Below are 55,817 nucleotides of genomic sequence, written 5' to 3'. Positions count from 1 at the left end.
CGTTGGGGGCCCTGGCCCTCGGAGGCTGCGCCGGGGAGGCCGTGCGCCAGAACGGAACCGACCCGGTCGTCATGGGATCGGCTGACCGGGGCGCGGTCCTCGTGCGGCAGAAATGCGCGAGTTGCCACGCGGTCGAACGGTCCGGGGACAGTCCGATGGCCGCCGCGCCGCCCTTCCGCGACATGGGCGTCCTGTATCCGGTGCGGGATCTGCAGGAGGCCCTGGCCGAGGGGCTGGTCACCGCCCACCCCGCCATGCCTGCGTTCGAGTTTCAGCCGACCCAGGTCGCCGATGTCATCGCCTACCTGGAAAGCGTCTCCGGGACCGGTCCGGGCCGGTGAATTGCAAAAGGCCCGGGAGCGATCCCGGGCCTTCTGTCTGATCGATGAAGCGCCCTGGATCAGGCGGCTTCGGCCTCGGCTTCGGCTTCTTCCGCGGCCTCGGCGGCGGCGATGACGGCCTTCTTGGCGCTCAGCGACTTGGCCAGCAGCTGGACGGCGGCGTCCTTGTCGATGCGGTTGGCGGCGGCGACTTCGCGGGCCATGCGATCCAGGGCCGATTCATAGAGCTGACGCTCCGAATAGGACTGTTCCGGCTGGCTGTCGGCGCGGTGCAGGTCGCGGACCACTTCGGCGATCGAGATCAGGTCGCCGGAGTTGATCTTGGCTTCATACTCCTGGGCGCGACGCGACCACATGGTGCGCTTGACGCGGGCGCGGCCCTTGAGGGTCGTCAGCGCCTTGGTCACGACGTCGTCGGCGGCCAGCGAGCGCAGGCCGGCGGTCTTGGCCTTCTTGGTCGGGACGCGCAGGGTCATCTTCTCGTGGTCGAAGGTCACGACATAGACCTCCAGCGACATGCCTGCGACTTCCTGGGTCTCGACGGCCGCCACCTTGCCGACGCCGTGCGCCGGATAGACGACCGCGTCGCCAACCTTGAATTCCAGACCGGTCTTGTTCGTCATGTCATTCCTTTCCCGGCGCAGGGTGGATGAGACGGCAACGCAAGTGACGGCTGCGCTCTCCTCGACGGCGGACCGTCGGCGGCGCAGCTGTATCAGTCGTCAGGAGCGGAAACGGATCACCAAACCTCTGGCCGACCCCGCCTTCGTGGGCGGAGTTCTGTCGCAAACGCGGGCGGCGCGAGAAAATCGCTTACCGCCCGACCCAATGACAGGAACCTATCACAATTTTGCAGAAATTCAAAACGTCCACAGCATCAGCGTGGCCGTACCGGTAAATCCGACCGGTCACGCCGGTCAAACCGGCGCCCCTTGGCGTCAGGACCCCTTGCCGGGCTTTTCGGAGAAGTATTTCTCGAACTTGCCGGTCTCGCGCTCGAACTGTGCGGCGTCGGCCGGGGGCGTGCCCTTGACGGTGATGTTGGGCCACACCTTGGCGTATTCGGCGTTGACGATCAGCCATTTGCCGTCGGGCTCATCCTCGGTGTCGGGCACGATGGCGTCGACCGGACATTCCGGCTCGCAGACACCGCAGTCGATGCATTCGTCCGGCGCGATGACGAGGAAATTCTCGCCCTCATAGAAGCAGTCGACCGGGCAGACCTCGACGCAGTCCATGAATTTACATTTCACGCAGGCGTCGGTGACGATGTAGGTCATGGGCGGGGCGGGGGGTTCCTGGGGGAGGCCGGGGCTGCGCAGATGACCCCGCGCACCCGAAGTGTCAACAGAAGTCAGCGCCGCGGCCCTTGCCGGAACGCTCTGCGGGGCTATCTGTTACAGTTCTGATTGCAGATTGCCCCTCTTCCCGAAGGAGACACCCATGACCAATCTCGCCCGCATCGCCCTCGGCGGCGTCGCCGCCCTCGCCCTGCTGACCTCGGGCGCCGTCGTCGCCCGGACCCAGGCCACCCAGGTTCCGGCCGAAGTCCGCGCCGGCGCCTATGCCCTGGACTCCGCCCACGGCAAGATCACCTGGTCCGTCAACCACCTCGGCTTCTCGACCTACTACGGCCAGTTCGTGAACGTGCAGGCGACGCTGAACCTGGACCCCGCGAATCCGTCCGCCTCGAGCCTGACCGCCACCATTCCCCTGACCGACGTGGACCCGAACTCGGACGGGCTGAAGGCCCACCTGCAGACGGCCGATTTCTTCGACACCGCCAACCATCCCGTGGCGACCTTCGTGTCGCGCTCGGTGACCGTCGATTCCGACGACGCCAATGAAGCCGTCGTCGTCGGCGACCTGACCCTGCGCGGCGTGACCAGGCCCGTGACCATGGAGGTCGAATTCAATCAGGCCGGTCCTTCGATGGGCAATACCTACAAGACCGGTTTTGACGGCGAGGCCACGATCAAACGCTCCGAGTTCGGCATCAACTACGCCCTTCCGGCCGTGTCCGATGAGGTCAAGCTGCACATCGAGGGCGAGTTCGTCCTGCAGCAATAGCGGTCAGTCCGCCTCGATCAGGGCATACAGGGCGCGGGCTTCCCCGGCGGGCCCGCGCCGCTCGCCCAAGGCCTCGACCCTGAGATCGATCAGCCGGCCGCCGATGGCGAACACCAGGCTGTCGCCGACGTGGACGCAGCGGCTGCCCTTGTCCAGGCGCGTCTGCCGGCCCTGATGGGTCAGCCGCACCACGCCGCGCTCGACCATGGCCGCGGCCATGGAGCGTGTCTTCGCGAAGCGCGCGCGCCACAGCCAGACATCCACCCGGCAGCCCGTCTCGCTCATGCTGTTCCGGTCGCGGCCGGGCGCGCGCGGCGCGGTCGACGGCGTTTGGAGCGGATCGCCGGCGCCGGCGCCGGCGGCGCGGTCAGGGCCGACAGGATGGCGAACGGCGAATCCTTGACCGGCCGGGCCCGCGTCGCGTCGCGGTCGGGCTGTTGCGCGCGGGTCGTTTTCAGCGCGGCGGTCAGGGCCTTGGCCTCGTCCAGGGTCACGCCGAGGTCCGTCAGGTCGGCCTCGCTCAGCAGACCCTTGCCCCTGGCCTTTCGCTCCGTCAGGGCCTCAAGCAGTTCGACCGGCGCCGCGAACCGACCCGCCACCCGCAGGCCGAACGCCGCCAGGGCGCGGGGCGACGGCGGGGGCGCCGGCGCCGGCGACAGGCGCGCCGCGCGCGGCCGGAACGCCTCGCCGACCACAAAGGCCTGGGCCAGCGCCCGCGACCGGTCTTTCAGCAGGGCGGGCAACCAGACCGAATGGGCGCCGATCCGCACGCCGAACGTCTTCAGGGTGCGCCGTTCGACCTGGCTGAGCGCGGCCAGGTCGCGATCCACATCGCGCCGGTCGATGACGCCTCCGGCCTCCAGCAGGCGGAAGGCCACGCCGCGCGGCAGACCCTTGAGCGCCCCGCTCTCGATGGCCGTCTTCAACCGCCGCAGCGGCCTCAGCGCCCGGCCCGCCTCGCCGGCCAGCCAGGCCTCCAGCCGCCGCTGCGCCCGCTCGCGCCCGGCCGCCGGTCCCAGTTCCCCCAGCAGCCGCACCCGGGGGGCGAACCAGTCGCCGCCCGTGACCTGACCGGCCTGAACGCCCTGCCACAGCACCGCGCCGTCGGGCGTCACCGAGAAGGCCTCGTCCCCGTCGGCCGCCAGCCGGCCCAGCCGGCGCGCGATCTCCGGCGTCACCGCCTGCCGCGCCGCATGGCGCAGGGCGCGGTCCTCGAGGGCGGACGAGCCCTTGTCGATCTGGAAGTCCACCCCGGTCAGTCGCCCGACGGCATGGCCCTCGACGATCACGGCCCCCTCGGCGTCGACGTCGGCGACGGCGTCCTCGCGCACGTTCAGCGCCCGCATCAGGGCGGTGGTGCGCCGGTCCACGAAGCGGGCCGTCAGCCGTTCGTGCAGCACGTCGGACAGCCGCTCCTCCAGCGCCTTCGTCCGGTCGCGCCAGCCCTGGGCCTGGTCCAGCCAGTCGGGCCGGTTGGCGATGTAGCTGAGGGTGCGCACGCCGCTCAGCCGGGCCGACAGCTGGTCGATCTGGCCGTCGTCGCGGTCCAGCTCGGCGAAACGCGGGGCGATCCAGTCCGCCGTCAGTCGACCGCGCTTGCCGGTCAGGGCCTGGAAGATGTCCTTGGACAGCCGGCCATGCTCATCCAGCGTCGTCTTCTGGAAGTCGGGGAGCTGGCACGCCTCCCACAGCCGCATGATGGCGCCGCGCGAGCGGCCGATGCGCGCCACCTCCTCGTCCTTGATCAGCCGCCGCAACAGGGTCTCGTCCAGCGCCGGCTGCGTCAGGCTCAGTCCCGCGCGCCCGGGCGACACGACCAGCGACCGCAACAGATCGGGCAGGGTGTCGAAGTCCAGCCGGGCGTTGCGCCATTCCGCCGCCTCGACCGGATCGAAGCGATGCTCGACCACCTGTTCGATCAGGTCGGGATCCAGCTCCAGCGACTCGCCCGTGACCCCGAAGGTGCCGTCGCGCAGATGCCGTCCGGCGCGGCCGGCGATCTGGCCGATCTCATGGGCGTGCAGCCAGCGGGTGCGGCGGCCGTCGAACTTTCTCAGGCCGGCGAAGGCGACGTGGTCGACCTCCATGTTCAGGCCCATGCCGATGGCGTCGGTGGCGACCAGGAAGTCGACCTCGCCCGACTGGAACAGCTCGACCTGGGCGTTGCGGGTGCGGGGGCTCAGCGAGCCCATGACCACCGCCGCCCCGCCGCGCTGGCGCCGGATCAGTTCCGCGATGGCGTAGACCTGCTCCGTGCTGAAGGCGACGATGGCGCTGCGGGCGGGCAGGCGGGTCAGCTTTTTGGACCCGGCGTACGACAGGGTCGACAGCCGTTCACGCGACACGATCTCCACGTCGGGGACCAGGGCGCGGATCAGCGGCGCCATGGTCCCGGCGCCCAGGAACATGGTCTCGAACCGGCCGCGCGCCTGCAGCAGCCGCTGGGTGAAGACGTGGCCGCGCTCGGGGTCGGCGACCAGCTGGATCTCGTCGACGGCGAGGAATTCGACCGTCCGCTCCATCGGCATGGCCTCGACGGTGCAGACGAAATAGACGGCGCGCGGCGGGACGATCTTCTCCTCGCCGGTCACCAGGGCCACGGCCGCCGCCCCGCGGCGTTTGACGATCCGGTCATAGATCTCGCGGGCCAGCAGCCTCAGCGGCAGGCCGATCATCCCCGAGGCGTGGCCCAGCATCCGCTCGACCGCCAGATGGGTCTTGCCCGTATTGGTGGGCCCCAGCACCGCGACGACGCGCGAGGGGGCCTGTCCGGCGCCGCGATCACTCATGATGCTGAAAAGGTGGCGTGTGTCGCCCGGTTCCTCAAGCGGTGCCGCGGCCGGGATGAGATGTAAACCGCGAAGGCCGCCTGGCGGAACAGGGGCGAAACGAATCAGGACCGAATCACAGACACGGCCCGATTCGGGGTTTGTTCCCTACAAGATATTGTATCTTAACGGCTCTTAAGCACAAGCCGGAAGGCGGTTTTCCCGCGCGCAGGATGCGCGGATCGGCCGAGTCGGCCGGAAAACGCATCTGGCCGCTTCCCCGCCGGGGCGTCAGCCGCTAGGTCAGCGCGGCGTGGCCCCGTAGCTCAGCCGGATAGAGCAAGGCTTTCCTAAAGCAGAGGTCGGGGGTTCGAGTCCCTCCGGGGTCGCCACCCTCTTTGAACGCCTCGGGGAGAGCTGACAGCCGCCTGGCCAGGCTGCCGCAGCCCGCGAGGACCGGGATTGACTGCCGCTACAACAAGGCCCTGTTCAGCGTCGGCGGGAGAAACCATCGGCGCACCGGTCGCGCGTCATCGCATACCCGGCGCGCGCTGTTGGGCCGACGCGCTGCCGACGCTGCGGTGATTCGAGGTTGACCGACGAGTTCGGGCGGGGTCTCTGGTCACCAGCGGAGGATGTATGCTTTCAATAAACAACCTCGTCCACGTCTACAGCAACGGCACACGGCCGCTGGATGACATCAGCCTTGACGTCCCCCGGGGGATGTTCGGCTTGTTGGGCCCGAACGGGGCTGGCGAGTCGACCCTGATGCGTTCGATCGCAACCCCGCGGGCGCCGACATCGGGCTCGATCAATTGTGACGGCGTCGACGGGATCGCAGAGCCAGGGACGCTGCGTCGCAGGCTCGGCTGTCTGTCCCGGGATTTCGGCGTTTACTTGCGCGACCCGCGGCCGGGCGAGGGCTTCACGCCGGTCAGCGGCGGGCTGGAGGACGTCTGTTTCCCGACGCCGGGCGGTTCCCGCCGGATCGCCGCCTGAGCGGGTCCCCATGTTCCTCAAGGTCGCCACGTTCGAGTTTCGCTTCCAGCTTCGCCAGCCGGCCTTCTGGGTCATCAGCATATTGTTCGGCCTGATCGGCTTCGGCCTGATCGCGGCCGGCGACAACATCAGCTTCGGCGGGGCCGGCGCGGTCCACGTGAACTCGCCCTACGCGATTTCCCTGACCCATGGCGGCATGGCGATGTTCTTCATGCTGGCGACCACGGCGATCGTGGCCAACGTCATTGCGAGGGACGCCACCACAGGGTTCGGCCCGATAATCATGGCCACCCGGCTGTCGAAATTCGATTATCTCTACGGCCGGTTCGTCGGGGCGTTCGGGGTCGTCGCGCTGTCCTTTCTGAGTATTGCGGCCGGGATGCTGGTCGGCACGCTCATGCCGTGGGTGGATCGCGAGACACTTGGTGCGTTTCGACCCGGCGACTACGCCTACGCCTATCTGTTTATCGGGATGCCGACGGTGTTCCTGACCTCCGCGGTCTTTTTCACGCTTTCGACGATGACCCGTTCGATGATGGCGACCTACGTCGGCGTGGTCGCATTTTTCATCCTTTATGCGGCTCTGACATCGGCGCTGGACCGGCCCGAGTACCGCGATCTGCTGGCCTGGCTTGAGCCCTTTGGCGGCTCGGCGTTTGGAAACGTCACGCGCTACTGGACGCCTGCGGAGCGGAACACCCAGAACCCGCCGATCGAGGGCGTGCTTCTGTACAACAAGCTGATCTGGACCTTGGCGGGATTGGCTTTCCTCGTCGCCGCCTATCCGGCTTATCGGCCGGCCACGCGTGATCGGGGCGCCCGCAATCAGGCACGCCTTGGCGCCCTGGGCGATACGGTCAGACCCGCACCCGCGTCGTCGCTGCGCCAACTGCCTGACCCCGGCTTCGGGGCGGGCGCTTCATGGACCCAGCTGCGTCGCCGGACGACTTTCGAGATGGCCCTGATATTGAGAAGCCCGGCGTATCTCATTCTGGTGGCGCTGGGCGCCTTCCTGGCCGTCAGCGCCCTGCTGTTTGCGGGTGAGACCTATGGCGCTCCCACGCTCCTGGTGACGCGACTGGTCATTCAGAATCTGATCGGCGCGTTCGGCGTCGTTTCGGTCATTGTCGCGATCTACTATTCTGGGGAGCTAGTCTGGCGCGACCGGGAACTCCGCGTTCATGAGCTCGTCGACGCGACGCCGGCGCCTGACTGGACCTTCCTGATACCAAAGATGCTGGGGCTATCGCTCGTCCTGGTGTCATTGCTGATCGTGGCCGCAGCGGCCGGCATCGTCGTCCAAGCCTACAGGGGAATCGTCGACTATGAGCTCGACAAATACCTGTTCTGGTACGTGCTCCCGCAGTCGCTGATCTTCATTCAGCTGGCGGCGCTGGCGATCTTCGTTCAGGCGATGTCGCCCAACAAGTTCATCGGCTGGGCGGTGATGGTGGTGTTCCTGATCGCTCGTATCGCGCTCGCGAATCTCGGCTGGGACCATATCCTTATCCAGATAGTCGACCCGCCCTCCGTCACCTATTCCGACATGAACGGCTCTGGCGGAACGAGGCTCCGGGCAATCATTGTGAGCGGCTACTGGACCGCCTTCGTGGTCGCGCTGCTGGTGATCGCCTATGCGCTGTGGCAGCGCGGAACAGAGACCCGCTTGACCCCACGGCTCCGTCGATTGCCGCATCGATTGAAGGGCCTCGCGGGCTATACGGGCGGAGCCGCCCTGGCGGCTTTCGTCGCCCTGGGGGGCTTCATCTATGTGAACACCAATGTCTGGAATGTCTACGAGAGCGCCGAGGCGATCGACGCGCGCACGGCGGACTACGAAAAGACACTGCTTCGGTTTGAGACAACGCCGCAGCCCTCGATCACGAGCGTCAAGCTCGACCTGGTGCTGGATCCCGACGCCTCCAGGCTCAGAACAGTGGGCGCCTATTCGATCGAGAACCGCACGGGGCGGCCGCTGGGGGAGGTGCATCTCCGATGGACGGAGCGTCAGCTGGACGTCCCGGTTCTTGCCGTCGACGGCGCGACCCTGGTGCGATCCTGGGACCGTTTCAACTACCGCATCTATCGTTTCGCCACGCCAATGGCCCCGGGGGAGCGTCGTTCCGTGCGCTTTGAGACCCTGCTTCAACAAAGAGGGTTCAGGAACAGCGGCGACCTGACCTCCCTGGCGAAGAACGGCGCCTTTGTGAACAACAGTGAGTTCGCTCCCGTCATCGGTATGCACAGAAGCGCCCTGCTGAGCGACCCCACGACGCGGCGGAGGCATGGATTGCCCGCCGAGTTGCGTCCCGCCAAGCTGGAAGACGTTTCAGCGCAGACTCGAAACTACATCGGCGCCGATTGGGTGACGGCCGACATCACCGTGACCACAAGCGCCGATCAGACGCCCGTCGCCCCCGGCTACAAGGTCTCCGATGTCCGATCCGGCGCGCGGCGGACGGCCCGCTTCGTCACCGATGCGCCCATCCTGAACTTTTTTTCGGTGCAGTCCGCCGCGTATCGCATCGCCCGGGAAAGGCACGAAGGCGTTGACCTGGCGGTATACTATCACCCCGGCCACGAAACGAACGTGCCGCGGATGATCGGCGCGATGAAGGCTGCGCTGGACTATTTTCAGCCGGCGTTTGGTCCCTACCAGTTCCGTCAGGCCCGAATCGTCGAATTTCCCTACGGCCGGTTCGCCCAGGCCTTTGCGAACACCATACCGTATTCCGAGAATCTCGGCTTCATCGCCGATTTCTCAAACCCTGAGAAGATCGACTACGTGACCTACGTCACGGCCCACGAAATGGCTCATCAGTGGTGGGCCCACCAGGTTGTGGGAGCGGACATGCAGGGCGCCGCTGTTCTTTCGGAAACGCTGGCCCAGTATTCGGCCTTGATGGTGATGGAGAAGACCTACAAGCCGGAAAACATGCGCCGGTTTCTTAGATATGAACTCGACAGCTATTTGCGCGCGAGAGGCGGCGAGCGGCTCGAGGAGCTGCCGCTCTATCGGGTGGAGAACCAGGCCTATATCTTCTACAAGAAGGGAGGCTTGGTCCTGTACCTGTTGCGTGATCAGCTGGGCGAGGACGCTGTGAACGCCGCCTTGAGATCATTGATCTCGGCCCACGCCTTCGAGGGCGCGCCCTATCCCCGCTCCCTGGATCTGGTGGCCGCCCTCAGGGCGAACGCGCCCGCCGCGAAGCAGTCTCTGATCACCGACCTGATGGAGCGCATCACCCTGTACGACGTGAAGGTCGCAGGCGCCTCCGTGCATCGGCGGGCTGATGGCAAATGGGACGTGGCTGTAACGGTCGACGCGCGCAAACTCTATGCCGATGGCGAGGGCAGGCAGACGGAGAGTCCTCTGAGCGAAACGTTCGACGTGGGCCTGTTCGACGCCGAGCCTGGCAAGAGAAATTTCGACGAAGACAGCACGATCGCTCTGGAGCGTCGTCAGGTTCGGACGGGGTCGCAAATCTTCCGCTTCGTGACGGAGACCCGACCCGCCTACGTGGGCGTGGATCCCTTCAACAAATGGATCGACCGCGACACGGACGACAATGTGAAATCCGTCCGCTGAGGCGCTTCTGACGCGCCTCGCCCAGCGGCCCGGCCCCTGTGCCGGCGGCAAGGGTATGGGAGGCGGCGGGTGGCCTGAATCGGCGACCGAACCCAGGACGCGGTCCGGGCGTCTCAGGCCGTGAAGGACCCATCCAGCATAACCAGGATGCGCTCGGCGGCGTCGATCGTCTCCCGTCGGTGCGCGATGATAATCCGCGTGATGCCCATTCCGCCGATCGAGTCGTTGACGGCGCGCTCGTGCGCGAGATCCAGGTGCGCGGTGCCTTCGTCCATGATCAGGATCCTGGGCTTTCGATACAGGGCGCGCGCGAGCAGCACGCGTTGCTTCTGGCCGCCGGAAAGCGTCGACCCCATATCGCCAACCAGGGTCTCATAACGCATCGGCATGCGGTCGATATCGTCATGGATCGCCGCGGCGGTGGCGGCCTCGATCACGCGCGTCAGATCTACGTTCTCGTCGAAGAGAGCGATATTCTCCGCGAGCGAACCCGCGAAGAGACTGTCGTCCTGCAGAACGGCGGCGATCTGACTGTGGTAACTCTTGTAGCCAAACCGTTCGATCGGCATGCCGTCGATGAGCATCTCGCCGCCATCGGGCTGGACCAACCCCAGCAGGATTTTGACGAGCGTGGATTTTCCACCCCCTGAAGGGCCCGTGATGGCGACGTGTTCGCCGGCGTCGACCACAAGGTTCACGTCCTTGAGAACCACGGGATCGCTTGCGGCATAGCGATAGGTGACGTCGCGCAACTCGATCTTGCCCCTTAACGGGGTCACCGCATCGTCATCGCCCTGGAAACCAGGGTCCTCATCGGACAGCGCGATATCCGAAAGGCGCTCGAGGTGAAGGCCGAGCATCCGAAAGGCGATGCCTTGATCTATGAGAGACGCCGACTTCTGGATAAACTGATTCTTGTATACTGAGTAAGCAAATATCATGCCGACGCTGAAGCTCGATCCGTTTAGTACAAGACCGACGGCGATCCACACCATAATAATATTCTCTACGCTGAATATTATGGTGTTCGCGGTGGCCTGCCATATCTTTATTCTTTCAACGCGCACGCCGGCGTTGACGGTGTCCACCAGACGGGTCTGCCATAGCGCATGACGCAGGGTTTCGCGGCCGAACAGACGTAGTGTCGTGATGCCGCGGAGCGTTTCCATCAGCACGGTCTGCTCTTTGCCGCTGGTGATGATCGACGCTTCGTTGGCCTGACGTTCAAACGAGAACGACAACCAGCGCACCAGTGCATAGAGGCCGAACGCGACAAGCGCCACGCTGGCCAAAAGCAGGCTGTAGTACAGCATGAGCGCAAGCGTAAGTATCGCCATCACGCCATCAATGATCGCTGCGACCGCCCCTTGCGTGAGCATGTTCTGGATCGGCGTGACCGACTGAAAACGGGTCAGTATGTCGCCGGTGTGCCGCTTCTCGAACCAGTCGATCGGTAATCGGAACAGCCGGCGCGCGATGTTCGAGGACAGGCTGAAGCCCAGTGTCGTTCCCGCCACCAGCAGGACGAACGATCTGAGTAGCGCCACGACGGCGTTGACGATCGCGAAGAGTCCGAAACCGAGCGCCAGGACGGTCAACAGGTCACCGTCAAGGGCCGGTAGCGCGGTGTCGATCGCGATCTGCATATAGTAGGGCGAGGCGAGCGCGAACGCCTGCAGTATGAGGCTCAACACGAGCACCTGGACCAGGGCGCGCTTCAGGCCTGACATGTTCTGCCACAGCTGCGGCAACCTTAGCCGCTCACGCATCCTCCCGGTCTTGAAGGTGTTGCCTGGCCGGAGTTCAAGCGCCACGCCGGTGAAATGCTCCGACACCTCCGCCATGGGCAGGCGACGCGAATGGCCGGCCGGATCATGGATGAGGGCCTTGCCCCCTCGCACGCTCTCCAGAACCACATAGTGGTTCATGTCCCAGTGCAGGATCGCGGGCAGGTGGAGTTGGCCCAGGCCTTCCAGGGGCGCCTTGACCGCCCGGGGCGTGAGACCGATCTTGTCGGCCAGGCCGATGAGGGTTTGCAGGGATGCGCCCCGCAGGCTGGGCGGAAATCGCCGCCGCAGCGTTCCAAGATCGACGTCCAGACCATGGTAGTTCGCAACCATCGTCAGCGAAGCAAGGCCGCACTCGGCCACTTCGGTTTGCCGGACGACGCGCACCCGAGATCGCGTCACGAGTCCCAGATCAAGCATGGCCCCCTCTACCGACGACGAATGGCGAACAGCGGTTCGAAGAGCCACTGCAGGAGGGACTGTTTGTCGGTCACGATGCGCGCCGTGAGCGTCATGCCGGGGATCAAGGGCTCTCTCCTCCCGTAAGCGGACACATCGGCTTGCTTGAGCTCGACCGTTACCGGATAGACCATAACGGGGGCGCCGTCGGGCCCGGGCTGGCTCACGGCGCTGGAGGCGACGGTGAGAACTTTTCCAGGCACGGTGCTGTAGCGCTGATAGGGGAAGGCGTCGATCGCCAGACGGACGTCCTGCCCGGGTTTGATGAACCCGATGGCGGCGCTGCCGACCGACAGATCGGCCCGGAGAACCGAACCGCGCGGAACGATGCTCATGAGGGGTCTGGAAGGGCTGGCGACCTGTCCGGCCCGTGCGACCAGCGCGGTCACGCGGCCGCCGACGGGGGCCCGCAGCACATACGACCGCGCTCCACTCGCGCTCGCCGCCGATTGCGCCACTTCGGCGCGCGCCGCCGACAGATTGGCGAGCTGGACGTTCGCCTGGGCTCTCGACTGTTCGCTTGCGCGCCGGGTCTCGGCCAGGGCTGACCGTCGCGACGCCAGCGCCTGAGTCAACTGGGCGAGCTGCTGTCGGCGTGTCAACAGAAGGTCCTCGCGGCTCTGGAGATCCCGGCCGCTTATGAACCCCTTCTCATGGACCGCGCGAACGCGGTTGAGATCGGCCTCGGCCGTCGCTATCAGCTCGTTCTGGATGGCGATCTGCGAGGCCAGCTGCGCGATTTCCCCCTCCAGGCCGGTGCGCTGGGCCGCGAGCCCTTGCTGCTCGGCGGATGCCGATGCGGCGTAAGCCTCGATCTGTGCGATCAGGCTCGCATCCTGTTGCTCGATCGCCGCCTCGACGCGTTCTCCGGTCGTCGGCAGGATGGCGGCGTCTTCTTCCGATCGTATCGCCGCCAGCCGCGTCCCGGCCATGACCTCCTGACCGTCGCGAACGTCCAGAGAGGTGATCACCCCGTCCCGTGTAGGAACAATCGTCGCGATGCCGGCGTCAGGCGCCAAGACCCCGGTCACGACCTCAACTCGGGCATAGCTCGCCAAGGACATGAAGATCACGGCTGTGACGAGGCTCGCCAGCAACAGATAGCCGATGATCTGCCAGGACACCGGAACCGCGATCACGACATCGCCTGCCAGTCGGTTACGCCGCCCGGAAGACGCTTCGGGGCGAAACAGGCCGCTGCTCATGACTGACTCTCAAAACCCCGCCGGGTAGCGGAGGCGCTCGTCGGCGTGTGCGGGCCTGCCGCGACCGGACGGGATGGTCGGCGGCTGGCGAGCTGCGGGCACGTCAACACGTGTCCGACAGAGGCCGCGCCTCGCACCTTCAGCGCAGCCTGCATCACGCGCGCGTCTCCACCACTGCTGGCGCCCTCCACCCCGGGACGCCAGCGAAACTCTACCCGAGACGCGCCTCTGTCCACAACTCTTCATTGCGGAGAACAGGCCTCCCCGAAACAGCCTGCACGAGAGCCGTCGCGGGCTACATCAACCCGGCGCACAACGATACCTTGCGGGCCGACCGGGCGAAAATATGGCGGCGATTGACTCTCGCCCCTTTCAGCCCTTAGCTTTCAGGGGTGCAGCATGTGGGGTCCCATGGAAGTTGCAATCATAAGTTCCGCGACCGACTTGCATTCAGAAGTTGTTCGGTGGGCGTTGGCCCAGGCCGGCGTTCCCTGCCATGTCATGGACACGCTGTATGGGCTTCACAACCATGGGGGCGCGAGCCTCCTGATCGACGACCTGCCTTCAACGCGGGGCGGGACATGCAATGCCAACCTGCGCGCCGCCTGGTACCGCCGGCATTACAAGGTCCGTTCCGCCGCGTCGGACGCGGACGACGAGAACGGGGTCTTCCGGACAAGCGAAAGCAACATGATGCAGGAGAATGTGGTCGCGACGCTGGGCGCCGATCCGAACATCTCCTGGATCAATGACCCTTCCAGCGCCCGCGCCGCTGAACACAAGTTTCTTCAACTCGTGCACGCGAAACAGAGCGGCCTGGCTGTGCCGCCGACCCTGATGTCGGCCGATCCCGACCGGATCCGCGAGTTCGCGCGCGCTCACCGGTCCCTGGTGGTCAAGCCCTTCGGTGTCTACTCGTGGGCGTACAGCGACCTCAGCCGAACCTACGCTCTGGCCAGCAAGGTGGACGCTGCGCGCATCCTGGACAGCCCGGATGGCGCGTTGTCGAACACGCCCGCCATCTATCAGGTCGCCGTCGACAAGGTCTCGGATCTGCGCGTCGTGGTGGTGGGCTCCGACGTCTACGCCTACGACATCGCCCAGGTCGGCGTGCCTGATTTCGATTGCCGATTTGCGATGGCCAATCCGAAAATGGCTTCAATCGAACCGTACAGCCTGTCGGCCGAACAAAAGGCGCGGGTTCTTCGGATGATGACCTCGCTGAACATCGACATGGCCAGCGCCGATTTCGCGCTGACCGCGGACGGCGACATCGTCTTTCTGGACCTCAATCCCGCGGGCGCGTGGTTGTTTCTGGAGGAGCGCGTTCCATCGGTCGGTCTGACCTCGCTGGTCTGTCGCCTTCTCGCGGAGAAGGCCGGGTACGCCCCGGGCCTTGATTTTCCGGACTACGCGGCCTTCGCGAGGTCCAGTGCGGTCGAGGCCTTCAATCATCGATACAGGACCGAAGCCGAAAAGGGCGCCACTATACGAAATGACCGTACCTGGACGGAAGCAGCATAGAAATTGCATTTGCGATAAAATTTAAGGTTGCATGAGATGTGTATTCGTGAACAACTTTAGATGTTCGAGTTGTTCGAACTACAAGAGGAGTTTACGATGCAAAATTCGTCTCATGAGCCGATCACCAAGACTTTGGGAGTTGAGCTGACGGCCGCCGAAATTCAAGAAGTTGCTGGCGCGGACTGGATTCCGGACATCACGATCGAAGAAGCGGACAAGCCGAGCCTGAAGTTGACGTTCTCGGCGGTTGAAGTAACTGTTGAGTGGTGAACTGACTCGCTGGACCCCGTCTCGTCTCGGAAGAGAGTGATCAGCGACGTCGGTCGCTGTGATGACGGGGTCCGCATCAGCCAATGCCAACCTTGGCGGGCGTTGATGCCCGCTTTTTTGCGGTAAAATCCGAAGTTTTGGTAGATCGCATAAGGCGCGGAACGAGATGATACTGTCGAAGAGAGTCGCTTTACTGGTGATGCTGCTCGGAGGCCTGGGGGGTGAAGCGGCTGGTCAGACCTCCCGCCCCCTGGCCGCCAGCGACGTGGTTGGCGACTGGTCGCTGGTCATCACCCCCGTGAACCGCAATGGCGTCGACATCTCCGTTGAATCGCGGGACGGGGCACCCTCGGATTGGCCGCTGACGATCGCGTCCGAAGGCGGCAACCGGCTCTCCTGCGTCATTCGGGCTCGGCCGGGCGAGTGCCGGATAGAGAATGGCGGGCTGGTCGTTGTCTCGTCGTCCAGGGCGGGTGGAGCGACCATGACGTTCAATCTCTCGGAACGCACGACGGACGGCCTGGGAGGGACGGCGAGAATGAGGGTGCGGCTCATGCCGTTTGTGGGCGGACAAATCGGCGCCGTGAGGATGACGCGGCGATAGCGCCGATCGACAGCTCGGTTCACCCGGACGAGCAATCGCTGCGGAACTGGTCAACATCCCGCCAGAAGCGCTGCAGCTTCCACCAACCGCGCGAGGTCGGGATCGCCTGCGAAATCAATGGCCATCGAATCTCACTGAGCCGGCCTTGACTGGTCCCGACACCTCTGTCGAAACCACCCGGCGCTGGCGCCGGCTCAGAGCCAGACAAGCCAGGGCAGGCCCGACCCGGCAGTCATTGTCGCCTGCTCTCCCGCAGGGCTGGATATTATCGGCCGTTTCGGGACTATGGGTCATGGAGTCGCGCGACACTGATGAACTCATCGTCTGGGCGCAGGCGCTGGAGGCCTATGCCCGGGACTGGGACGAGACCTTCGAGAAGCGGCCCGGCTATTTCACCCAGGAGTTCTGGTACCTGCTGGTGGGCTGCATGATCGCCAACTGGAACGGTCGGCCGATGACCATGAGCCAGGCCTGCCAGCAGATGAAGAGCGGCTCCAACCGCACCCGCGAGGAGCGCATCAAGCGCGCCGTGGATGACGGCTTCCTCGTCAAGGAGCGGACAGGCGACGACGGCCGGACGGCCCTGGTCCGGCCGACGCCCAAGCTGGAAGCCCTGATGGTCGGCCACCTGCGGCGGACCCGCGACATCATCAGGACGGCGCTCGGCTGAAGCCCGATTGTCCGCAGCTTTTGCGGGCAGTTTCGCGCGCAACTCTTCGCTAGTCCGCCGGCCGGCGCCATGATGCGATGCCCCTCATCGAGATCGCCCGTCAGCGGCGACCGGGGGAGGACGACCATGAAGATCCAGACCGCTCGCGGCGCGCGCCGCGCCCTCATGCTCGCCGGCGTGTCCGCCATCGTGCCGGCCGCCCTGCCGGCCGTCGCGCAGGAGGCCCTGCCAGCTGCTCAGCAGGCCTCGACCCTGGACGAGGTGGTGGTCACCGCCCGCCGGCGCGAGGAGCGGCTGCAGGACGTGCCGGTGGCCGTCACCGCCCTGTCGTCGGAGGCGCTGGAGAACCTGCAGGCGTCCGACATCGGCGCGCTGCAAGGTACGGTTCCCAACCTGACCCTGCACGAAGGCGACGCCGCCAACGCCGTGGTCTATCTGCGGGGCGTCGGGCAGGTGGACAGCCTGGCCTTCGCCGATCCGGGCGTCGGCGTCTATGTCGATGACGTCTATCTGGGCCGGGCCCAGGGCGCCTTCCTGTCGGTCTATGACGTGGACCGGATCGAGGTGCTGCGCGGCCCCCAGGGCACCCTGTACGGCCGCAACACCATCGGCGGCGCGGTGAAATTCGTCTCGACCCCGCTGAGCGCCGACCGGGGCGGCCGGGTCGAGGCGTCGGTCGGCGACTACGGGCTGTTCGAGACGCGGATCAGCGCCGGCGGCGCCCTGAACGAGGACGCCACCTTGCTGGGCAAGGCGGCGGTGTCGGTATCCCGTCGCGACGGCTATTCCGACAACGCCTTCACGGGCGAGGACGACGGCGACAAGGACCAGATCGCGGGTCGCGTCTCGGCGGAGTATCGCCCGTCCGACGATCTGTCGTTCCGGCTGAATATCGACGCCTCGCGGGACCGGCCCGATACCTCGCGCACCCCGGCGCGGGCGACGGATGTGCTGGGCCTCTATCCGGATACGATGGCCGATCCGTTCAAGGTCGACGCCGACTTCAACGACCTGAACACGCTCGACACCTTCGGCGCCGCGCTGACGGCCGACTGGGCCGTGTCGGACCTGTGGTCGTTCAAGTCGGTGACCGCCTGGCGCTCCATGGACTACGCCAGCCACCTGGACCTGGACGCGACGCCGCTGGCCGTGTTCGGCGTCTATGTGGACGAGAACCAGCACCAGTTCAGTCAGGAGTTCCAGCTGACCTACGCCGGCGAGCGGCTGAACGCCGTCGCCGGCGTCTTTTATTTCGACGAGACCGACCTGACCTATTCCGGCCTGCTGGGCCCGGTCATCAGCCTCGTCACCGGATCGATCAATGACCAGCACAACCGCTCCTGGGCGGCCTATGGCCAGGCGACCTATGATCTGACCGAACGGCTCAGCCTGACGGCGGGCCTGCGGTACACCTATGAGGACAAGGATTTCCGTCGGACCCAGACCTTCTACGGCCCGGTGACCGCGCCGCCGGAGCGCGACGATCCCGGCCTGCTGGTGACGGATATCGACACCTCGGAAAGCTGGGATTCCTGGTCGCCGAAGCTGGGGCTGGACTACACGGTCTCGGACGATGTGATGGCCTATGTCAGCGTCAGCCGGGGCTTCAAGTCGGGCGGCTTCGACGGTCGCGCCAACGACGCCTCCGGCGCCGCGCCCTATGATCCCGAGACCCTGTGGGCCTATGAGGCCGGGCTGAAGTCGACGCTGATGGACCGGCGTCTGACAGCCAACATGGCCGTCTTCTGGAACGACTACACCGACCTGCAGCTGTCCAGCTTCTCGGCCGACGGGGGCGGGGGCTTCATCGCCGTGTTCACCAACGCCGGCGCCGCCACCATCCGGGGGGCCGAGCTCGAGCTGACGGCGCGGCCGGTCCGGGCCCTGACGCTGAACGCCACGGTCGGCTATCTCGACGCCCGGTACGACGAATACATCGGCCCCGGCGGCGTGGACATCAGCGACCAGCGCCATCTGGTCAATGCGCCGGAGTGGTCGGCGCGGCTGGGCGGCGTCTATGTCGCCGACCTGGGCGTCAACGGCTCCCTGACCCTGGGGGCGGACGCGTCGTACCGGTCGAAGGTCTATCCGACCGTCTCGTCCAGCGAGGTTCTGGCCCAGGACGGCTATACGCTGGTCGACGCCTTCGTGCGCTGGAGCGACCGGGACGACCGCCTGTTCCTCCAGCTGGGCGGCCAGAACCTGACGGACGAACGGCATGTCGAGCAGGGCTTCGACCTGTCGGACTCGCTCGGCTACGAGCTGGCCTATTTCGGCGCCCCGCGCACGGTGCGCCTCACCGCCGGGTTCAAATTCTGAGATGAACCGCGCTCGGGGGCCCTGGGTCGAGCCGGATACGGCGGCGCTTCTGGCGGCCATGGCCACGGATTTCGCCGGCGCCCCGGCCGAACCCACGGTCGATGAGCGGCGCCAGGGCCTGAACATCGCCGCCGACCTGTACGGCCCGGCCCCGGCTGCGGTCGGCCGGATCGAGGATCGTGTCGCGCCTGGCCCCCATGGACCCGTTCCGGTGAGGGTTTACCGGCCCCTCGGGAGCGACATGGGCCGGCAGCGGCCTCTGGTGGTGCACATCCACGGCGGCGGCTGGGTGCTGGGCGATCCGGACGGCTATGCGCGACTCTGCCGGGCCTATTGCGCGGCGGGCGACTGTGTCGTGGTGGATGTCGACTATCGCCGGGCGCCCGAGCACAGGCATCCGGTGGCGCTGGACGACTGTCTGGCGGCCCTGGCCTGGGCCGCGGCCAACGCCCGGGCGCTGGGCGGCGATCCGACGCGCATCGTGGTGACCGGAGACAGCGCGGGCGGCCATCTGGCGGCCGCGACCTGCCAGCAGACCTCGATCCCGGTGGCGCTGCAGATCCTCGTCTATCCGGTGATGAGCGCCAGCGCCCACGCCGACTTCGCCTCGCGCAAGACGCTGGGCGACGGCGCATGGTTCCTGCGCGAGTTCGACATCCTGCGCGCCGAGAGCGAGTATTTCTCGCCGGGCGAGGACCGCGAGACCGCTCCGGCCTCGCCCTTGCTGGCGTCGGCCGAGGTGCTGTCGCGCCAGCCGCGCACCGTGGTGATCACCGCGGGCCTCGACCCCCTGTGCGACGAGGGCGCGGCCTATGTGAAGGCGCTGAAGCGCGCCGGGGTCGACGCCCGGGAATGGCGGATCAAGGGGACGATCCACGGCTTCGTCCTGTTCGCCGGGCGCATTGGCAAGGGGCGCGACATCATCCGGCGCATTGGCCAGGCCGTGTCCGGCGCGCGTTTGGGACGGGGGCGTTTCGGCCTGTTCCGACGTTGAGCGTCAGAGAGCGTGGCAGCCTTGTCAGCCCGACGCCGCGCTTGCAGACAGACCCGGTGAACCTGACTCAGGTGGTCATCGACTCCCCCGATCGCGCCTTCGCCGCCGGGCGACCCTGACGGCGCGTGAACGGCCGCCGCCGCCGCCCGCCTTCCTCCTCCATCAGACACCGCCCGGATCGGCGTCGTCCGTCCACAGGTTTCCGGTCGGCCCAGGATGGTTTCTCCGTTTACCGGACCACCCGACCGGCGGCGTCCGGCGGCCGCGATCGCGCACGTTCCGATAGAGATAAGTATATCGTTCTATCTTTCAGGGTGACACCCGCCATCATTTCTCAGGCGTGGTGAAGAAATCGATATAGCAAACATCTCATCGTGTAGATTCATTGACGTAATAGCGATCTCTATTGGCGAGACGGGAAAGTAAGGAAAAGATGTTCATTCAATAAAATGCTTTATACTAAGAAGGTCCACGAAAAAATCTCCTCCATGTCATTACAATGAGAAGGAGACTGACTGCCGCTCCAAATTCGAATAGCGAAGGTTGAGGGCATTTTTGAATATCATTACTGCGTTAACCATGGCATTTAACCAATCCGGTAAGGCCTGGGTTAATCTATCAACGTTCATTGAAGCGTGACGGAAGAGGTGGAAGTCGGGGCTGGCGGAACATGCATGCGGGACGAGGCGAGGGTGGCTACGGGCGTTTGCGCGAGGAGGCGGAGGCGGGACCGGTTCCGCAGCGGCGGGCCTTCGGCGCGCCGTACGAAAGCATCACCTTCTCAACAGCGACCCGGTCGCGTTCCGAGCTGACGGTCACCCTGGCCTCGCAGCCTGTGTTCGACCTGGCGTCCTCGGCGCCGATCAGCCAGCGCCTGAAGCGCACGATCCGGCGCTGTGACGAACGCTCGATCTTCGAACGGAAAACCCTCGAGCTGGACGACCTCAGACAGATCGACATCCTGACCATCGAGCACGGCATGCGGCTGTTGCGGCTGGGACCGGGCGATTGCGGCATCGTGCCGGCGTTCTGGCGGACGCTGACGGCGGCGCGCGGCCCCTATGCATTGCAGTGCGCGGCGGTTCAGCACAGTTCAGAGCCCGGCAGCCTGCTGATCGAGGTCTTCGGCGGCCTCGAACATACGCCTGTCGACGTCATCGATGAGGCCCTGGCCCATTTTCAGACCCAGACGCGCGGCGTCGTGCTTCACATCGCGCCGGACGTCGACACCGTGCGGCGTCTCAGGGGCGTCAAGGCCCAGTGCCTGGCCATCGACTTCGCCGGGGTGGCGCACGAGGGCGCGCGCGACTGGCTCAGCGCCGCCGACCTGACGGCTGCGGCGCGGCAGATCTGCAGCCAGCTCCTGCTGGTCAATCTTCGGCCGGAGCGGGCGTTGGCGGCCCAGGCCGCGGGCGCCACCCATGCGGTCTTCGCCAACCTCGAGCCGCGGACGCTCTAGGGACCGACCGCCCGACGCGCGTCTATTTTCTCTTGCGCGTCAGGATCATGCGGACGCTCATTACAAGGATGACGGCCGGCACGAGAACGAGCAGCCACGACAGTATCCGCTCGATCATCATCACGCGCCCCTCCTTGAGGCGGGCTCAAGGGGCGCGTGGTCGCCGGGGAAGTCAAACAGCGCCTAGCGCCACTTCGATCCTTCACCATGCCCGCCGACGCTCTCGAACTCGGGCGGCGCGGCCTTGTGGACGTATTGTTCGGAGACCAGCCAGCCCTTGAGCGGACGCAATACGCCGAGGCAACCCAGCACGAGCAGCGGCATGGTGACGGCCAGATGCACCCAGATCGGCGGATGGGCGCCGAACTCGAACCACATGAACAGGGCCATGCCGACGATGCCGACCAGGCTCATCCCGAAGAAGGCCGGGCCGTCCGCCGGTTCGGCGAAGCTGTAGTCCAGACCGCAGGCGGGGCAGGCCTCGCGAATGGTCAGGAACCCGGTCAGCAGCGGACCCTCGCCGCAACGCGGACATCGGCAGCGCAGGCCGGTGGAGAGGGTGTTCAGGTGCGGGAACTCGGGTTGGGTCACAATAGGGGTCCTGACGGGAAGCCGCTACGCATGTCGGCCTGCGGGTCCTGCTGCGCAACGGGCCGCATTGTCGCGGTCACCAACCGTTAACCGCGTTGTAAGGCCGGTCGCGCGAGGGTGCGCGCGTATGTCCGGGGTCCCCGTCAGCAAGCGCGTTCTCAGATCCACCGTGGCCGCCGCCGCGGCGGGGGCGGTCGCGTTCGCGCCCATGGCGCCGCTGGCCCAGGAGGTCGGCGCCGCAGTCGATCCCATCTCCATCCGCATCGGCGCCAACGCCGCCTTCACCCGCATCGAATTCGCCGGCGTCATCGGCGCGCGGTCGCGGGTCCGGCGCGAGGGCCGCGATGTCATCGTCCGCATCGGCTCCACCGCCGCGCCGGACGTCTCGCGGCTGAAGGTCGATCCGCCCAAGGGGGTGGAGAAGGTCGAGACGCGCGCCGTCCAGGGCGCCACCGAACTGGTCCTGACCCTGGCCGAGGGGGCCGACGTCCGCAGCGGCTCGGCCGACGGCGCGGTCTATCTGAACCTGTTCGCCTCGGCGCCCGATGCGCCGGCTCCGGCGGCCGTCGCGTCGCAGACCGTGGCGGTGGTCAGCCGGGCCACCCCCGCCAAGGTCTCGCTGACCTTTCAGTGGGACAGGCCCGTCGGCGCCGCGGTCTTCCGGCGCGGCGAGGCGGTCTGGGTGGTGTTCGACACGCCCGCCAGGCTCGACATGTCCGGCGCGCGGCAGCTGGGTCCCGTCTCCGACGCGCACTGGACGGCCGGGCCCGACCATGTCGCCGTCCGCATCGCCGCCCCGGCCGGACTGGCGGTCTCCGCCGTCGCCCAGGGCTCGGCATGGACCGTCGTCATCGGCGGCCAGCCCGTCGCCGTCGAGGGCGTGGTCGTCGATCGTGACGACAGCGGCGAGCCCGTTCTGGTCGCCCATATGGCGGGCGCCACCAGGGCCGTCTGGCTGACCGATCCGCTGGCCGGGGACCGGTTCGCCGCCGTCACGGCCCTGGCGCCCGGCAAGGGTTTCGCCGATCGCCGCCGCACCGTGGACCTGGCCCTGTTGCCTACGGCCCAGGGACTGGCCGTCGAGACCTCGTCCGCCGACCTCGGCATCCACGCCGACGGCGATCTGGTCACCTTCAGCCGCCCCGCCGGCCTGATCCTGTCGCCGCCTTCGGCCGCGCTGGGCGCCGCCGCCGACGAGAACGGGGCGCCGCGGAAGGCGAAGTTCCCGGCCCTGATTCTGGCCGAATGGGCGGACGCGGGCCATGCCGGCTTTTCGGCCCGCTACCGCCAGCTCCAGGACGCCGCCGCCCGGGAAGCGGCGGAGGCGGGCGACGATCCGCGCGCGCCGGCCGAGGCGCGTTTCGCCCTGGCCCGGTTCCTCGTCGCGTCCGGCCTCGGCTACGAGGCCGTGGGCGTGCTGAACAACATCGTCGCCAAGGCCCCCAACATGGTCGGCGAGCCCGAACTGCGCGGCCTGCGCGGCGCGGCCCGCGTCTCGATCGGCCGGATGGAGGAGGCGGAAGGCGACTTCGCCGCCTCCGCCGTGGCCGGCGACCCGGCCTCCGCGATGTGGCGGGGCTATATCGCCTCCAGCCAGGGCGACTGGGCCGCCGCCCGGCAGGCCTTCGCCACCGGAGCGGTGGCCGCCGACGCCTTTCCCGCCGCATGGCGCGCCCGGTTCGGCGCGGCCCATGCGCTGGCGGCGCTGGAGACCGGCGACCTGCCCGCCGCCCGCGCCCTGCTGGCCTACAGCTTCAGCCAGGAGGCGCCCGCCGCCGACCAGCTGACCGCACACCTTGTGCAGGCCAAGCTGCTCGAACTGGACGGCCAGTCGGATCGGGCGCTCGCCGTCTATACCGCCGTCAGCCGGGCGCCCCTGGATGCGGTCGCGGTGCCGGCCAAGCTGGGGGTGGTGCGCCTGTCGTTGGCCAAGGGCAAGATGAAGCCCGACGCGGCCGCGACGGAACTGGAAGGTCTGCGCTGGCGCTGGCGGGGCGACGCCACCGAACTGGCCGTGATCCGGCAACTGGGACAGCTCTATCTGTCGCAAGGCCTCTATCGCGAGGCTCTGACGGCCTTGAAGGGCGCCGGGCCCGGCCTGAACCGTCTCGAAGGCGCCGCCGAGATCCAGACCGATCTGGGTTCGGCCTTCCGCATGCTTTTCCTGCAGGGCGGGGCCGACGGCCTGCAGCCCGTACAGGCCCTGGGCCTGTTCTACGATTTCCGCGAGCTGACCCCGATCGGCGCGGACGGCGACGAGATGGTGCGGCGTCTGGCGCGCCGGCTGGTCGATGTCGACCTGCTGGATCAGGCCGCCGAACTGCTGAAATACCAGGTCGAGAACCGGCTCGAGGGCGTCGCCAAGGCCCAGGTCGCGACCGATCTCGCCACCGTCTATCTGATGGACCGCCAGCCCGAGCCGGCGCTCCAGGCCATCTGGGGGTCGCGCACCACCATCCTGCCCAGCGCCCTGAACGCCGAACGCCGCGCGCTCGAGGCCCGGGCCCTGACCCAGCTGGGCCGTTACGATCACGCCCTGGAAGTGCTGGGTGGAGACGCCTCGCCCGAGGCGCGCGACGTTCGCGCCGAGATCTTCTGGAAGCAGCAGAACTGGATCCAGGCCGCGGCCCTGTATGACGCCCGTCTGGGGCAACGGTACGCCGATCCGGCGCCGCTGACGGCCGAGGAAGAGGCGCGCCTGATTCGCGCGGGGATCGGCTATTCGCTGGGACAGGACGGCGCCGCCCTGAACCGGCTGTCGCGCAACTATCGGCCGTTCGTGGCCGGGGCCCGGGCGAAGTCGGCCCTGTCCATCGCCCTGGACGACGACGGCGCCACGCCCGGAGATTTCGCCGCCCTGACGGCCTCGGCCGACACCTTCACCGGCTGGGTCACGGCCATGAAGAGCGACCTCAGAACGAAAACGGGCGAGAACCGCGCCGCGGCCCCCGCCCGTCCTCAAGCTGTCGCGGCGGCCCCTCAGAGGCCGGCCGCATAGACCCTCAGGGTCTTACTTGTTCACCGCATCCTTGAGCGGCTTCGACACGCGGAAGCGCACGGCCTTGGAGGCGGCGATCTTGATGGTCGCGCCGGTGGCCGGGTTGCGGCCTTCACGGGCGGCGCGGGCGGCGGTGTCGAACACGCCGAGGTTGGAGATGCGAACGTCGCCGCCGCCGGTCAGCGACTTGTGGATGTTCTTGACGAGGGCGTCGAGCATCCGGCCGGCGTCGGCCTGGCTGACGCCGGCGTCCTTGGCGACGGAGGCGATGAGTTCTGCTTGGGTGGTCATGTGGGTCGTTTCCCGATGAAAGCTCGCCCCGATTCAGGGGCGATGACGGACGGATTGACGCCGCTTTTTATTCCCTTGGCAAGCGACTTCGCCGCTGTAACCCCCACGGGGTGGGGATTTATCCGGTACCGGACGCTCTCTGGAAGCTCTCGACCAGGCTTCCGGCGACCAGTCTCCAGCCGTCCACGAGCACGAAAAAGATCAGCTTGAAGGGCAGGGAAATCACCACCGGAGGCAGCATCATCATACCCATGGACATGAGCACGCTGGCGACCACCAGATCGATCACAAGGAACGGAACGAAAAGGAGAAATCCGATTTCGAAGGCCCGTTTCAACTCACTGATCATGAAGGCCGGAGTGACCACCCGGAGGGGCAGGTCGGCCGCCGCCGTCGGGGCCTCCAGCTGTGACAGCCGGACGAACAGCGCCAGGTCGTCCTGGTCGACCTGGGCGAGCATGAAAGTCTTCACAGGTTCCGACGCCGCATCGAAGGCCTGGGGCAGCTCCATCTGCTGATCCAGCAGGGGTCGGATGCCCGAATCATAGGCGTCCTGCCACGTCGGAGCCATGACGATGGCGCTCAGAAACAGGGCCAGGGACACGAGAACGGCGTTGGGCGGAGACTGCTGCATGCCCAGGGCGGTGCGCAGCAGCGACAGCACCACGACGATGCGCACGAAGCTGGTGGTCATGATCACGATCGACGGGGCCAGCGACAGGACGGTCATCAGCCCGACCAGCTGCACGACCCGCTCGGTCAGGCCCGCGCCGGTGCCGAGGTCGACATTGATCGCCGCCCCGGGTCCGCCGGCGGCCGCGATATCCTGGGCCAGGGCCGCCAGGGGCCACAGCAGGCAGGCGAGGGTGGTGATCAACGACAGCAGCGCCGCCCGCTTCAGCTCGGCGCGGCTCGGCAGGACGAAGACGCCCTTGAGGCTCACCGGGCCGCTCCCGGGCCGCGCGGCTCGATCAGCTCGCGCCCTTCGCCCAGGATCAGCAGGCGTTCCTCGTCGTCGATTCGCACCAGCACCAGTCGGCGGGCGGGATCCAGCATCAGGGTCTCGACCACCTTCATCCGCCGCTCGCCGCGCTCGGCGCTGAGGCGGGCCAGCAGCGACGGCGCATAGCGGCGCGCGCCCCATGCGGCCAGGCCGATGATGCCCAGGGTGATGGCGAGCGCGAACATGGCCCGGAGCAGGTCAAGGAAATCCATGCGCCAGCCTTCGGCGATCATGGTTAACGCCGTGTTGAGATAACGCCCTGTTAACCATGCAGGCGGCAGTTTCTGCCCATCTCAGAGGGGCGATACGCCCGGTCCGCCGACATTGGGGGCGCCATCCGTGGGCTTCACCGACCTGCCGCTGCTCAGCCAGATCAAGGGCCGCCTGTCCTGGCTGGACGAGCGCCAGCGCGTCATCGCCCAGAACGTCGCCAACGCCGACACCCCCGGCTATGTCGGCCGCGACCTGAACCAGCCCGCCGATTTCGCCAGGGCCCTGGCCGAGGGCGGGGGCGGGGTCCGCATGACCCGCACCAGCGCCATGCACATCGCCCCGGCCGGCCAGACCGCCCGATTCGACACGCAGTCCGCGCCTGATTCCGAGACGACGCTCGACGGCAATTCGGTCGTGGTCGAGGAGCAGATGCTCAAGATGGCCGAGAGCCGCATGGCCTACGATGCCGCGATCGGATTCTACCAGAAGTCCATGCAGATGCTGCGCATGGCCGCCCGCGCGCCCGGCCGATGAGGAGCTGACCGATGCCTGACCCCATTCCCCCGCGCAACAGCGCCATGGCCGTCGCGGCCAGCGCCCTGAAGGCGCAGCAGTCGCGCATGCGCGTCATCGCCGAGAACATCGCCAACGCCCAGTCGACGGCCCAGGTCGCCGGCGGCCAGCCCTACCGCCGCCAGATCCCCGTCTTCCAGGCGCGCGAGATCAACGGCGCCACGGGCGTGACCCTGGCCGAGGTCCGCCCCGACATGGGCGACTTCCGCACCGAGTACGATCCCGGCCACCCGGCGGCCAACGCCGAGGGCTATGTGCTGCGTCCCAATGTCGACACCCTGGTCGAGGCCATGGACATGCGCGAGGCCCAGCGCGCCTACGAAGCCAATCTGAACGTCATCGAGACCGCGCGCTCGATGGACAGCCGCACCCTCGACCTGCTGAAGAAATAGGGCCTGAGCGATGAACCCCTTGATGGCGGCCAAGGCCTATGCGGCGATCCAGGACGGCGCCTCGCCGGTCGGGGGCGGCGCGAACGTCGGCCAGTCCGGCTTCGCCGACATGCTGACCAGCGTCATGGGCGACATGACCCAGAGCTCCCGCGCGGCGGAGACCCAGATGGCCTCGGCGGTGCAGGGGCAGGGCAGTCTGATCGACGTGGTCACCGCCGTATCCTCGGCCGAGGCGTCCCTGGAAACCGTCATGGCCGTGCGCGACCAGGTGATCCAGGCCTATCAGGAGATCATGCGGATGCCGATCTGATCGCGGTCAGACCTTCGGCGCCCGCCCTCTGAGCCACTGCGACATCACCCATTTCTCGCCCTTCGTCGGCGGCAGGCCGGCGTGCCGCGTGCGCCGGTCGACGGAGCCGTCCGGCAGGGTGTTGGCCCACAGCAGGGCGTCGCCCTTGCGGCCCCGGTGGCGGATGCTCTCCGCCTCGAAGGCCGTCTCGCCGCCCTCGAAATCGTCGTTGAGAAACACCAGCAGGGTCGCGATCCGCTGGCCCCGCGCCGCCAGATCTGCGGCGTATCCCGGCGTCGCCGGATCCAGCCAGTCCACATGCCAGTCGAAGGTCTGGCCGACCTCGTAGTGCAGCACCTGGGTCCATTCCAGACCCGGGACCGGCAGACCCGCGGCTCGCGCGATCCGTTCGCGCACCAGCGCCAGCACCACGTCCATATGCTGCAGGTCGAACCGCGCCGCCGTATTGGTGCGCACGCTTTCGCGCCGCCCTGAACCCGTATCGGGGTCGTATACGAGCGCCGGTTCGACCAGGGCTTCGGCCCGCCGGATCATCCAGTCGCAGACCGCCGGCGGCAGGAAGCCGTCGATGGCGAGGATGGCGGGTCCGTCCGAGAGCGCGCGCGGGCGCGGGGCGTTGAGCCAGCCGGCGATGTCGATGCGGCGGGCGCTTTCCAGCCCGTGCTCCGTCGCGGCCGTCCCGGCCAGCAATGCGAGCTGATCCCGGGCGGGTCCGAACCCGAGGTCGGCCGCCCGACCCAGCAGCTCCATCGCCCTGCGCCAGTCCGGCGGGACGCCCAGACCCATGCCGGTCAGGACAGCCAGTCGCGCCGCCGCCGCGCCGTCGCCGGTTGCGGCGGCTTCGGCGAGCGCGGACGGCTCATCAGTTGCAGGCGGGGTGTTCATGGCGGGGGTCTAGCATATCGGCTGCGCCGGCTGGATCCGGTCCGGCCTAACCTTCCAGCGAAACGACCGGTTGCAGCCCGGCCGCCGGCCGCCGCGACCGGCCTTTCAGCCAGTCGCGGATGCGGTTCTGGATCGGCGTGTCGATGATCACGTGGAACGCCCAGGCGAAGACGAAGGCCGCCGTGACGCCGGCGACCCACAGGGCCCACTGGGCGGGAACCGGCAGGGCGAGCCGGGCGATGGCGACATTGGCCACGCCGAACCAGGCGATGCGCACCACCTCGTTGGTGATGAACATCGAGAACGAGACCTGGGCCGCCTTCTCGATCCATTTCGAGGGGCGCGGGGTCGGGATGGCGCCGGCGGCGAGGATGATGGTCGAGATGCAGGCCAGGGAGATCAGGGCGTTCTTGTCGAAAGACTGGGCGACGGCCAGAGCGAGCGCGGCGGCGATCCCGGCCCATCCGGCCAGCCTCGGGGCGATCCAGACCTTCTGCGCGAACCAGGCCAGCGCCATGCCGAGGAAGAACAACGGCAGGGCCCGGAAGAAGCCGAGCCCCATCGGCATCTGATAGACGGGATAGCCGAACAGGCTCCACGTCACCTGATTGGCCAGCAGATAGCCGCCGACGCCCAGCGCCAGCACGCTCCACGGCCCCAGCCGGGACAGCCCCTTGAGCAGCCAAGGGAAGGCCAGATAGCAGCCGATCAGCGCCGAGATCGACCAGCTGGGCGCGTTCCAGCCATAGCCGCCGGGCACGCCGAAGGCCTGGACCAGGCCCATTTGCGCGGGCAGCTGGCTCCAGTCGAACCACTCCGGCGAGCGCGGCGCCAGGCCGAGGGCGGCGGTGCCGAGCACCATGGCGATCAGGCTCAGCCCCATCAGGATGTGGGCGGGCCAGACCCGCAGGAACCGCTTGGCGAAGAAGGCTCCCGCCGACATCCGGCCGCCGGCCACGGACGCGCCATAGACGCGCATCAGCACATAGCCGCTGTCGATCAGGAAGAAGTTGGTCAGCAGGAAGCCGCCCCGCTCGAACACCGGATGCAGGCTCTCGGCCAGCGGGACGGGGCCCGAGCCCTGGAAGTGATGCAGGATGATCAGCGCGGCCACAATGAAACGCAGGGCGTCCAGCCACCCGCCCCGAACGATGGGCGTTGTTTCATTCCGGGTCGAAATTGCGGTCCAGGCCAAGGCGAAACTCTCTTTCGAGACGAATTCCGCAAGGATCGGGCCGCGACAGACCTTCGCTAGAGCTTGCCGAAGGCCACGCCCCGCCAGCCCCAGCCCGAGGCCAGAACGGCGGCCTTGAGCGGGTTTTTGATCTCGCTGGTGTCGAAGGCGTAGTCGTAGACCTTTCCGAACGAACCGTCTTCACGGAAGGCGTAGACGGTCTCGAAGCTCTTTTCCCACTTCTGGCCGCGCGAGGCCGAGCCGGTGGCGGTCAGGGTCGGCACGCCGGCGCGCCATTCGACTTCCCATTGCTCGTCGACAGCCCGGACCTCGCCGGCGGCCTCGTCGAACTTCATCAGCACCTTGAACACCTTCTTGATGCCGGCCTTGGCGAAGATCTCGTACCATTTGGCGTCGACGATCCGCCATTCGGCGACCATGTCCACGCCTTCCTTCTTGCCGTCGCGGACCACGAACGGCGCCGTCTTGCGATTGATGTCCATCAGGGCCTTTCGCAGCTCAGCCGCGGACTGACGCTTCACGCCAGCCGGCGGCGCCTTCGTCCCCGTCAGAAAATCGAAAAGTCCCATGGCCGTCCCCCGAGCAATGTCGAGGGACAGTGGTCGATCGCTTCGCCGATGACCAGCGTTCTCAGCCGCGCACCAGCCGCAGGAACTCCTCGCGCGTCCGCGGGTCGTCGCGCACCACGCCGCTCAGGTGGCTGGTGGTCAGGCTGGCGCCCGGAGCGTTGACGCCGCGCAGGGTCATGCAGCTGTGTTCCGCCTCGATGACCACGCCCACGCCCTGGGGCCGCAGCACCTCCTCGATGGCCAGGGCAATCTCGGACGTCATCTTCTCCTGGATCTGCAGCCGCCGGGCGTAGCCGCGCACGACGCGCGCGAGCTTTGAAATTCCCACCACGCGGTCGGTCGGCAGGTAGCCGACGTGGGCCACGCCCACGACGGGCAGCATGTGATGCTCGCAGAAGCTGACGAAGCGGATGCCCTTCAGCACCACCAGCTGGTTGTAGCCGCCGACCTCCTCGAAGGTGCGCTCCAGATACTGCCGCGGCTCGACCTCATAGCCGGCGAACAACTCCTTGTAGCTGCGGGCGACACGGGCCGGCGTGTCCAGCAGTCCCTCGCGGTCGGGATCGTCCCCGGCCCATTTGATCAGGGTGCGGACGGCGGCTTCGGCTTCGGACTGGGAGATCGGGTTGTCGGTCATGCGACCCTCTTACCTCTCCCTCCCCCCTGTGGGGAGGGGTGGTCGTCGCGAGGCGACAGCCACCCTCCCCGCAAGGGGGAGGGGAGAACGGAGGGCGTCCTAACCCCTCGTTAACCACGCTCCCGGCATTTTCTGCCCGGTATCCCGGGAGTATGATTTCAGATGAACGGCGCGGAAGTTCTGGATGTGGGGCGCGACGCCCTGTGGCTGACGATCCAGCTTTGCCTGCCCGTCCTGCTGGTCGGTCTGGTGGTGGGCGTGGTCATCGGCCTGGTCCAGGCCCTGACCCAGATCCAGGAACAGACCCTGATCTATGCGCCCAAGATCATCGCCATCTTCGTGTCGCTGCTTCTGTTCCTGCCGCTGATGGGCGCCCTGCTGGGCGGCTTCATGCGCGAGATCGCCGCCCGCATCGCCGGCATGTGATCGCCTGATCGGTGGAGCCTTACGCCACATCGGACCAGGTCTGGCAGGGCGCGCTGATCTTCGCGCGGATCGGCGCGGTGCTGATGATGCTGCCCGGCATCGGCGAAAGCTATGTGCCGCCGCGCATCCGCCTGTCGCTGGCCCTGGTCGTGTCGCTGGCCTTGTGGCCGGTCATCGCGGGCCTGTTGCCCGCCCTTCCGGCGACCGTCGGCGGCATGGCCGGCTGGATCATCCGCGAGGTCATCGTCGGCCTGATGATCGGGGCCCTGCTGCGCAGTTTCACCACGGCCCTGGCCACGGCGGGCGAGATCGTCGCCCTGCAGACCACCCTGGCCTTCGCCCAGACCGCCAACCCCATGCAGGCCCAGCCGGGTTCGACCATCGCCGCCTTCCTGATGCTGCTCGGCACCACCCTGATCTTCGCCACCAACACCCATCACCTGTTCATCGCCGGACTGGTCGGCTCGTATGAGCTGATCGCCCCCGCGCGACCGCTGGTGACCGGCGATTTCGCCGAACTGGCCATCCGCACTCTCGGCGACGCCTTCATGCTGGGCGTCCAGCTGTCGGCGCCGCTGCTGGTCTTCGCCCTGATCTTCAACATCGCCTCGGGACTGATCGGCCGCGTCATGCCGTCGTTCCAGGTCTTCTTCGCCGCCGCTCCGCTCAGCATCATCCTGGGCCTGTCGGTCTTCGCCCTCAGCCTCGGCGTGGTGGGGACGGTCTTCATCGACCGCTACCGCGCCCTGGCCCAGATCTTCGCGGGAGGCGCCGGTGGCTGAAGGCGCCGATCCCGAGTCGAAGACAGAAGAGGCGACACCCCGAAAACTCGAGGACGCGCGAAAGAAGGGCGACGTCGCCAAGTCGCCCGACGTCGCCTCGACCCTGTCGCTGGCCGGCGCCGCGGCCGCGATACTGTTGACCGGAGGCTGGTTCGCCACCTCGATCGCCGAACAGCTGCTGCCCTTCATCGCCGCGCCCCACACCATGATGGGCGGGCTGGAGGCGGGGGCGGGTGTCGAGATCGGGGCGATGGCGCTGTGGGCCGTCGCGCCCTTCCTCGGCGTGGTCATGCTGGCCACCATCCTGGGCGGGGTCGGCGGCAACGTCGCCCAGTCCGGCCTGATCTTTTCCGCCGACAAGCTGAAGCCCGACTGGTCCAAGGTCAGCCCGATGAAGGGCTTTCAGCGCATCTTCGGCCCCGACGGCCTGGTGCAGTTCATCAAGACCTTCATCAAGCTGCTGGCCGTCGGCTTCATCTGCTGGATGGTGCTGAAGCCGCACCTGCGCGATCTCGAAAACATGGCCGCCATGCCGCCGGCCATGATCCTGCCGGTCGCCCGCGACCTGATCCTGGCCCTGGTGACGGCGACCCTGATCCTGCTCGGCTTCACCGCCGGCGCCGACTTCATCTGGCAGAAATTCCGCTTCGCCGAGCGGATGAAGATGACCAAGGAAGAGATCAAGGAAGACTACAAACAGTCCGAGGGCGACCCCCACGTCAAGGCCAAGCTGAAGCAGGTCCGGGCCCAGCGCAGCCGCCAGCGGATGATGCAGAACGTGCCCAAGGCCACGGTCATCATCACCAACCCGACCCACTATTCGGTGGCCCTGCGCTACGAACCGGGCGAGGGCGATCCCGCGCCGATCTGCGTCGCCAAGGGCGTCGACGCCCTGGCCATGCGCATCCGCGAGGTCGCTCGCGACCACAATGTGCCGATCGTCGAGAACGTGCCCCTGGCCCGCGCCCTCTACGCCGCCGTCGATGTCGACGAGACCATCCCCCGCGAACATTTCGAAGCCGCCGCCAAGGTCATCGGCTTCGTCATGCAGAAGCGGAAGAAGCGTTGATCGTTCAACAGTCTTAACCCCCCATTTACCATGCGCCCGGCATTTTCTGCCTGGCGGGCCCCGATTGGTACCCGTGAGTAATCGGGGCGGGACGCGTGGGCGGCTTCACGGCGGCATTGCAGAGATTCGGGATCGGTCGGCTGACCGTGGTGCTGGGCGTCGCCGCCGGCGTCGCGGCCGTCCTGGTCGCCGTCATGCTCCGCATCGGCCAGGCCCCGGACGCCCTGCTGTATTCAAACCTCGACCTGCGCGAGGCCTCCGAGGTCACCACCGCCCTGGACGGCGCCGGCATCAAATATTCTTCCAAGGGCGACGGCTCGACCATCTTCGTCAGCCGCGACGAGGTGGGCGAGGCCCGCATGCTGGTGGCCGGCAAGGGCCTCGTGACCTCGGGCAGCGTCGGCTACGAGATCTTCGACAACCAGTCGGTGCTCGGCCAGACCGAGTTCCAGCAGAACCTCAACGCCAAGCGTGCGCTCGAGGGCGAGCTGTCCCGCACCATCATGAGCATGCGCGGCATCAACTCCGCCCGCGTCATGATCGCCCTGCCGCAGCGCGAACTGTTCCAGTCCGAAGCCGCCGCCCCGACCGCCGCCATCGTGGTCGGCGTGACCGGCGGCCAGCTGGCGGCCGCCCAGGTCCAGGCCATCCGCAACGTCGTCGCCTCGTCGGTGCCGAACCTGAAGCCCGAGAAGGTCACCCTGACCGACACCTCCAACCGCACCCTGGCGGCCGGCTCGGACGCCGAGGGCTTCAGCGCCGCCTCGGCCCAGGACGCCCAGGAGACCACCGAGGCCCGGCTGCAGGCCCGCATCAAGGACATCGTCGAGGGCGTCGTCGGCGTCGGCGCCGCGCGGGTGCAGGTCACGGCCGACATCGACCACAGCCGCTCGACCACCCAGGAACTGCGCTACGATCCGGACGGCCAGGTGGTGCGCTCGACCTCGACCAACGGCACGGAGTCCAGCGACACGACGCCGACGGCGGACGGCGGCGCCACGGCGACGAACAACATTCCCGGCGGCGCGGCTCCGGCGACGGGCGCGGCCGGCTCGCGCGACACCGCCAACACCGAGACCACCAACTACGAAATCTCCAACACCACCACGACGACGGTGAAGGAAGCCGGCGAGATCAAACGCCTGGCCGTCTCGGTCGCCGTCGACGGCAAATGGACCCCGGGCGCCAACGGCGCCGCCCCGACCTACGCCGCCCGCACGCCCGCCGAGATCGAACAGATCAAGGCCCTCGTCTCCGCCGCCGTCGGCATCGACGCGACGCGGGGCGACAAGATCGAGGTGTTGAACGCCCGCTTCAACCGCGACCTGGCCGTGGTCGGCGGCGAGGAGGCCAAATCCTCCCTGTTCGACTTCACCAAGAACGACCTGATGCGCGGCGTGGAGCTGCTGGTCCTGCTGATCACCGGCGTGCTGCTGATCTTCTTCGTCCTGCGCCCGCTGTTGAAGTCGGCGTCGGGCGGGGGTGGAAGCGGCGCGATGCAGCTGGCCGGCGCCCTGCCGGGCGGCGGCGGGGTCACCAGCTTGCAGACCACGACGATGACGGGCGGGGGCGGGCCGATGCAGCAGCTCACCGGCCCGCCGTCCGAGATGGAGCAGCGGCTCGACATCGCCCGCATCGAGGGTCAGGTGAAGGCTTCGTCGGTCAAGAAGGTCGCCGACTTCGTCGAAAAACACCCTGAGGACGCGACCTCGATCCTGCGCAGCTGGGTGCACGAAGGCTGATGGCGGCCCGCAACATCTCCAAGAAGCCGGCCGTCGAGGACGCCAGGAAGCTGACGGGAGCTGAAAAGGCCGCCGTCATCCTGCTGTCCCTGGGCGAGGACCACACTCGCCTGTGGCAGAGCCTGGACGACGAGGAGATCAAGGAAATCTCCCAGGCCATGGCCAGCCTGGGCACGGTCAGCTCCGCCGTCGTCGAGGAGCTGATGGTCGAGTTCGTCTCGGGCATGAGCGGCTCGGGCTCGGTCATGGGCAGTTTCGAACAGACCCAGCGCCTGCTGGCCTCCTTCATGCCCTCCGACCGCGTCGAAGGCCTGATGGAGGAAATCCGCGGCCCCGCCGGCCGGACCATGTGGGACAAGCTCGGCAATGTGAACGAGGCCGTCCTCGCCAACTATCTGAAGAACGAATACCCCCAGACCGTCGCGGTGGTCCTGTCCAAGATCAAGCCGGACCACGCCGCCCGCGTCCTGACCAGCCTGCCCGAGGACTTCGCCCTCGAATGCGTCCAGCGGATGCTGCGCATGGAGCCGGTGCAGCGCGAGATCCTCGACAAGATCGAGCAGACGCTGCGCACCGAATTCATGTCCAACCTGGCCCGCACCTCGAAGCGCGACAGCCACGAGATGATGGCCGACATCTTCAACAGCTTCGACCGCCAGACCGAGGCCCGCTTCATCGGCGCCCTGGAAGAGCGCAACCGCGAGGCGGCCGAGCGGATCCGCGCCCTGATGTTCGTGTTCGAGGACCTGGCCAAGCTGGACCCGGGCGGCATCCAGACCCTGCTGCGCGCGGTCGAGAAGGATTCGCTGGGCCTGGCGCTGAAGGGGTCGTCGGAATCCCTGCGCGAGCTGTTCTTCTCCAACATGTCCGAGCGCGCCTCCAAGATCATGCGCGAGGACATGGATTCGATGGGCCCCGTCCGCCTCAAGGACGTCGATCAGGCCCAGATGGCCATGGTCCAGGTCGCCAAGGATCTCGCCGCCAAGGGCGAGATCATGCTGGTGGGCCAGGGCGGCGACGACGAGCTGATCTACTGACATGACCCATCAGCCGCTCAGCACCCCCTTCTCCTTCGACACCGAGTTCGACGCCTCCGGCGTGGTGGTCCACGCCTCGTCATACCGTCCGGCGAAGCGGTCCTACGCCCCGCTCGAGGTCGAGGCCCTGGTCGCCCAGGGCCGGCTCGAGGCCCGGACCGAAGCCCTGGCCGAAAGCGAGAACCTGCAGGCCATGGCCCTGTCCGCCATCGCCCAGGCCCTGGACGCCGCCATCCCGGCCCTGACCCAGGTGGCGCACGCCCATCGCGAACAGTCCGCCGAACTGGCCCTGGCGGCCGCCCGCGTCGTCGCCGCCTCGGCTCTCGACCGCTTCCCCGCCGCGCCCCTTCAGGCGGCGCTGGAGGCGCTTGGTCAGGAAGTCGACGCCTCGCCCCGCCTCGTCATCCGGACCGGGGATCTGGACGACGCGACCCGCGCCCGCATCGAACAGCTGTGCACCGACGCCGGCTTCTCGGGGGTCGTCGCCTTCCGCAATGAGCCGATGATGCCGGCGGCGGCCTTCCAGCTGGAATGGGCCGACGGCCGCGCCGCCTTCGACCCCGCTGACGCCTTCGTCCGCATCGGCGAGGCCCTGCATTCGGCCCTGGCCGCCGAAGCCGGCCACGCCGAAACCCTGACCCCTGAAACCCCGCTGGAAGAGAGGCCGTAATGGCGTCCGACACCATGTCCCTTGAGGAGTTTCCGGACTCCACCGCGATCACCGTCAACGACGACGCGACCGACAAGACGGCCAGCGATCTGGCGCCGGTCTTCGACGTGCCGGTCAATATTTCGGCCGTGCTGGGCAAGGCCCACATGTCGGTGGCCCAGTTGCTGAAGCTGAACCGCGGATCGGTGCTGCAGCTGGATCGCAAGGTCGGCGAGGCCATCGACATCTTCGTCAACAACCGGCTGGTCGCCCGCGGCGAGGTCGTCGTCGTCGAGGACCGGCTGGGCGTGACCATGACGGAAATCATCAAGACGGAAGACAGCAACGCCTGATCGGCGAGGCTTGGTAGAGATTGAAGGAGAAGACCCATGCGGCTTCTGGTGGTTGGCAAACTCAGCGGACAGCTGGCGACGGCGGTGAAGATGGCCATGGCGCACGGCGCCAAGGTCAGCCACGTCGAGCGCGGCGATCAGGCGACGGAACAGCTGCGTCGCGGGCAAGGGGCCGACCTGCTGATGGTCGACTACCGCATCGACATCGCCGCCCTGATCGCGGCCAATGAGGCCGAACGCATCCATGTGCCGGTGGTGGCCTGCGGCGTCGACGCCGACGCGACCGACGCGGCCAACGCCATCCGCGCCGGGGCCAAGGAGTTCATCCCGCTTCCGCCGGAAGCCGATCTGATCGCGGCCGTCCTGTCCGCCGTCGCCGATGACGACCGTCCGCTGATCTCGGCCGATCCGTCGATGAAGGCGGTGGTCATGCTGGCCGACCAGGTCGCGCGATCGGAAGCCTCGATCCTGATCACCGGCGAAAGCGGCGTCGGCAAGGAGGTGATGGCCCGTTACCTCCACTCCGGCTCGAAACGCGCCGACCGGCCGTTCATCAGCGTCAACTGCGCCGCCATCCCGGACAACCTGCTGGAATCCGAACTGTTCGGGCACGAGAAGGGCGCGTTCACCGGGGCCATGGCCCGCCGCATCGGCAAGTTCGAGGAGGCCGACGGCGGCACACTGCTGCTGGATGAGATCTCCGAGATGGACGTGCGCCTGCAGGCCAAGCTGCTGCGCGCCATTCAGGAACGCGTCATCGACCGCGTCGGCGGGACGAAGCCGGTGCCGGTCAACATCCGCATCATCGCCACCTCGAACCGCGACCTGGCCCGCGCGGTCAGCGAGGGGAGCTTCCGCGAAGACCTGCTGTACCGCCTGAACGTCGTCAACCTGCGCCTGCCCGCCCTGCGCGAGCGTCCGGGCGACATCGCGGTTCTGGCCGATCACTTCGTCAAGAAATACGCCGCCGCCAACGGCGTGCCGGTCCGGCCGATCTCGGTGGACGCCAGACGCGCCCTGGTCTCGCATCGCTGGAACGGCAACGTCCGCGAGCTGGAAAACGCCATGCATCGCGCGGTGCTGCTGGCGGTCGGGCCCGAGATCGACGTCGACGCCATCCGCCTGCCGGACGGCCAGCCGCTCAGCGCCGGCTCGCACGGGGCCGCCGCGTACAACGATCCCGCCGCCCGCGCCGCCCAGACCGCCGACGCCGTCACCCGGGCCCACGTCGGCCAGACCGTGGCGCAGATGGAAAAGACCCTGATCCTCGACACCCTGTCGCACTGCCTCGGCAACCGCACCCATGCGGCCACCATCCTCGGCATCTCGATCCGCACCCTGCGCAACAAGCTGAACGAATACGCCGACGAGGGCGTCCAGATCATCGCCCCGCAGTCGGGCGTCGCCGCCGTCGGCTACGCGGCCGCCTGAGCATGACCGGGGGAACGGACCGCAGAAGCGTTCTGACCGGCCTCGGCGCGCTGGGCGTCGCCGGCTGCGTGGGCGCCGCCGAACCCGAGGCGCCGCAGGCCGCCGCGACGACGCCGGATCCCCTGGACCTCTCCGGACTGGAGCGGGACAACGGCGGCCGACTGGGCTTTCTTGCTCACGATACCGGCTCTGGCCGCAGGCTGGCGTGGCGCGGCGAAGAACGGTTCGTCTACTGCTCCACATTCAAGATGTACCTCGCCGCGGCCACCTTCCTGCGGGTGCAGGCGGGTCAGGAACGGCTGGACCGTCAGATCCCGGTCACGGCCGCGGACATGATCAACCACGCCCCGGTGACGGAGCCGGCGGTCGGCGGCTCGCTGAGCGTCGAAGCCCTGATGAAGGGCGCGGTCGAGGTCAGTGACAACCCCGCCGCCAACCTGTTGCTCAAGGCCATGGGCGGCATCGCGCCCATGCGGGCCTTCTATCGCTCGCTCGGCGACGAGAGCACCACGGTGGACCGGTTCGAACCCGAGATGAACCGGCTTGACGGCGACAAGGACACCATCACGCCCCTGCGGTCGGCGGCCAACATCCATCGCCTGCTGATCGAAGGCGACGCGCCGCTGTCGACACCGCACAAGGCGCTCCTGCTGCGCTGGATGACCGACAGCCCCACCGGCCTGGCCCGGATCAGGGCAGGCGTTCCCGCCGACTGGACGGTGGCCCACAAGACGGGCACCGGCGGCTACGGGCCGACCAATGACATCGGAGTCCTCTATCCCCCGGCTGGAGCGCCCGTGATCATCGCCGCCTATTATCATGCGGCGGCCGCCGGCCCCGCGGCCCGCCACGAGGCCGTGATCGCGGCCGCGACCCGTATGGCCCTGACCGCCCTCGGTCGCGCATGACGGACGTCCCCGCCTCGGTGATGATGAAGGACGGCTACGCCCGTCCGACCGGCCGCGACATGCTGGGCTGGGTCGCGCGCGGCGAGGTGGCCATGGCCATCGGCGTCATCGGCGTGATCCTGCTGCTCATCCTGCCGGTGCCGAAATTCCTGCTGGATCTGCTGCTGGCCATCTCGCTGGTCTCGTCCGTGCTGATCCTGATGACGGCCGTGATGATGAAGCGGCCGCTGGACTTCGCCATCTTCCCGACCGTGCTGCTGGTCACCACCCTGTTCCGCCTCGGGCTGAATCTGGCCTCGACCCGTCTGGTCCTGACCCACGGTCACGAGGGCCACGGCGCCGCCGGTCAGGTGATCCAGTCCTTCGGGGCTCTGATGATGGGCGGCAGCTTCATCATCGGCATCATCATCTTCGCCATCATCCTGGTGGTGAACTTCGTCGTCATCACCAAGGGCTCGACCCGCATCGCCGAGGTCTCGGCCCGCTTCACCCTGGACTCCATGCCGGGCAAGCAGATGGCCATCGACGCCGACCTGTCGTCCGGCCTGATCACCGAGGACCAGGCCAAGCTGCGCCGCAAGGAGCTGGAGCAGGAATCGACCTTCTTCGGGGCCATGGACGGCGCCTCGAAATTCGTCCGCGGCGACGCCGTGGCCGGCCTGATCATCGTCTTCATCAACGCCATCGGCGGCATTCTGATCGGCACGATCCAGCACGGCCTGCCGATCGGGGAAGCGGCCGACACCTATGTGGCCCTGACCATCGGCGACGGTCTGGTGACCCAGGTTCCGGCCATCGTCATCTCCATCGCCGCCGGCTTCCTCGTCTCCAAGGCGGGCGTCGAGGGCACCGCCGACAAGGCCCTGGTCGCCCAGCTGGCCACCAACCCCGTCAGCCTGGGCGTCGTCTCGGGCGCCGCGGGCCTGATCGGCCTGATCCCCGGCATGCCGCTGCTGCCCTTCGCCGCCCTGTCCATCGGCGCCGGCTTCATGGCGTGGAAGCTGGGCCGCGAACGGCTGAAGCCCAAGCCCACCGAGGCCGAGATGGCCGCCACCGCCTCGGGTCCGCGCGAGGAGGTCGAGGAGCCCATCGGCACCGCCCTGACCATCGACGAGGTCAAGATCGAGCTGGGCTATTCCCTGCTGTCCCTGATCAACGACCTCGAAGGCCGCCGCCTGACCGATCAGGTCCGCGCCCTGCGTCGTTCACTGGCCCAGGAGTACGGCTTCGTCATGCCGTCGGTCCGCATCCTCGACAACATGCGCCTCGGCACCCAGGGCTACGCCATCCGCATCAAGGAGATGGAAGCCGGGCAGGGCGAGGTCCGTCTCGGCTCCCTGATGGCCATGGACCCGGCCGGCCGTCAGGTCGAACTGCCCGGCGAACATACGCGCGAGCCCGCGTTCGGCCTGCCCGCCACCTGGATCGACGAGAGCCTGCGCGAGGAGGCCACCTTCCGCGGCTACACCATCGTCGATCCGTCGACGGTGCTGACCACCCACCTGACCGAAATCCTCAAGGAGAACATGGCCGACCTGCTCTCCTACGCCGAGGTGCAGAAGCTGCTGAAGGAGCTGGGGACCGAGGAGAAGAAGCTGGTCGATGAACTGATCCCCTCGGTCGTCACCGTCACCACCCTGCAACGCGTGCTCCAGACCCTGCTGCGCGAGAAGGTCTCGATCCGCGACCTCGGCGCCATCCTCGAGGGTCTGGCCGAGGCCGCGCCGCACACCAGCTCCGTCACCACCCTGGTCGAACACGTCCGCGGCCGCCTCGCCCGCCAGCTGTGCTGGCAGCACAAGGGCGACGACGGGGCCCTGCCCATCGTCACCCTGTCGCCGGAATGGGAGCAGGCCTTCGCCGACGCCCTCGTCGGTCAGGGCGAGGACCGCCAGCTGGCCATGGCGCCCTCACGGCTGCAGGACTTCATCCGCGCCGTCCGCGACGTCTTCGAGCGCGCCGCCATGGCCGGCGAGACCGCGGTCCTGCTGACCGGCCCGCAGATCCGCCCCTATGTCCGCTCGATCATCGAACGCTTCCGCGGCCAGACCGTGGTCATGAGCCAGAACGAGGTCCACCCGCGGGCGCGGCTGCGGACCATCGGCACGGTCTAGCCTGTCTCCTCCCCATCGCCAGATGGGGAGGAGATTGGCTACCGCACCTCCACCCATCCCCCCGCCGACGCCGCCCGCGCCGCGTCATTGGCCGGACGCGCGACCAGTCCGGACTGGGTGATCCAGACCTCGTATTTCGCGCCGTCGGCCATCGGCATATAGGCGCCGCCGCCATACAGGGTGTCGACCGCGTCGACATAGCGCCGGTAGCGCCGCGCCGTGTCCCAGGTGCTGATCTTCCACGGCAGCCAGGTGACCGACGCATCGCCCCCGGACAGGGGATGCACGCTGCGCGTGGCGTTGATTTCCTGTTCGACCGAGGCGTAGCGACCCGACAGCCGGTCCAGCCGGTACTGCGTATCCAGACCCAGCACATTGGCCCACGGCTTCCACTTCAGCACCTGGGCCTCGATGCGCCATTCGTCGCCGTGCAGCGGATAGAGATTGGTCACCGCGGGGGCGTGCTCGCCGCGGTCGGGCTGGATCACTGTGGCCTCGAAATACTGCGGACCCAGCTGACGGGTCTGGATCGTGGCGACCGGCCGCTCATAGGTCAGCCGGCCCCAGGTCTGGATGTCCAGGGCCAGCAGGGAGGCGATGACCGCCGCCGCCATGAAGCCCGCGCCGCCGGCGCCGACCAGGAAGCCGCTGAAGATCCGGCCCCTGAACAGGGCGCTCACGCCCTTGATCAACAGGACGCCGCCGATCAGCCCGACGACCGCCGGAACGATCCACCACCACCAGACCATGTCGTTGTCCCCCGATCCTGACGAACGCACCTTTACCTTAAATCGTCACAAGGGGCAGGATTTCTCCCGGGACGCGACTGGACAGGGCCGAACGCGCCGCTAATGCTCGCGCCCGATGATCCCGGCGCTGCGTCCCACGCTTCTGGCCCTTGGCCGCTTCCTGCGCACGCCGTCGCTCAGCCGGTCCGTGGTCGCCCTGCTGACGGGGGCCATCGCCCTGCTGCTGATCGTCAACATCGCCGTCTTCGTGATGCTGCAGCGGACCGCCGACTTCAACGACAGGGTCGAACAGGGCCACCGCATCCAGCTGGCGGCCCGAGAGGTGCTGACCCTCTCGGTGGACGCTGAAACGGGCCAGCGCGGCTTCCTGCTGACCGGTCAGGCCGGATATCTTGAGCCCTATACGCAGAGCGCGGCCCTGCTGCCCGAAAAGGTGAGCGAACTGGCGCGGCTGACGGCGGGCGACCCGGACCTGGCGCCGCGTGTCGAGCGCCTTCAACTCCTGACCCGGCAGCGTCTTGACGTGATCGACCGTACCATCGCCCTCGGCCGGATGGGGCGGGTGGCGGACGCCGTCGAGGTGATCCGGGACGGTTCGGGCAAACGCCTGATGGACCAGATGCGCGTCGAAGCCGCCGCCATCGAGGAGGTGCAGGCGACCCGCCTTCAGTTCAGCACGCGCCAGACCGAATGGGCCTCGAGCGTCACGGTTGTGATCAACACCCTCGCGGGCCTGCTGATCCTCGCCCTCGCGGGCGTCAGCGCCTGGCTGATCCGGCGCTATGTGCTGGAAATCCAGCAGGCCCGCGACGCCCTCGACGCCATGAACGCCGGGCTCGAGGCCAAGGTCCGCGACCGCACCTTCGAACTGACCCGCGCCAATGAGGAGATCCAGCGCTTCGCCTATATCGTCAGCCACGATCTGCGCGCGCCCCTCGTCAATGTCATGGGCTTCACCTCCGAGCTGGAGCAGGCGGGCAGGGTCATCGACCGTCAGATGACGGCGGTGGAGACCAGGGCGCCCAAACTCGTCGAGCAGGACGCCCTGACCGCGGTGCGCGAGGACCTGCCCGAATCCATCGGCTTCATCCGCGCCTCGACCGAAAAGATGGACCGGCTGATCAATGCGATCCTCAAGCTCTCGCGCGAGGGCCGCCGCAACCTGGTTCCCGAACCACTCGACATGACCGCCATGGCCCAGGGCGTCGCCGACAGCGTCCGGCACCAGACCGACGCCTCTGACGCCGAGATCGTCGTCGAGCCGCTGCCGACGGTCGAAAGCGACCGGCTGTCGATGGAGCAGGTGCTGGGCAATCTGATCGACAACGCCGTCAAATACCTCGAACCGTCGCGTCCGGGCCGCATCGTCGTCTCGGGACGGGCGGTCCCGGGCGGCTGGATCGAGTATCGCGTCGCCGACAACGGCCGCGGCATTTCCGAACGCGACCACGAACGCATCTTCGAGCTGTTCCGCCGCTCCGGACGTCAGGACCGGGCGGGCGAAGGCCTCGGCCTGGCCTTCGTGCGCAACAGCGTGCGCCGCCTGGGCGGCGACATCACCGTCGAGTCAGAGCTTGGAAAGGGCTCGACATTCATACTGAAATTCCCCACACGCCTCGTCCTCGCGGACGCCGGAGACTACTGATGAGCACTGCCGTGAAAATCGTGATGGTCGAGGACGATCTCGGCCACGCCAAGCTGATCGAGAAGAACATCCGGCGCGCCAATATCGCCAACGACATCGCCCATTTCGCCGACGGCGGCTCGGCCATGGATTATCTGTTCAGCGAGGAGGTGCGGCTGAACGGGCCGATGCTGATCCTGCTGGACCTGAACCTGCCGGACATGTCGGGCACCGACATCCTCGAGCGGGTCAAGAGCGACGAGCGCCTGAAGCGCGCGCCGGTCGTGGTCCTGACCACCACCGACGACAAGACCGAAATCCAGCGCTGCTACGACCTCGGCTGCAACGTCTACATCACCAAGCCGGTCGACTATGAAAGCTTCGCCGGCGCCATCCGCCAGCTGGGGCTGTTCCTGTCCGTCATGCAGGCCCCGGACATCGAGTGAGCGCCCAGGTGAGGCCCGAGGGACAGGTCATCCGCCTGCTCTATATCGACGATGACCGCGGCCTGTCGCGGCTGGTCGAGAAGGAGCTGGCCCGCCACGGCTTCGCCGTCGCCTGCGCCTCCAACGGAGACGCGGGTCTGGAGATTCTCGCCGCCCGCGCCGCCGATTTCGATGTCGTCGCCCTCGATCACTACATGCCGGGCCGCGAGGGTCTGGACGTCCTGCCCGAGATCATCGCCCTCCCGAACCCGCCGCCCGTCGTCTATGTCACCGGGGCCCAGGAGGGCCGCATCGCCGTCGCCGCCCTGCGCGCCGGCGCCGCCGACTATGTCATCAAGGACGTGTCCGAGGACTTCACCACCCTGCTGCGCAACGCGCTGGAGGAGGCCGTGTCGCGCCGCCGGCTGCAGCGCGAGAACGACGAGGCCCAGGAAGAGGTTCGCCTCGCCCGCGACCGCGCCGAGGCCATGCTGCGCGAGGTCAACCACCGCGTCGGCAATTCGCTGCAGCTGGTGTCCAGCTTCATGTCGCTGCAACTGCGCCACCTCGTCGACGAGGGCGCCCGCGCCGCGCTCAAGGAATCCCAGGCCCGGATCGAGGCCGTGGCCCACGTCCACCGCCGGCTCTACACCTCGGGCGACATGTCCTCGGTGGCCATGGACGAATATCTGGAAGGGCTGATCGACGAACTGGGCAAGTCCGTCGGCCCCGGCGATTCCTCGCCCACCATCACCCTGAGCGCCGCGCCCATGCGCGTGTCCACCGATCAGGCCGTGTCGCTGGGCGTCGTCGTCACCGAACTGGTCACCAACGCCGTCAAATACGCCTATGGCCCCGGCCAGGGCGGCGAGATCCGGGTCATCCTCGCGCCCGACGCCAACGGCCGCGCCCTGCTGACGGTCGAGGACGACGGCCCCGGCCTCGGCGACGGCAAGGCCAAGGGCACGGGCCTGGGCGGCAAGATCATCACCGCCATGGCCTCGGGCCTGCGCTCGGCGGTCGAATACGACGGCGAGCATCGCGGCGTCCGCGCCCGTCTCGCCTTCGATCTTTAACGGCCCGAACGCGTTAGGCGTCCATGCTGCAATTCGGACATCGCGATCCCGGCCTGGACTACGCCCCGCGCCCCACGGCGTTCGGCCTGGTGTTCCATGACGCGAAACTGGCCTGCGTCCGCGTCGACCGGGGCGAGGGCAGCTATTTCGACCTGCCCGGCGGCGCCGTCGACGGCGACGAGACCGAGGAACAGGCCCTGGTCCGCGAATTCGTCGAGGAAACCGGCATGTCGGTCCGGCCCTTCGTCCGCATCGCCGGGGCCGCCCAGTATTTCCGCAAGTCCGACGGGGCCCCGATCAACAACCACGGCGGCTTCTGGATCGCGGAACGGCTGTCGCTGGATCCCGCCGCCAAGGTCGAGGCCGATCACGAACTGGTCTGGCTGCATCCCCACACGGCGGCCGCGCAACTCCGTCACGACGCCCACGCCTGGGCCGTGACGGTCTGGCTGCGGCGTCATGCCTAGCTGAGCCATACGGAACGCCGCCCGCACCCAGCCGCTCCCTATGTTGAAGCGCGGTCGCCTCGGCTGCGTCCTGTCAGGAGAGACTCCCATGGCTGATCACGATCGCATCGAAGGCGCCGCCAAGAACATGGGCGGCAAGGTCAAGGAAGCCGCCGGCAAGGTCACCGGCGACGAAAAACTGAAGGCTGAAGGCCGCGCCGATCAGGTCGAAGGCAAGGTCCAGAACGCCGTCGGCGGCCTCAAGGACACCCTGCGCGGCGACAAGTAGCAGACCCAAACCTTGTCATCCCGGACGCCGCGAAGCGGCGATCCGGGACGCCGGCTTCTCACCTGGTTGATCCTCCCGGAAGCTGCGAAGCAGCTATCCGGGAGACGGGTCAGGGTTGCGGCGCGCTGGCTGCCTGTCTCCCGGACAATCGCGCTGCGATTTCCGGGAGATTTCAATTGGGGCGCGTTCTCTCCCGGATCACCGCTTCGCGGCGTCCGGGATGACAAGAGCACAATGCTGGTCGCCGCGTTAGTCGCCGCGGAGCCGGATTCTCAGACCTTCCTGGGTCGGGGCCCGACCGTCGGCGGGCCGGCATTCCTCGGTCCACGCCACCCCGCCTTCGGGCCGCGCGCGAGGACGGGATTCACAGGTCTGCTCCTGGGGCGTGACCAGCGGCCGCGCCGGCCGGTCCGGCGCGCCGCACTGCAGGGCGTAGCGGTCGCCCGCCGCCTCCTGCCGGCATTCGTCGGGCGCGCCGGCCGGAGCCAGGCCGGGCGGGAGGGCGTCGCCGAGGTTGGCCGCCAGGGCGAAGCGCACCCGCGCCTGACAGGCCTGAAGCGTCTCCGTCGACTTGCGGATCAGCGGGCTGCACTCGGCCCGCTCATAGCCATAGGGGTCGGCGCGGGCGCTGTCGGGGATGGCCGGAATTTCGACCGGGGCGGCCGCCGGCGGAGGCGGCGGCGCCTCCCAGACGACCTGCCCGGACGTCGCGGCCTGTTGCAGCATGACGGCGAAGACGATGGCGAGCATGGCGGAACTCTCCCGGAAACCGCGTCGATCCTAGCCTATTTGGCCAGCGCCCGCATCGCCTTCTCCAGCCCTTCCAGCGTCAGCGGATACATCCGCTCGTCCACCAGTTCGCGCACCATCCCGACCGAGGCGGAATAGCTCCAGTACCGCTCGGGCGACGGGTTCAGCCAGGCGACCTTGTCCCACTGCTGGGTGGCCCGCTTCATCCAGACGGCGCCGGCCTCCTCGTTCCAGTGCTCGACCGAGCCGCCCGGCATGGTGACCTCATAGGGGCTCATGGTGGCGTCGCCGACGAAGATGGCGCGCCAGTCGCCGGGGTATTTGTTCAGCACCTCCCAGGTCGGGATCTTCTGCTCGTGCCGACGCCGGTTGTCCTTCCACACCCCCTCGTAGAGGCAGTTGTGGAAGTAGAAGAATTCGAGGTGTTTGAACTCGGTCTTCGCGGCCGAGAACAGCTCCTCGCACATCTTCACATGGGCATCCATCGACCCGCCGATGTCGAGGAACAGCAGGACCTTGATCGTATTGCGCCGCTCGGGACGCATGTGGATGTCCAGCCAGCCCTGCCGCGCCGTGCCGTCGATGGTGGCGTCCATGTCCAGCTCGTCCGCCGCCCCCTGCCGCGCGAACCGGCGCAGACGGCGCAGGGCGACCTTGATGTTGCGCGTGCCCAGTTCGACCTGGTCGTCGAGATTGCGGTACTCGCGCTTCTCCCAGACCTTGACCGCCCGGCCCTGCTTGCCCGGCCCGCCGACGCGCACCCCCTCGGGATTGTAGCCGCCGTGGCCGAACGGGCTGGTCCCGCCGGTGCCGATCCATTTTGACCCGCCCTCGTGCCGGCCCTTCTGCTCGTCCAGACGCTGTTTCAGCGTCTCCATCAGCTTGTCGAACCCGCCCAGCGCCTCGATCTGCGCCTTCTCCTCGTCGGTCAGGTATTTTTCGTTGAGCAGCTTCAGCCAGTCCTCGGGCACGTCCAGCGCCGGCTCCTCGCCCGCGCCGACGGTCTCGATCCCGGCGAAGACCTTGCCGAAGACCTGATCGAACCGGTCGTAGTGTTTCTCGTCCTTGACCAGCACGGCCCGCGACAGATGGTAGAAGTCATCGACCTTCCGCCCCGCCACATCGCGATCCATGGCCTCCATCAGATGAAGCCATTCCTTCATCGACACGGGCACCCGCGCGTCTCTCAGGGCGGTGAAGAAGGGCAGGAGCATTGGCCTAACCTGAGCCTGGCTCAGCCGCGCCGCAAGATGAACTCGTCATCCAGCCAGCGACCGACCGGATACTGGTACTCGCCGGCCTTTCCGAAACCGTAAGCCGCATACAGCTTCTGCGCCTTCAGGTTCCCGCTCCAGACGCCGATCCACAGCGGCCCGTCGGTGTTCGCCTCCATCCAGTCCAGGGCCACGGCCAGCAGTTTCGTCCCCAGTCCCAGCCCCTGCGCCGCCTTCGACACATACAGCCGCCGCAGCTCGGCGTGGCTCGGGCGGGCCTCGGGATGGGGCAGGGTGTTGGGACCCGTGTTGGCGAAGGCCAGCAGCTCGCCGTCGCGCTCCGCCACCCACCAGGCCGCGCCGGGCTCCTTCAGCTTCGACCGGATCGTGTCGGCGCTGAAACTGACGTCCAGAAACGCCTTCAGGTCGTCGGCCGGGTAGGGGATGGCGAACCCGTCCACGAAGGTGTCGACGAAGGTCTGGCGCCCCAGCACGCCGAGGGCTTGGGCGTCGGCGTCAACAGCGGGGCGGATCACGGCTTCGGTCATGGCTCCGCACTACACACAGTCACGCCGGCCGTCACCTTCACCGCCCCATTCGCCTGACGCGAATGGCGAGGTGACGTCACCCGCGACAAGCCTCGCGCCCGCTCCTATCCTCCCCACGATGAGCGTCGCCCTCTTCACCCACCCCGACATGATCGAGCACCGCCCCGGCCTCGGTCACCCCGAACGCCCCGAGCGCCTGAAAGCCGTGCTGGACGCTCTCGACGATTCCGGCCTGTCCCTCGACCGCCGCGCCGCGACCGAGGCCGCCGTCGTCGATCTCGAACGCCTCCACCCCGCCGACTACGTCGCCCGCCTGCTGCACGCCTCGCCCGCCGCCGGCCTGAACCCGCTGGACGCCGACACGGTCCTGTCGCCCGGCAGCATCCGCGCCGCCCGCCTGGCCGCCGGCGCGATCGTCGACGCCGTCCGGGCGATCGCCCGGGGGGAGATCGACCGCGCCTTCGCCGCCGTCCGTCCGCCCGGCCATCATGCCGAACCGGATAGGGCCATGGGCTTCTGCCTGTTCTCCAACGTCGCCGTCGCCGCCCGCGTGGCCCAGGCCGAGGGTCTGGCCCGCGTCGCCGTGATCGATTTCGACGTCCACCACGGCAACGGCACCCAGGCCGCCTTCGAGACCGACGCCAGCCTGTTCCTCGGCTCGATCCACCAGGCGCCCCTATATCCCGGCACGGGCGCCGCCTCCGAGACCGGCGTCGGCAACATCGTCAACGCCCCGGTTCCGCCCCACGCGGCCCGCGAGGCCTGGCGCGCGACTTTCTCGGGCGGCCTGATGCCGGCCCTGCACGCCTTCAATCCCGACCTGATCCTGATCTCCGCCGGCTTCGACGCCCACCGCCGCGATCCGCTGGCGCATCAAAGTCTGGAGGCGGACGATTTCGCCTGGGCCACCCGCGCCGTTCTCGAGGTCGCGCGTTCGTGTTGCGGCGGCAAGGTTGCAGCCTCGCTCGAGGGGGGTTACGACCTTGAGGGGCTGGGCCGTTCCGCGGTCGCTCACGTTCAGGCCTTGGGGGAGGAATAAGGACGGTTCGCCAAAGGCTTATCCTCCGCAAATCATGCCCGCCCCCGCCCGAGACTCATTGATGGCAGACCTGCCGATTCCCGTGACGCCCCAGCCGCCCCGCGCGGCCCTGGTTTCGGTGCGGCCCGGCGCCATCATCCTCGCCCGCCACGGCGAACCGGCCCTGTCGCGCAAATGCCTGCTGACCTCCGACCAGTACCGCGACTGGTGGGCCAGATACGAAGTCGGCGGCCTGCGCGCCGGCCAGACCCCGCCGCCCGAACTGCTGGCCACGGCCGAGGGCGCCGGCGCCATCTACGCCTCGACCCGCCCGCGCGCCCAGGAGACGGCCGCCGCCATCTCGGCCGGACGCGAGGTCATGTCGGACGCCCTGTTCATCGAGGCCCCGCTGCCGCCGCCGCATTTTCCGTCGTGGTTCAAGCTGCCGCCCAAATACTGGGGCGTGGTCGCGCGCATCTGGTGGCACGCCTTCAATCATCACGAGGGTCAGGAGACCCGCGCCCAGGCCGAGGCCCGTTCCGAGGCCGCCGCCCGGGCCCTGATCGCCCGGGCCGAGAGCGGTCAGGACGTGCTGGTCCTCGCCCACGGCTATTTCAACCACATGGTCGGCCGCCGCCTTCGCGCCGACGGCTGGGCCCTGGTGCACAACCAGGGCTTCAAATACTGGTCCCAGCGCCGCTACGAGAAGCGCTGACCGGCCGATGAAGTTTCCCGACCTCGCCTTCTCTCTTACCGACTGGTCGACAGTGGTTCAAACCGAGCACGCAGGCGAGACCGGGGTGGCCTTCTGGCGCACCTTCGCCGCCGGCGACCTGCGCGTGAGAATGGTGGAGTATTCGCCAGGCTATCTGGCCGACCACTGGTGCGATCGGGGCCACGTCCTGTTGGTCCTCGACGGCGAGCTGGAGACCGCGCTCGGCGACGGCCGGACCTTCAGACTGACCGCCGGCATGAGCTATCAGGTTTCGGATTTCGGCGACGCACCGCATCGGTCATCGACCCGGACCGGCTGCCGGCTGTTCATTGTCGACTGACCGACGGAGCGCGCGATGATTCGACGGCTTCTGCTATCCTGGCTCTGCCTCTGTCTCGCCGCCATGACGCCGGGACCGGTGTCCGCCCATGCTGCTCCCCAGGACCCCGTCCGGCCGCCGGCGCCCGCCCCCGGCGTCCGCGTCGCCATCGAGACCAGCGCCGGAACCATCCTCGCCGAGACCGACCCCCGCGCGCCCGTCACCTCCGCCAACTTCCTGCGCTATGTCGACGAAGGCCGGTTCGATGGGACCGCCTTCTACCGCGGCATGGTGCTCAGCCCCGCCGCCGGCCTGATCCAGGGCGGAACCAGCGGCGCGGCGGACAAGGTCCTGCCGCCCATCGCCCATGAACCGACCAGCGAAACCGGCCTCACCCACACCGACGGCGCCCTCTCCATGGCCCGTTTCGATCCCGGCACGGCGACCGGCGACTTCTTCATCATCGTCGGCGACGTCAGTTCGCTGGACGCGGGCCAGTCCGCCCCGGGCGACCCCGGCTTCGCCGTCTTCGGCCGCGTGGTCGAGGGCATGGAGGTGGTCCGCCGGATCCTGGCCGCGCCCAAATCCCCGACCGAGGGCGAGGGCTTCATGCGCGGCCAGATGCTGGATCCCCGCATCCACATCGTCTCGGCGCGCCGCGTCCCGAACCAGTAAAGTCCGCTCGCCGCTTGAGACGCGCCGCCGCCCCCTCTAGGGTCGGCTGCCATGACTGACGCCGCCGCCATTCCCGCCGATCTCAGCTTCGAGGACGCCCTGCAGCGTCTCGAGGCCATCGTGTCCAAACTCGAGTCCGGCCAGGCGCCCCTCGAGGAATCGATCGCCCTCTACGAGGAGGGCGCGCGTCTCAAGGCCCATTGCGAGAACCGCCTCAAGGCCGCCCAGCTCCGCGTCGAGAAGATCGTCGTCGGCCCCGATGGCCAGGCGAAAGGCGTCGAACCCGCCGAGTTCAGCTGATGCCGGCCCCGGCCGCCCCGATCGCCTTCGACGACTTCCTGAAGGTCGACGTCCGCGTCGGCCGGGTCCTGACCGCCGACCCGTTCCCCGAGGCCCGCAAGCCGGCGTACAAGCTGACCATCGACTTCGGCCCCGACGTCGGCGTGAAAAAGTCCTCGGCCCAGATCACCGTCCACTACACCCGCGAGGAGCTGGTCGGCCGCAAGGTCGCCGCCGTGGTCAACTTCCCGCCGCGCCAGATCGGCCCCTTCATGTCCGAGGTCCTGACCCTGGGCTTCCCCGACGCGCAGGGCGAGGTCGTCCTGGTCGGCGTCGACCGCGAGGTCGAGATCGGCGGGAGGCTGTTCTGACCCTCCATCCGCCCCAGGCCCCGGCCGCCAACTCTCCCGAACAGGGCGTGGTCGACCGCGTCGCCGAGATCGCCGACCTGGTCACCGTCGCCCTCGACGAGCTGCTGCCCCGCGCCAGCGGCCCGGAATCGCGCCTGACCGAGGCCATGCGCTACGCCGCCCTCGGCCCGGGCAAGCGCCTGCGCCCCTTCTTCGCCCTCGAGGCCGCCAATCTGTTCGACATCGAGGAGCGGCCGGTGCTGCGCGCCGCCTGCGCCCTCGAATGCGTCCACGCCTACAGCCTGGTCCACGACGACCTGCCCTGCATGGACGACGACGACATGCGCCGCGGCCGTCCCACGGTGCACAAGGCCTATGACGAGGCCACCGCCGTCCTCGCCGGCGACGCCCTCCAGACCGCCGCCTTCGACATCCTGCTGCACCCCGACACCCACGACGACGCCGAGATCCGCTGCGAGCTGGCGGCCCGGCTGTCGCTGGCCAGCGGCGCGCGCGGCATGGCCGGCGGCCAGATGATCGACCTGCTGGGCGTGCGCGACGACCTCGGCGGCGTCGCCCGCATGCAGCGGCTCAAGACCGGGGCCCTGTTCACCTACGCCTTCGAGATTCCCCTGATCATCGCCCGGGCCCGCGAGGCCCAGCGTCAGGCCCTGACCAGCTTCGCCCACGACATCGGCCTGGCCTACCAGATTGTCGACGACCTGCTCGACGTCGAGGGCGACGAGGACATCCTCGGCAAGGCGGCCAACAAGGACGCGGCCCAGGGCAAGACCAATTTCGTCACCCTGCTGGGGGTGGAGGCGGCGCGACACCGCGTCGCGCACCTCGCCGACCAGGCCCGCGCCCACCTCGACGTCTTCGGTCCCGACGCCGAAATCCTCAAGGCCAGTGTGGACTACGTCCTGCAACGCCGGTCCTGATCCGGGCCCGGCCTGCACCGCTCCTGCATCGAATTTTCAGATCACCTCGATCCGCACCGCAGCGAAATGCGCTACAGCGTGTTGGAAGACCAAAGGCTTAGGTTCAAAACGCGCGCATGCCCGATACCCCGCTCCTCGACCAGGTTCAGTTCCCCGCCGACACGCGGGGCTTCGACATTCCCCAGCTGAAACAACTGGCTGACGAACTGCGGACCGAGACCATCGACGCCGTCTCGACGACCGGCGGCCACCTCGGCGCCGGCCTCGGCGTGGTCGAACTGACCGTGGCCCTGCACCACATTCTCGAGACGCCGAAGGACATCCTGATCTGGGACGTCGGCCACCAGTGCTATCCGCACAAGATTCTCACCGGCCGCCGCGACCGCATCCGCACCCTGCGCCAGCCCGGCGGCCTCTCCGGCTTCACCAAACGCTCCGAGAGCGAATACGACCCCTTCGGCGCCGCCCACGCCTCGACCTCGATCAGCGCCGCCCTCGGCTTCGCCGCCGCCCGCGACCAGAAGGGCGAAAAGAACCGCGTCGTGGCCGTCATCGGCGACGGCTCCATGTCCGCCGGCATGGCCTATGAGGCCATGAACAACGCCGCCGAGACGACCCATGGCCAGCTGATGGTCGTCCTCAACGACAACGACATGTCGATCGCCCCGCCCGTCGGCGGCATGAGCGCCTATCTGGCCAAACAGGTCTCGGGCGGCGCCTATCAGAACTTCCGGCGTCTCGGCAAAAAGGTCGCCGAGCACATGCCGCGCCCGTTCCGCGACGCGGCGCGCAAGGCCGAGGAATACGCCCGCGGCATGATCGTCGGCGGCACCTTCTTCGAGGAGCTGGGCTTCTACTATATCGGCCCGGTCGACGGGCATGACCTCGACAACCTCGTCCCCATTCTGAAAAACGCCGCCGCCATCACCGACCGCCCGGTGGTGGTTCATGTCGTGACCCAGAAGGGCAAGGGCTACGCCCCCGCCGAAAGCAGCGCCGACAAGCTGCACGCCGTGGTCAAGTTCGACGTCGTCTCGGGCAAACAGTCGAAGTCCGTCTCCAACGCCCCCAGCTACACCAAGGTGTTCGGGACCGAGCTGATCAAGCGCGCGGCCCTGGATCCCGCCATCGTCGCCATCACGGCCGCCATGCCCTCGGGCACAGGTCTGGACCTGTTCGGACAGGCCTATCCGACCCGCACCTATGACGTCGGCATCGCCGAACAGCACGCCGTCACCTTCGCCGCCGGCCTCGCCGCCGACGGGATGAAGCCGGTCTGCGCCATCTATTCGACCTTCCTCCAGCGCGGCTACGACCAGGTCGTCCACGACGTCGCCATCCAGTCCCTGCCGGTCCGTTTCGCCATGGACCGCGCCGGCCTGGTCGGCGCCGACGGGGCCACCCACGCGGGCAGTTTCGACATCGGCTTTATGGGCGCGCTTCCCGGCATGGTGCTGATGGCCGCCGCCGACGAGGCCGAACTGGCCGCCATGATCGCCACCAGCCTCGAGATCGACGACCGCCCCTCCGCCTTCCGCTATCCGCGCGGCGACGGCGTCGGGGTCGAGATTCCGGAACTCGCCGCCCCGCTCGAGATCGGCAAGGGCCGCATCGTCCGCGAAGGCACGACCGTCGCCATCCTGTCCCTCGGCACCCGCCTGCAGGAGTCTCTCAAGGCCGCCGACGCCCTGGCCGCCCGCGGCGTCTCGGCCACGGTGGCCGACGCCCGCTTCGCCAAGCCGCTGGACGCCGACCTGATCCTGCGCCTCGCCCGCGAGCATGAATGCCTGATCACGGTGGAGGAGGGGGCCATGGGCGGCTTCGGCGCCTTCGTGCTCCAGCTGCTGGCTCAGAAGGGCGCGCTCGACGCCGGCCTGAAGATCCGCACCCTGTGCCTGCCTGACGTCTTCCAGGACCAGGACAATCCGGTCGCGATGTACGCCACGGCGGGCCTCAACGCCGAACACATCGCCGCCGCCGCCCTCCAGGCGCTGGGGGTCGAGGCCACGCGGGCCGTCAGGGCCTGACTGCGCTTCTCCCTCCCCTTCATGGGGAGGGTCGATCGCGAAGCGATCGGGGTGGGGTAGGCAGGCCCGGCCGCGAACCGCGCCAGTTTCAAACTTCCCCACCCGGGCTCGGCTGACGCCTCGCCGTCCCTCCCCATGAAGGGGAGGGAGAACGCAACCCCCGCCCTCCGCAGCCGTTCTCCTGCGGGGCTTTGAGGGTTGAGTAGATGAACATCCGTATCCTGACCGCGGTCGCCGCCCTGTCCGTGGGCGTCGTCCAGCCCGCCACCGCCCAGGAGGCTGCGGCCCCGGCCGACGGGCCCATCGAGGTCATGCAGGCCAGCGACACCGCCCTGACCTGTCCGCAGATTTCCGAAGAGGCCGCTGGGCTCAGCCAGCAACTCGGCGGGGCCCCGGGCGCCGGCTTTCTCAGCGCCGTCGGCGGCGTCGCCCAGGCCGGCGCGGCCCTGGTCATTCCGGGCGCGGGCCTCGTCATGGCCGGCGCCGACGCGCTGACGCGGCCCGAGCGCGAGCGCAAGGAGGCCATGGTCGCCGCCGTTCGTCACCGCTGGTACTATCTGAACGGCCTCTACGCCGGTCAGGGCTGCCAGGCGGCCGCCGACGCCGCCGGCCCCACCCCCGCCACCCCCTCCGACGCTGCGCCCGCGCCCCGGTCCTGACAGGGCGGCGAGGCCGTCTCCTCCCCACTCCGTGGGGAGGGGGACCGCCCGCGCCCTTCGCGCGGGGGGTGGACGGGGCGACTCGGTGCGACGGGATCAGCGATCCACCGGCCCCGCCGGCGTCGCCCCCTCCGTCTCGGCGGCGCCAGAGATTCCCCGCCAACCAGACGACTCTGCTTTACTAACTCATTGATGTACAATGAGATCACACAAAAAGTAGCGTCATCTGCCAGCCGTAGCTGGCGCCCCCCTTACAATACTGCTCATCCCGTCGCGGGGGAGGGCGTCTGGCGCCAGGGCCAATCACGTGCGGCGGGATGTGATCGTTGCGGGACGCCGCGCGTCGCCTTTCGGCGGCGGGCGGCGGAACCGGCCGCGCTGGAGGACGGGTTGCTCCCCCTTCCGGCGCGCGCAGGGACTGTCCTCCGGGTTGAAACGGAGGAGCCCAGGAGCCTGGCCGCTCCTGCCCGCCCGGGCTTAGTTTCGA

General features: G+C 67.9%; 56 protein-coding genes and 1 tRNA gene (1 of these 57 running past the window's edge). 39 read left to right on the top strand and 18 right to left on the bottom strand.

Annotated elements, in window-relative coordinates; translation table 11 throughout:
- On the top strand, nucleotides 1–341 hold the 3' portion of the coding sequence (locus WC555_RS06495; RefSeq protein ID WP_373252266.1) for a cytochrome c. 22 nt of this gene lie to the left of the window's left edge; the window shows 341 of its 363 coding nt (coding positions 23–363); the start codon falls outside the window, past its left edge; the stop codon is at nucleotides 339–341.
- Nucleotides 342–400: 59 nt separating this feature from the next.
- Here WC555_RS06495 and WC555_RS06490 read toward each other — a convergent pair whose 3' ends face one another.
- Nucleotides 401–964, bottom strand: a complete 564-nt coding sequence (locus WC555_RS06490; protein WP_373252265.1) for a CarD family transcriptional regulator — start codon at nucleotides 962–964, stop codon at nucleotides 401–403.
- A gap of 315 nt (nucleotides 965–1,279) precedes the next feature.
- A complete protein-coding gene (gene fdxA / locus WC555_RS06485) occupies nucleotides 1,280–1,621 on the bottom strand; it encodes a ferredoxin FdxA (RefSeq protein ID WP_373252263.1) in 342 nt (113 codons plus the stop codon).
- Between the two features lie 163 nt (nucleotides 1,622–1,784).
- On the opposite strand from fdxA, the gene WC555_RS06480 reads away from it, so the two are divergent.
- Nucleotides 1,785–2,411 (top strand): YceI family protein, encoded by a 627-nt coding sequence (locus tag WC555_RS06480; protein ID WP_373252261.1) that lies wholly within the window; start codon nucleotides 1,785–1,787, stop codon nucleotides 2,409–2,411.
- Nucleotides 2,412–2,414: 3 nt separating this feature from the next.
- On the opposite strand, the gene WC555_RS06475 is transcribed toward WC555_RS06480, so the two are convergent.
- Together WC555_RS06475 and WC555_RS06470 are read right to left on the bottom strand one after the other, a co-directional pair.
- On the bottom strand, nucleotides 2,415–2,696 hold the full coding sequence (locus tag WC555_RS06475) for an RNA-binding S4 domain-containing protein (protein WP_373252258.1): 282 nt from the start codon (nucleotides 2,694–2,696) through the stop codon (nucleotides 2,415–2,417).
- A complete protein-coding gene (locus tag WC555_RS06470) occupies nucleotides 2,693–5,200 on the bottom strand; it encodes a helicase-related protein (protein WP_373252256.1) in 2,508 nt (835 codons plus the stop codon). The genes WC555_RS06475 and WC555_RS06470 overlap by 4 nt, the downstream gene beginning before the upstream one ends.
- 294 nt (nucleotides 5,201–5,494) lie before the next feature.
- Between WC555_RS06470 and WC555_RS06465 the strand changes: the two genes are divergently transcribed.
- From WC555_RS06465 to WC555_RS06455, 3 genes are all read left to right on the top strand, one after another.
- Nucleotides 5,495–5,571, top strand: a tRNA-Arg gene (locus WC555_RS06465).
- A 247-nt stretch (nucleotides 5,572–5,818) separates the two neighbouring features.
- On the top strand, nucleotides 5,819–6,178 hold the full coding sequence (locus WC555_RS06460; RefSeq protein ID WP_373252253.1) for an ATP-binding cassette domain-containing protein: 360 nt from the start codon (nucleotides 5,819–5,821) through the stop codon (nucleotides 6,176–6,178).
- 10 nt (nucleotides 6,179–6,188) lie between these two features.
- Nucleotides 6,189–9,767, top strand: coding sequence for an ABC transporter permease/M1 family aminopeptidase (locus tag WC555_RS06455; RefSeq protein WP_373252251.1), 3,579 nt, complete (start codon nucleotides 6,189–6,191; stop codon nucleotides 9,765–9,767).
- 113 nt (nucleotides 9,768–9,880) lie between these two features.
- On the opposite strand, the gene WC555_RS06450 is transcribed toward WC555_RS06455, so the two are convergent.
- Together WC555_RS06450 and WC555_RS06445 are read right to left on the bottom strand one after the other, a co-directional pair.
- Nucleotides 9,881–11,974 carry a peptidase domain-containing ABC transporter gene (locus WC555_RS06450; RefSeq protein WP_373252249.1) on the bottom strand — a complete coding sequence of 698 codons (2,094 nt, stop codon included), beginning with the start codon at nucleotides 11,972–11,974 and terminating at the stop codon, nucleotides 9,881–9,883.
- 8 nt (nucleotides 11,975–11,982) lie between these two features.
- A complete protein-coding gene (locus tag WC555_RS06445) occupies nucleotides 11,983–13,218 on the bottom strand; it encodes an HlyD family efflux transporter periplasmic adaptor subunit (protein ID WP_373252246.1) in 1,236 nt (411 codons plus the stop codon).
- Between the two features lie 501 nt (nucleotides 13,219–13,719).
- Here WC555_RS06445 and WC555_RS06440 point away from each other — a divergent pair.
- The 6 genes from WC555_RS06440 to WC555_RS06415 all read left to right on the top strand — a co-directional run bounded on the left by WC555_RS06440 (nucleotide 13,720) and on the right by WC555_RS06415 (nucleotide 21,058).
- Nucleotides 13,720–14,742 carry a RimK family alpha-L-glutamate ligase gene (locus WC555_RS06440; protein WP_373252243.1) on the top strand — a complete coding sequence of 341 codons (1,023 nt, stop codon included), beginning with the start codon at nucleotides 13,720–13,722 and terminating at the stop codon, nucleotides 14,740–14,742.
- A gap of 60 nt (nucleotides 14,743–14,802) precedes the next feature.
- Nucleotides 14,803–15,012 carry a hypothetical protein gene (locus WC555_RS06435; RefSeq protein ID WP_373252241.1) on the top strand — a complete coding sequence of 70 codons (210 nt, stop codon included), beginning with the start codon at nucleotides 14,803–14,805 and terminating at the stop codon, nucleotides 15,010–15,012.
- Between the two features lie 896 nt (nucleotides 15,013–15,908).
- Nucleotides 15,909–16,286 carry a hypothetical protein gene (locus WC555_RS06430; RefSeq protein WP_373252239.1) on the top strand — a complete coding sequence of 126 codons (378 nt, stop codon included), beginning with the start codon at nucleotides 15,909–15,911 and terminating at the stop codon, nucleotides 16,284–16,286.
- A 126-nt stretch (nucleotides 16,287–16,412) separates the two neighbouring features.
- Complete coding sequence (locus WC555_RS06425) at nucleotides 16,413–18,605, top strand: TonB-dependent receptor (protein ID WP_373252238.1); 2,193 nt, start codon at nucleotides 16,413–16,415, stop codon at nucleotides 18,603–18,605.
- A gap of 1 nt (nucleotide 18,606) precedes the next feature.
- Complete coding sequence (locus WC555_RS06420) at nucleotides 18,607–19,599, top strand: alpha/beta hydrolase (protein WP_373252237.1); 993 nt, start codon at nucleotides 18,607–18,609, stop codon at nucleotides 19,597–19,599.
- Between the two features lie 670 nt (nucleotides 19,600–20,269).
- Nucleotides 20,270–21,058, top strand: a complete 789-nt coding sequence (locus WC555_RS06415; protein ID WP_373252235.1) for a hypothetical protein — start codon at nucleotides 20,270–20,272, stop codon at nucleotides 21,056–21,058.
- 183 nt (nucleotides 21,059–21,241) lie between these two features.
- Here WC555_RS06415 and WC555_RS06410 read toward each other — a convergent pair whose 3' ends face one another.
- Complete coding sequence (locus WC555_RS06410; RefSeq protein ID WP_373252310.1) at nucleotides 21,242–21,652, bottom strand: DUF983 domain-containing protein; 411 nt, start codon at nucleotides 21,650–21,652, stop codon at nucleotides 21,242–21,244.
- A gap of 166 nt (nucleotides 21,653–21,818) precedes the next feature.
- Here WC555_RS06410 and WC555_RS06405 point away from each other — a divergent pair, with 166 nt between their 5' ends.
- Nucleotides 21,819–24,647: a hypothetical protein gene (locus WC555_RS06405; RefSeq protein ID WP_373252232.1), complete on the top strand. Its 2,829-nt coding sequence runs from the start codon at nucleotides 21,819–21,821 to the stop codon at nucleotides 24,645–24,647.
- Nucleotides 24,648–24,659: 12 nt separating this feature from the next.
- On the opposite strand, the gene WC555_RS06400 is transcribed toward WC555_RS06405, so the two are convergent.
- The 3 genes from WC555_RS06400 to WC555_RS06390 all read right to left on the bottom strand — a co-directional run bounded on the left by WC555_RS06400 (nucleotide 24,660) and on the right by WC555_RS06390 (nucleotide 26,153).
- Nucleotides 24,660–24,938, bottom strand: a complete 279-nt coding sequence (locus WC555_RS06400) for an HU family DNA-binding protein (RefSeq protein WP_055830800.1) — start codon at nucleotides 24,936–24,938, stop codon at nucleotides 24,660–24,662.
- 118 nt (nucleotides 24,939–25,056) lie between these two features.
- On the bottom strand, nucleotides 25,057–25,881 hold the full coding sequence (fliP, locus tag WC555_RS06395) for a flagellar type III secretion system pore protein FliP (protein ID WP_373252231.1): 825 nt from the start codon (nucleotides 25,879–25,881) through the stop codon (nucleotides 25,057–25,059).
- Nucleotides 25,878–26,153, bottom strand: coding sequence for a FliO/MopB family protein (locus WC555_RS06390; protein WP_373252229.1), 276 nt, complete (start codon nucleotides 26,151–26,153; stop codon nucleotides 25,878–25,880). The genes fliP and WC555_RS06390 overlap by 4 nt, the downstream gene beginning before the upstream one ends.
- Before the next feature lie 127 nt (nucleotides 26,154–26,280).
- Between WC555_RS06390 and flgB the strand changes: the two genes are divergently transcribed.
- From flgB to WC555_RS06375, 3 genes are read left to right on the top strand one after another with little or no spacing between them, the layout of a single operon-like run.
- Nucleotides 26,281–26,688, top strand: a complete 408-nt coding sequence (gene flgB / locus WC555_RS06385; RefSeq protein WP_373252228.1) for a flagellar basal body rod protein FlgB — start codon at nucleotides 26,281–26,283, stop codon at nucleotides 26,686–26,688.
- An 11-nt stretch (nucleotides 26,689–26,699) separates the two neighbouring features.
- Nucleotides 26,700–27,119, top strand: a complete 420-nt coding sequence (gene flgC / locus WC555_RS06380; protein WP_373252225.1) for a flagellar basal body rod protein FlgC — start codon at nucleotides 26,700–26,702, stop codon at nucleotides 27,117–27,119.
- A gap of 10 nt (nucleotides 27,120–27,129) precedes the next feature.
- Nucleotides 27,130–27,429 carry a flagellar hook-basal body complex protein FliE gene (locus tag WC555_RS06375; RefSeq protein ID WP_300468828.1) on the top strand — a complete coding sequence of 100 codons (300 nt, stop codon included), beginning with the start codon at nucleotides 27,130–27,132 and terminating at the stop codon, nucleotides 27,427–27,429.
- 6 nt (nucleotides 27,430–27,435) lie between these two features.
- On the opposite strand, the gene WC555_RS06370 is transcribed toward WC555_RS06375, so the two are convergent.
- From WC555_RS06370 to folE, 4 genes are all read right to left on the bottom strand, one after another.
- A complete protein-coding gene (locus WC555_RS06370) occupies nucleotides 27,436–28,314 on the bottom strand; it encodes a 2OG-Fe(II) oxygenase (RefSeq protein WP_373252224.1) in 879 nt (292 codons plus the stop codon).
- Between the two features lie 46 nt (nucleotides 28,315–28,360).
- Nucleotides 28,361–29,509, bottom strand: coding sequence for an acyltransferase family protein (locus WC555_RS06365; protein ID WP_373252222.1), 1,149 nt, complete (start codon nucleotides 29,507–29,509; stop codon nucleotides 28,361–28,363).
- 56 nt (nucleotides 29,510–29,565) lie between these two features.
- On the bottom strand, nucleotides 29,566–30,078 hold the full coding sequence (locus tag WC555_RS06360; protein WP_373252220.1) for a hypothetical protein: 513 nt from the start codon (nucleotides 30,076–30,078) through the stop codon (nucleotides 29,566–29,568).
- A 61-nt stretch (nucleotides 30,079–30,139) separates the two neighbouring features.
- Nucleotides 30,140–30,715: a GTP cyclohydrolase I FolE gene (folE, locus tag WC555_RS06355; protein ID WP_373252217.1), complete on the bottom strand. Its 576-nt coding sequence runs from the start codon at nucleotides 30,713–30,715 to the stop codon at nucleotides 30,140–30,142.
- A 162-nt stretch (nucleotides 30,716–30,877) separates the two neighbouring features.
- Here folE and fliQ point away from each other — a divergent pair, with 162 nt between their 5' ends.
- From fliQ to flhA, 10 genes are all read left to right on the top strand, one after another.
- Entirely contained in the window at nucleotides 30,878–31,141 is a 264-nt protein-coding gene (gene fliQ, locus WC555_RS06350) for a flagellar biosynthesis protein FliQ (RefSeq protein ID WP_055830786.1), read from the top strand.
- A gap of 11 nt (nucleotides 31,142–31,152) precedes the next feature.
- On the top strand, nucleotides 31,153–31,923 hold the full coding sequence (gene fliR, locus WC555_RS06345; RefSeq protein WP_373252214.1) for a flagellar biosynthetic protein FliR: 771 nt from the start codon (nucleotides 31,153–31,155) through the stop codon (nucleotides 31,921–31,923).
- Nucleotides 31,916–32,992 (top strand): flagellar biosynthesis protein FlhB, encoded by a 1,077-nt coding sequence (flhB, locus tag WC555_RS06340; protein WP_373252211.1) that lies wholly within the window; start codon nucleotides 31,916–31,918, stop codon nucleotides 32,990–32,992. Before fliR ends, flhB begins: the two co-directional genes overlap by 8 nt.
- Nucleotides 32,993–33,087: 95 nt before the next feature.
- The gene (fliF, locus tag WC555_RS06335; RefSeq protein WP_373252209.1) at nucleotides 33,088–34,734 is read left to right on the top strand and encodes a flagellar basal-body MS-ring/collar protein FliF; all 1,647 of its coding nucleotides are present in this window, start codon (nucleotides 33,088–33,090) and stop codon (nucleotides 34,732–34,734) included.
- A 14-nt stretch (nucleotides 34,735–34,748) separates the two neighbouring features.
- Complete coding sequence (gene fliG, locus WC555_RS06330; RefSeq protein WP_373252308.1) at nucleotides 34,749–35,771, top strand: flagellar motor switch protein FliG; 1,023 nt, start codon at nucleotides 34,749–34,751, stop codon at nucleotides 35,769–35,771.
- Between the two features lies 1 nt (nucleotide 35,772).
- Nucleotides 35,773–36,441, top strand: coding sequence for a flagellar assembly protein FlbE (locus tag WC555_RS06325; RefSeq protein ID WP_373252206.1), 669 nt, complete (start codon nucleotides 35,773–35,775; stop codon nucleotides 36,439–36,441).
- Nucleotides 36,441–36,773, top strand: coding sequence for a flagellar motor switch protein FliN (gene fliN / locus WC555_RS06320; protein ID WP_300468803.1), 333 nt, complete (start codon nucleotides 36,441–36,443; stop codon nucleotides 36,771–36,773). The genes WC555_RS06325 and fliN overlap by 1 nt, the downstream gene beginning before the upstream one ends.
- A 36-nt stretch (nucleotides 36,774–36,809) precedes the next feature.
- On the top strand, nucleotides 36,810–38,204 hold the full coding sequence (locus tag WC555_RS06315) for a sigma-54-dependent transcriptional regulator (protein ID WP_373252204.1): 1,395 nt from the start codon (nucleotides 36,810–36,812) through the stop codon (nucleotides 38,202–38,204).
- Nucleotides 38,205–38,206: 2 nt separating this feature from the next.
- A complete protein-coding gene (gene bla / locus WC555_RS06310) occupies nucleotides 38,207–39,112 on the top strand; it encodes a class A beta-lactamase (protein ID WP_373252201.1) in 906 nt (301 codons plus the stop codon).
- A 20-nt stretch (nucleotides 39,113–39,132) separates the two neighbouring features.
- Nucleotides 39,133–41,226: a flagellar biosynthesis protein FlhA gene (flhA, locus tag WC555_RS06305; RefSeq protein WP_373252306.1), complete on the top strand. Its 2,094-nt coding sequence runs from the start codon at nucleotides 39,133–39,135 to the stop codon at nucleotides 41,224–41,226.
- A 38-nt stretch (nucleotides 41,227–41,264) separates the two neighbouring features.
- Here the strand turns inward: flhA and WC555_RS06300 are convergent, their stop codons facing one another.
- On the bottom strand, nucleotides 41,265–42,005 hold the full coding sequence (locus WC555_RS06300; RefSeq protein WP_373252199.1) for a hypothetical protein: 741 nt from the start codon (nucleotides 42,003–42,005) through the stop codon (nucleotides 41,265–41,267).
- An 85-nt stretch (nucleotides 42,006–42,090) separates the two neighbouring features.
- On the opposite strand from WC555_RS06300, the gene WC555_RS06295 reads away from it, so the two are divergent.
- From WC555_RS06295 to WC555_RS06275, 5 genes are all read left to right on the top strand, one after another.
- The gene (locus tag WC555_RS06295; RefSeq protein WP_373252198.1) at nucleotides 42,091–43,620 is read left to right on the top strand and encodes a CHASE3 domain-containing protein; all 1,530 of its coding nucleotides are present in this window, start codon (nucleotides 42,091–42,093) and stop codon (nucleotides 43,618–43,620) included.
- Complete coding sequence (locus WC555_RS06290; protein WP_373252196.1) at nucleotides 43,620–44,045, top strand: response regulator; 426 nt, start codon at nucleotides 43,620–43,622, stop codon at nucleotides 44,043–44,045. Before WC555_RS06295 ends, WC555_RS06290 begins: the two co-directional genes overlap by 1 nt.
- Nucleotides 44,042–45,100 (top strand): sensor histidine kinase, encoded by a 1,059-nt coding sequence (locus tag WC555_RS06285; protein ID WP_373252193.1) that lies wholly within the window; start codon nucleotides 44,042–44,044, stop codon nucleotides 45,098–45,100. The genes WC555_RS06290 and WC555_RS06285 overlap by 4 nt, the downstream gene beginning before the upstream one ends.
- Nucleotides 45,101–45,123: 23 nt before the next feature.
- Nucleotides 45,124–45,567 (top strand): NUDIX domain-containing protein, encoded by a 444-nt coding sequence (locus tag WC555_RS06280; RefSeq protein ID WP_373252190.1) that lies wholly within the window; start codon nucleotides 45,124–45,126, stop codon nucleotides 45,565–45,567.
- Between the two features lie 88 nt (nucleotides 45,568–45,655).
- On the top strand, nucleotides 45,656–45,835 hold the full coding sequence (locus tag WC555_RS06275) for a CsbD family protein (RefSeq protein WP_300468783.1): 180 nt from the start codon (nucleotides 45,656–45,658) through the stop codon (nucleotides 45,833–45,835).
- 249 nt (nucleotides 45,836–46,084) lie between these two features.
- Here the strand turns inward: WC555_RS06275 and WC555_RS06270 are convergent, their stop codons facing one another.
- From WC555_RS06270 to WC555_RS06260, 3 genes are read right to left on the bottom strand one after another with little or no spacing between them, the layout of a single operon-like run.
- On the bottom strand, nucleotides 46,085–46,585 hold the full coding sequence (locus WC555_RS06270; RefSeq protein WP_373252188.1) for a hypothetical protein: 501 nt from the start codon (nucleotides 46,583–46,585) through the stop codon (nucleotides 46,085–46,087).
- Nucleotides 46,586–46,620: 35 nt separating this feature from the next.
- The gene (locus WC555_RS06265) at nucleotides 46,621–47,799 is read right to left on the bottom strand and encodes a VWA domain-containing protein (protein ID WP_373252186.1); all 1,179 of its coding nucleotides are present in this window, start codon (nucleotides 47,797–47,799) and stop codon (nucleotides 46,621–46,623) included.
- A 20-nt stretch (nucleotides 47,800–47,819) separates the two neighbouring features.
- A complete protein-coding gene (locus WC555_RS06260) occupies nucleotides 47,820–48,347 on the bottom strand; it encodes an N-acetyltransferase family protein (RefSeq protein ID WP_373252183.1) in 528 nt (175 codons plus the stop codon).
- Between the two features lie 118 nt (nucleotides 48,348–48,465).
- Here WC555_RS06260 and WC555_RS06255 point away from each other — a divergent pair, with 118 nt between their 5' ends.
- From WC555_RS06255 to WC555_RS06215, 9 genes are all read left to right on the top strand, one after another.
- Nucleotides 48,466–49,386, top strand: coding sequence for a histone deacetylase family protein (locus WC555_RS06255; RefSeq protein WP_373252182.1), 921 nt, complete (start codon nucleotides 48,466–48,468; stop codon nucleotides 49,384–49,386).
- A gap of 61 nt (nucleotides 49,387–49,447) precedes the next feature.
- Nucleotides 49,448–50,080, top strand: coding sequence for a histidine phosphatase family protein (locus WC555_RS06250; RefSeq protein WP_373252180.1), 633 nt, complete (start codon nucleotides 49,448–49,450; stop codon nucleotides 50,078–50,080).
- A gap of 7 nt (nucleotides 50,081–50,087) precedes the next feature.
- A complete protein-coding gene (locus tag WC555_RS06245) occupies nucleotides 50,088–50,420 on the top strand; it encodes a DHCW motif cupin fold protein (protein WP_373252178.1) in 333 nt (110 codons plus the stop codon).
- Between the two features lie 15 nt (nucleotides 50,421–50,435).
- Nucleotides 50,436–51,074, top strand: a complete 639-nt coding sequence (locus WC555_RS06240; protein ID WP_373252176.1) for a peptidylprolyl isomerase — start codon at nucleotides 50,436–50,438, stop codon at nucleotides 51,072–51,074.
- 51 nt (nucleotides 51,075–51,125) lie between these two features.
- Nucleotides 51,126–51,374 carry an exodeoxyribonuclease VII small subunit gene (locus WC555_RS06235; RefSeq protein WP_373252173.1) on the top strand — a complete coding sequence of 83 codons (249 nt, stop codon included), beginning with the start codon at nucleotides 51,126–51,128 and terminating at the stop codon, nucleotides 51,372–51,374.
- The gene (locus WC555_RS06230) at nucleotides 51,374–51,724 is read left to right on the top strand and encodes a tRNA-binding protein (protein WP_373252171.1); all 351 of its coding nucleotides are present in this window, start codon (nucleotides 51,374–51,376) and stop codon (nucleotides 51,722–51,724) included. Before WC555_RS06235 ends, WC555_RS06230 begins: the two co-directional genes overlap by 1 nt.
- 47 nt (nucleotides 51,725–51,771) lie before the next feature.
- Nucleotides 51,772–52,644: a polyprenyl synthetase family protein gene (locus WC555_RS06225; protein WP_373252169.1), complete on the top strand. Its 873-nt coding sequence runs from the start codon at nucleotides 51,772–51,774 to the stop codon at nucleotides 52,642–52,644.
- 116 nt (nucleotides 52,645–52,760) lie between these two features.
- The gene (dxs, locus tag WC555_RS06220) at nucleotides 52,761–54,671 is read left to right on the top strand and encodes a 1-deoxy-D-xylulose-5-phosphate synthase (protein WP_373252166.1); all 1,911 of its coding nucleotides are present in this window, start codon (nucleotides 52,761–52,763) and stop codon (nucleotides 54,669–54,671) included.
- Nucleotides 54,672–54,877: 206 nt separating this feature from the next.
- Complete coding sequence (locus tag WC555_RS06215; protein ID WP_373252165.1) at nucleotides 54,878–55,330, top strand: hypothetical protein; 453 nt, start codon at nucleotides 54,878–54,880, stop codon at nucleotides 55,328–55,330.
- The last annotated feature ends 487 nt before the right edge of the window (nucleotides 55,331–55,817 follow it).

Source organism: Brevundimonas sp., from assembly GCF_041648615.1.
Taxonomy (GTDB): Bacteria; Pseudomonadota; Alphaproteobacteria; order Caulobacterales; family Caulobacteraceae; genus Brevundimonas.
Note: the sequence above shows the minus strand (reverse complement) of the source record. Positions and strands in the feature narration are given on the sequence as shown.

Coding starts and splice junctions, on each gene's coding strand:
- WC555_RS06490 (WP_373252265.1), bottom strand. CDS start 964: ATGACGAACAAGACCGGTCTGGAATTCAAGGTTGGCGACGCGGTCGTC.
- fdxA (WP_373252263.1), bottom strand. CDS start 1,621: ATGACCTACATCGTCACCGACGCCTGCGTGAAATGTAAATTCATGGAC.
- WC555_RS06480 (WP_373252261.1), top strand. CDS start 1,785: ATGACCAATCTCGCCCGCATCGCCCTCGGCGGCGTCGCCGCCCTCGCC.
- WC555_RS06475 (WP_373252258.1), bottom strand. CDS start 2,696: ATGAGCGAGACGGGCTGCCGGGTGGATGTCTGGCTGTGGCGCGCGCGC.
- WC555_RS06470 (WP_373252256.1), bottom strand. CDS start 5,200: ATGAGTGATCGCGGCGCCGGACAGGCCCCCTCGCGCGTCGTCGCGGTG.
- WC555_RS06460 (WP_373252253.1), top strand. CDS start 5,819: ATGCTTTCAATAAACAACCTCGTCCACGTCTACAGCAACGGCACACGG.
- WC555_RS06455 (WP_373252251.1), top strand. CDS start 6,189: ATGTTCCTCAAGGTCGCCACGTTCGAGTTTCGCTTCCAGCTTCGCCAG.
- WC555_RS06450 (WP_373252249.1), bottom strand. CDS start 11,974: ATGCTTGATCTGGGACTCGTGACGCGATCTCGGGTGCGCGTCGTCCGG.
- WC555_RS06445 (WP_373252246.1), bottom strand. CDS start 13,218: ATGAGCAGCGGCCTGTTTCGCCCCGAAGCGTCTTCCGGGCGGCGTAAC.
- WC555_RS06440 (WP_373252243.1), top strand. CDS start 13,720: ATGGACACGCTGTATGGGCTTCACAACCATGGGGGCGCGAGCCTCCTG.
- WC555_RS06435 (WP_373252241.1), top strand. CDS start 14,803: ATGTTCGAGTTGTTCGAACTACAAGAGGAGTTTACGATGCAAAATTCG.
- WC555_RS06430 (WP_373252239.1), top strand. CDS start 15,909: ATGGAGTCGCGCGACACTGATGAACTCATCGTCTGGGCGCAGGCGCTG.
- WC555_RS06425 (WP_373252238.1), top strand. CDS start 16,413: ATGAAGATCCAGACCGCTCGCGGCGCGCGCCGCGCCCTCATGCTCGCC.
- WC555_RS06420 (WP_373252237.1), top strand. CDS start 18,607: ATGAACCGCGCTCGGGGGCCCTGGGTCGAGCCGGATACGGCGGCGCTT.
- WC555_RS06415 (WP_373252235.1), top strand. CDS start 20,270: ATGCATGCGGGACGAGGCGAGGGTGGCTACGGGCGTTTGCGCGAGGAG.
- WC555_RS06400 (WP_055830800.1), bottom strand. CDS start 24,938: ATGACCACCCAAGCAGAACTCATCGCCTCCGTCGCCAAGGACGCCGGC.
- WC555_RS06390 (WP_373252229.1), bottom strand. CDS start 26,153: ATGGATTTCCTTGACCTGCTCCGGGCCATGTTCGCGCTCGCCATCACC.
- flgC (WP_373252225.1), top strand. CDS start 26,700: ATGCCTGACCCCATTCCCCCGCGCAACAGCGCCATGGCCGTCGCGGCC.
- WC555_RS06375 (WP_300468828.1), top strand. CDS start 27,130: ATGAACCCCTTGATGGCGGCCAAGGCCTATGCGGCGATCCAGGACGGC.
- WC555_RS06370 (WP_373252224.1), bottom strand. CDS start 28,314: ATGAACACCCCGCCTGCAACTGATGAGCCGTCCGCGCTCGCCGAAGCC.
- WC555_RS06360 (WP_373252220.1), bottom strand. CDS start 30,078: ATGGGACTTTTCGATTTTCTGACGGGGACGAAGGCGCCGCCGGCTGGC.
- folE (WP_373252217.1), bottom strand. CDS start 30,715: ATGACCGACAACCCGATCTCCCAGTCCGAAGCCGAAGCCGCCGTCCGC.
- fliQ (WP_055830786.1), top strand. CDS start 30,878: ATGAACGGCGCGGAAGTTCTGGATGTGGGGCGCGACGCCCTGTGGCTG.
- WC555_RS06325 (WP_373252206.1), top strand. CDS start 35,773: ATGACCCATCAGCCGCTCAGCACCCCCTTCTCCTTCGACACCGAGTTC.
- fliN (WP_300468803.1), top strand. CDS start 36,441: ATGGCGTCCGACACCATGTCCCTTGAGGAGTTTCCGGACTCCACCGCG.
- WC555_RS06315 (WP_373252204.1), top strand. CDS start 36,810: ATGCGGCTTCTGGTGGTTGGCAAACTCAGCGGACAGCTGGCGACGGCG.
- bla (WP_373252201.1), top strand. CDS start 38,207: ATGACCGGGGGAACGGACCGCAGAAGCGTTCTGACCGGCCTCGGCGCG.
- flhA (WP_373252306.1), top strand. CDS start 39,133: ATGATGAAGGACGGCTACGCCCGTCCGACCGGCCGCGACATGCTGGGC.
- WC555_RS06295 (WP_373252198.1), top strand. CDS start 42,091: ATGATCCCGGCGCTGCGTCCCACGCTTCTGGCCCTTGGCCGCTTCCTG.
- WC555_RS06290 (WP_373252196.1), top strand. CDS start 43,620: ATGAGCACTGCCGTGAAAATCGTGATGGTCGAGGACGATCTCGGCCAC.
- WC555_RS06280 (WP_373252190.1), top strand. CDS start 45,124: ATGCTGCAATTCGGACATCGCGATCCCGGCCTGGACTACGCCCCGCGC.
- WC555_RS06275 (WP_300468783.1), top strand. CDS start 45,656: ATGGCTGATCACGATCGCATCGAAGGCGCCGCCAAGAACATGGGCGGC.
- WC555_RS06270 (WP_373252188.1), bottom strand. CDS start 46,585: ATGCTCGCCATCGTCTTCGCCGTCATGCTGCAACAGGCCGCGACGTCC.
- WC555_RS06265 (WP_373252186.1), bottom strand. CDS start 47,799: ATGCTCCTGCCCTTCTTCACCGCCCTGAGAGACGCGCGGGTGCCCGTG.
- WC555_RS06260 (WP_373252183.1), bottom strand. CDS start 48,347: ATGACCGAAGCCGTGATCCGCCCCGCTGTTGACGCCGACGCCCAAGCC.
- WC555_RS06255 (WP_373252182.1), top strand. CDS start 48,466: ATGAGCGTCGCCCTCTTCACCCACCCCGACATGATCGAGCACCGCCCC.
- WC555_RS06250 (WP_373252180.1), top strand. CDS start 49,448: ATGGCAGACCTGCCGATTCCCGTGACGCCCCAGCCGCCCCGCGCGGCC.
- WC555_RS06245 (WP_373252178.1), top strand. CDS start 50,088: ATGAAGTTTCCCGACCTCGCCTTCTCTCTTACCGACTGGTCGACAGTG.
- WC555_RS06240 (WP_373252176.1), top strand. CDS start 50,436: ATGATTCGACGGCTTCTGCTATCCTGGCTCTGCCTCTGTCTCGCCGCC.
- WC555_RS06235 (WP_373252173.1), top strand. CDS start 51,126: ATGACTGACGCCGCCGCCATTCCCGCCGATCTCAGCTTCGAGGACGCC.
- WC555_RS06230 (WP_373252171.1), top strand. CDS start 51,374: ATGCCGGCCCCGGCCGCCCCGATCGCCTTCGACGACTTCCTGAAGGTC.
- dxs (WP_373252166.1), top strand. CDS start 52,761: ATGCCCGATACCCCGCTCCTCGACCAGGTTCAGTTCCCCGCCGACACG.
- WC555_RS06215 (WP_373252165.1), top strand. CDS start 54,878: ATGAACATCCGTATCCTGACCGCGGTCGCCGCCCTGTCCGTGGGCGTC.